Genomic DNA, 57,671 nt, shown 5'->3' on the forward strand with positions numbered 1-57,671 from the left:
ATGACCGACCTGGAACAATTCTGGCCCCAGTGCCTTACCCGACTCGAAGCGGAACTGTCGTCGCAACAGTTCAACACCTGGATCAAGCCGCTGGCCGCGAGCGCCACGGAAGAGGGTGTTGCGCTGTTCGCGCCCAACCGCTTCATCATGCAGTTCATCAAGGACCGATTCCTTGCGCGTATCGAGGAACTGGCCGTCGAACTGATGGGTGAGATTCCGGTCGAATTGCGCCTCGGCGCCCCCCAACCCCGCCCCGGCGCGGCGCCGGTCGCGGCCGTGCCGCGCGTGCAGCGCGAGACGGAAACCGTCGCGCCAAGCACCGCGCCCGGCGTCGCCGCGCAGCAGAAACAATCGGCGGTGAAGGCCATCGGTGGCGGGCATGAAGGCACGCGTCTCAATCCCGCCTTCACCTTCGACACCCTGGTGACCGGCAAGGGCAACCAGCTCGCCCGCGCGGCCGCGATGCAGATCGCGGAGAACCCGGGCGATCCGGCCTACAACCCGCTGTTCGTCTACGGCGGCGTGGGCCTTGGCAAGACCCACCTCATCCAGGCGATCGGCAATCACGTTTTCCAGAAGAACCCCCAGGCGCGCATCCGTTACATCCACGCCGAGCGCTATGTCGCCGACATCATGCGCGCCTATCAGCACAAGGCCTTCGACGAGTTCAAGCGCTACTACCATTCGCTGGACCTGCTGCTCATCGACGACATCCAGTTCTTCGCCGGCAAGAACCGCACCCAGGAAGAGTTCTTCTACGCCTTCAACGCGCTGATCGAGGGCGGCAAGCAGGTCATCATGACCTGCGACACCTACCCCAAGCAGATCGAGGGCATGGAGGAGCGCCTGATTTCGCGCTTCTCCTGGGGCCTGACCGTGGAAATCCAGCCGCCGGAGCTGGAAATGCGCGTCGCGATCCTGATGAAGAAAGCCGAAGCCGACAACATCAAGCTCGATCACACCGTGGCGTTCTTCATCGCCCAGAACGTGCGCTCGAACGTGCGCGAACTGGAGGGCGCGCTCAAGCGCGTGGTCGCCTACGCGCGCTTCACCAACCAGAGCATCACGCTCGAACTGGTGAAAGAGGCGCTCAAGGACATCCTCGCCGCCGGCAACCGCCAGATCACCGTGGACGCGATCCAGAAGACCGTCGCCGAGTACTACAAGATCAAGCTGTCGGACATGCACTCCAAGAAGCGCAGCCGCGACATCGCCCGCCCGAGGCAGATCGCGATGGCGCTGGCCAAGGAGCTGACCCAGCTGTCGTTGCCCAATATCGGCGACGCTTTCGGCGGTCGGGATCACACGACCGTGCTGCATGCCTGCAAGACCATCGCGGAAATGCGCACCTCGGACCCCGATATCGCGCACGACTACGAAACCCTGCTGTCGATGCTGCGTAATTGATTGAATTTGTTATCTTGATCCAACGAACACCATTCCTATCTCAGGAGCCCGGAACATGCTGATTCTGCAAGCCGAACGCGATGCCCTGCTCAAGCCTCTCTTGGCCGTGACCGGGATCGTCGAGCGCCGTCATACGCTGCCCATCCTGTCCAACGTCCTGATCGAGAAGAAGGGCGGAGAGGTGGGGTTCCTCGCGACCGACCTCGAAATCCAGATCACCACGGCGAGCGCCGAAGCGCTGCCGGGCGAGGATTTCCGTCTGACCACCTCGGCCAAGAAGCTGCAGGACATCCTGCGCGCCATTCCCGACAAGACCCAGGTGACCCTGGAGCAGCAGGACGGCGCGCGCCTGGTCCTCAAGGCGGGCAAATCGCGCTTCAACCTGCAGACCCTGCCGGCGGAGGACTTCCCGTTCCTGTCGGTCGCCGGCAGCGCCAACGCCGCCTTCAGCCTGCCGCAACGGGAACTCAAGCGTCTGATCGCCCAGGTGCAGTACGCGATGGCCGTGCAGGACATCCGCTACTACCTGAACGGCCTGCTGCTGCAGACCGACGGCAATCAGGTGCGCCTGATTTCCACCGACGGCCACCGCCTGGCCTTCGCCGCGGCGGACATCGAAACCCCGCTGGCGCGCGCCGAGGTCATCCTGCCGCGCAAGACCATCCTCGAGCTGTACAAACTGCTCGCCGACAGCGACGACACCATCACCATCGAGCTGCTGGCCAACCAGGTGCGCTTCTCCTTCGGCTCGACGGCGATCATCAGCAAGGTGGTGGACGGCAAGTTCCCGGACTACAACCGCGTGATCCCGCTCGACAACGACAAGATCTTCCTGATCGAGCGCCTGACCTTCCTGCACGCGCTGCAACGCGCGGCGATCCTGGCCAACGAGAAATTCCGCGGCGTGCGCCTCGTGCTGCGCCCGGGCGCGATGTCCATCCTGTGCACCAACAGCGAACAGGAAGAGGCCGAGGAAGAACTCGAGATCGATTACCAGGGCGGTGAACTGGAGATCGGTTTCAACATCAATTATCTGCTCGATGTACTGACCAACCTGCAGGCCGACACCCTGCAACTGGCTTTCGGCGACGGGTACAAGAGCACGCTGGTGACCATTCCCGAGTACACCAACTTCAAGTACATCGTGATGCCGATGCGCATCTGATGATTTGCCAGACCACGACTGAGACGACTTTATGAGCGAACAGGAATACGGCGCGGACAGCATCAAGGTCCTCAAGGGCCTCGATGCCGTCCGCAAGCGCCCCGGCATGTACATTGGCGACACCCAGGACGGCACCGGCCTGCACCACATGGTGTTCGAGGTGCTGGACAACGCCATTGACGAGGCACTGGCCGGTCACTGCGACACCATCCGCGTGATCATCCATCCGGACAACTCGATTTCCGTCGAAGACAACGGTCGCGGCATTCCCACCGACATCCACCCGGAAGAGGGCCGTTCGGCCGCCGAGGTGATCATGACCGTGCTGCACGCCGGCGGGAAATTCGACAGCAACAGCTACAAGATTTCCGGCGGCCTGCACGGCGTGGGGGTCTCCGTGGTGAACGCGCTGTCCGACTGGCTGCGCCTGAAGATCTGGCGCGACGGCAAGATCCACGAAATGGAGTTCCGCTACGGCGAACCGGTGGCGCCGCTGACCGTCACCGGTCACAGCAACCATCGCGGCACGGAAGTGCATTTTCATGCGTGCGCGGAGATTTTCGGGCTGGTCGAATTCCATTTCGACGTGCTGGCCAAGCGCATCCGCGAGCTCTCCTTCCTGAACAACGGCGTGGCGATCAAGCTGATCGACAAGCGCAACGGCAAGGAAGAGGACTTCGCCTACTCGGGCGGCGTGGGCGGCTTCGTCGAATACATGAACCGCAACAAGAGCGTGCTGCATCCTAAGGTGTTCTACGCCAAGGGCGAGAAGGACGGCATGGGCGTGGAAGTGGCGATGCAGTGGAACGATTCCTATCAGGAATCGGTGCAATGCTTCACCAACAACATTCCCCAGCGCGACGGCGGCTCGCACCTGACCGCGCTGCGCCAGGTGATGACGCGTACCCTCAACGGCTACATCGAAGAGACCGAGGCGGCCAAGAAAGCCAAGGTGGAAACCTCCGGCGACGACATGCGCGAAGGCCTGACCTGCGTGCTGTCGGTGAAACTGCCCGATCCGAAGTTCTCGAGCCAGACCAAGGACAAGCTGGTTTCCAGCGAAATCGGTCCGGTCGTCAACGAAGTGATCAACGAGGCGCTCAAGAGCTTCCTGCTCGAGAACCCGAACGACGCGAAGATCATCTGCGGCAAGATCGTCGAGGCGGCCCGCGCCCGCGAAGCGGCGCGCAAGGCCCGCGAGATCACCCGCCGCAAGGGCATCATGGACGGCCTCGGCCTGCCCGGCAAACTCGCCGACTGCCAGGAAAAGGATCCCAAGCTCTCCGAAATCTACCTGGTCGAGGGCGACTCCGCCGGCGGCTCGGCCAAACAGGGCCGCGACCGCAAGTTCCAGGCCATCCTGCCGCTCAAGGGCAAGATCCTGAACGTGGAGAAGGCGCGCTTCGACAAGCTCCTGCAAAGCCAGGAAATCGCCACGCTGATCACCGCGCTCGGCTGCGGCATCGGCAAGGAAGAGTACAACCCGGACAAGCTGCGCTATCACCGCATCATCGTCATGACCGACGCCGACGTGGACGGCGCGCACATCCGCACCCTGCTGCTGACCTTCTTCTACCGCCAGATGCCGGAGCTGGTCGAACGCGGTCACATCTACATCGCCCAGCCGCCGCTGTACAAGGCCAAGCATGGCAAGCAGGAACGCTACCTGAAGGACGATTACGAGCTCAACCAGTACCTGCTGCAGCTGGCGCTGGAAAAAGCCGAACTCATCCCGTACGAGGGCGCCGCCGCGCTGACCGGCGAAACCCTGCAGGAAGTGGCGCGCCAGTTCCTGCTCGCGCGCGCCGTGATCGAACGCGAAAGCCGCGTCATCGACCACCTGGTGCAAGAAGCGATGCTGCGCACCGGACGCCTGTCGCTGGAAACCGAGCAGGACGCCCAGGCGGCCCTCGCCTCGCTGACCGCCCAGGTGCCGGCCGACACCATCGCGCTGGAACTGGTGCACGACGAGAAGAACGATGGCTGGATGATCAAGATCGTCCGCAAGCTGCACGGCAACGTGCTCGTCACCGTGCTCGACCAGACCTTCCTCGACTCCGGCGACTACCAGGAACTGGTGAAGACCGGCGAACTGCTGCAGGGTCTGTTGCGCGAAGGCGCCCACGTGCGCCGCGGCGAGACCGTGCGCCCGGTGGCCGACTTCGGCGAAGCGCTGGACTGGCTGCTGGCCGAAGCGAAGAAGGGCATGTCGATCCAGCGCTACAAAGGGCTGGGCGAGATGAACGCGGAACAGCTGTGGGACACCACCATGGACCCGACCGTGCGCCGTCTTCTGAAGGTGCGCATCGAGGACGCCATGGGCGCCGACGACGTATTCACCACCCTGATGGGCGACAACGTCGAACCGCGCCGCGCTTTCATCGAGAGCAATGCGCTGATCGCGCGTAATATCGACGTGTAAGGTTGTAGGGTGACACTCAAAGTGAAATTTGTGTCAGGTTAGTGAAAAAATGCTGACACAGATAATGAAAAACCCACCGGAAACGGTGGGTTTTTTTACGATTGATCAAACTACCGCATTTCGGCCAAAGCGGTCTTCTACCCAATCTGATCTGAGCGTCCGTTCGGGGCCACATACAGGCCATTTTCCTTGCGCCGTAGCCGACGGGGGCTAAATTGGAGCTTGCGCACTTTCGACCTAAAGCAGCTCTTCGTCCGTAGAGTTAAAGTCGAATCTGGTGTACGGAGGGAGCGGGGAAATTTGAGTTGAAGGCGGTGGGTGTTCCTGTTGAAATTTTGATTGTCGAGATCGAAACACCAACAGAGAAAGAACACACCCACCATGAAGCATGGTAAAGACAAAACACCGGGTAGTCCATCGTCGGAAGTCGGCCTCAGCCTGGAAGACATCATTCGGCAAGGCGCGCGGGACGTGATTCAACAAGCCATCGAGGCCGAGCTGGCCGAGTTGCTCAGTCAATACGCCAACGTGACGACCCTGCATGGAACCCGATCGGTGGTGCGCAACGGCTACCTGCCGGAACGTGATGTGCTGACCGCCGTGGGCCCGGTGTCCGTCAAGGTGCCGAAGGTTCGCGACCGCTCAGGGCAAGGGATCAAGTTCAACTCAAGCATCGTGCCGCCCTATGTCCGGCGCTCGGCGCGCGTGTCGGCGGCGCTGCCGTGGCTGTACTTGAAAGGCGTGTCGACCGGCGACATGGGCGAAGCGTTGTCGGTGCTGCTCGGCGACCAGGCGAAGGGCTTGTCACCCAACGTCGTCAGCCGGCTGAAGGCGCAGTGGGCCACAGAGCATGCCGAGTGGAACCGCCGCGACTTGAGCGCCAAGCGCTATGTGTACTGGTGGGTGGACGGCATCCATGCCGGGCTGCGCGCGGAGGCGTCTACCGATGGGCAATGCCTGCTGGTGATCATCGGCGTCACGCCGGATGGCAAGAAAGAGCGTGTCGCCATTGCAGACGGGTTTCGGGAGTCAAAGGCGTCATGGCTTGAATTGCTACAGGACCTGAAGGCACGCGGTCTGCAGCATGGTCCGCTGCTGGCGGTCGGGGATGGCGCAATGGGTTTCTGGGCGGCGTTGGAAGAAGCGTTTGCGGCCACGTGCGGGCAGCGCTGCTGGTTTCACAAAATGGGTAACGTCCTCAACGCGCTGCCGAAATCGCAGCAGGCACGGGCCAAGGCGGCGATGCAGGAAATCTGGATGGCGGCTACCCGGGACGATGCGCACAAGGCGTACGAGCGCTTTGTGCGGCAATTCGAAGCCAAATACCCGAAGGCGGTGGAAAAAGTGACCAAGGACCGCGACGCACTGCTCGCGTTCTACGACTTCCCCGCCGAGCATTGGGTGCATTTGCGCACGACCAACCCGATTGAGTCGACTTTCGCGACCGTGCGGCATCGGACCACGCGCACACGCAACTGCGTGTCCAAGGCGACCTTCCTGGGGCTGGCGTTCAAGCTCATCGAGGAAGCCGAGAAATCGTGGCGCAGGATCAAAGGTGCGGAACGAATTGAATTACTGCTGAAGGGCATTCCCTTCAAGGACGGAGAGGCGGTGCTGGACAATCCATCGCCTCAGCCGGAACTCGCCGCGTGATAACTTGGTTGCCCGGGGCCGTACACCAGATTTGACAATAACTCCAGTCCGTATTCACCACTGCAAAGCAGGTGCTCATGGTACATCGTACACAGCGAGGCGCAGTTGTTGGCTTGAGCGAGCCTCTTTAACATTGCTGGCCTGATCCCTCCAGCTCTTAACTGCAAAGGGCTTACCGCAGCTTACGAGACTGGATGAAGTTCAAGGCAGCCTGGGCGTACTGCCGCAACTCGGTGTCATTGATGTCTACTCGCGGATGGCCACCAGAGGTGTCGTGGTGAAAGGATGCTGCAAAGTCATTGAAGTCGCAAAGGTCGGCATACAGCGGCTGGAGAGCTCTCAACGGATTGGGACTGGTGGCGTTTTTCACGACATCTAGCATTTGTCCCACTGTCTGCCCGTCCTTGAAGCGTTTAGGGAAAGATTTGTGCATGTGCCCTTCGACCAGTGGGCGAAGAGCCTTGGCCACATCCAGGAGCTTCTCTTGAGGTACGTCTCCAGCAAGGAACTTCTCAGTCAAGACGTAGTTCTTGTAGTAGTCCGAAGCGCAGAACTCGTCCAGGTCAAACTTGGTGAGTAAGCTGTAGTTATCTGCATCTCGTTGCAAGCAGAGCTCCAGGGTCTCCCCAGCGCTCTTGCGCTTGACGCGTTTGCGCAGGTCTCGCAGGAAGTGAGCGTCGTGCCCTAGGATGATGACTTGTCCGCACTCCTGTACCATCTTGACTGCTGCTTCTGCCGTGTTATGCCGGCGGTGGTGGTCCAGGCTGGTGAATACGTCATCAAGTACCACGGTGGCGTGCGCACGGTTTTGGTCTGCAAACAGCCTAGCCAGGAAGAATGCAAACGCCAAAGTGCGTTTGTCACCTTCGCTCAAAGCTGTATGGAAAGATAGCTCCCCGGCCGCACCAGGGCCGACGTTGACCTTTGCGCCACGTACGTTGATAACGTAGTGTCCGCGAGGGTCCCCGCCTGCATAAGACGTAGTCAACTTCTCGATGTGGAAAGGTGCGCCAAAGCGCCCCAGCCAGTCGTTGATAGCGACCTGGAAGGTGGCTAGAAGGTTGGTCATCAAGCCATTGAGGTTGGTCTTGGCGTCGTTCTTGGCCTTCTCCGCATTCTTGTATTCACTCCTGGCTGTCGTCACTGCCTCCACCAAGGCCTTTACCTTTGGGTCGTGCCGAGTCTTCTGCAGCTTCAAGGTCGTCCGCTTAGTCGTCAGCACTTGCACGTCAGTTGCTACTAGGGTTTTCTTGTAAACATCTATCTTCTCATTGATGGCATCGATTTCAGCATTGAAGGCGGTCACCATTGCGATGGCGCTGGTAAGATTGGATTCAATCTCGGCCACAAGGCTGTCCTTGATAGCTTCAAGAGGAAACGCCTTCTTATCCTCAGCTATCTTGACCAGGGACTGCTGGGCCTCTTGAATAACCTTCTCCGCTGTGACGATGTCGATGGTCGGCAGCGTGAATTCAATGTCACCATTCCAGTTGCCTACAATGCCTTCATTGAAGACTTGGATGCCTGCCCAGCTTGAGATTGGGATAGCAGAAATGCTCTGGGTCACCAGGCCTTTCAATGATTCGATATTCGTCAGGTGGTCCTTGTATGCTTGGTTAAAGTAGGTCTTGTAGGCTTGGATGAGCGCCAGTCCTTCAGTTTTTTGGCCACAAAACGGACAGTCTGGCTCTGGCTTGTGATGCAATCCGGTGGCGACCCAGCGCTCTGTTGCCGCACCGAGGTGTGCATCGAGGTGCTTCTTGACTAGCACTTCAGCGTCGTCTTGAACTTGCTCGAACTGTCTACTTACGATGGCCTTGAATTGCTCCAGATCGAATGTGAGTGCAGTCAGCTTCTTGAAGTCAGGCTTAGCTAGGGTAGCTGCAATTCCCTGGGCGTCCGCAATCTGTTTGTCTAGTGCCTGAATTTCGGAGTCTGTATTAGGTGCCTCTGGCAGAGTAATGAATGTGTCCACTGCCAGGTCGCCGCGGTAGCCAGTCAGAGCGCCTTCGGCCTCTCGGACCTCGCCTGCCTTAGTTCGCTGCAGTTCGCTCTGCTTGGAGAACTCAGCTTGGGCAACGACCGCGGCATCACCAAGAGCTAGTTCCAGCAGCGAAGCACGCTGGTCGGGCGTCACGTTGGAGCTTGCATAGACGTTGCGCTCGACAAAATCTTGGTTGAAGACGTACAGACTTGGCTTCTGACCGGCCCAGACTTTGCCATCGAATTGAGCATTAAAGTCACCGGTGGGAGCCTTGAATCGAAATAAGACCTTCTGGTCATTCTGAGCACCAACCGTCTTGCGCTTGGTTAGCTCTGGCACGTTCGCTGATGCACACGCATTGAGCAAGGCGGCTAGGGTTGATTTACCGCGTGCATTGTCGGCGTAGACAAGCGTAACTTTCTCAAGAGTTAGCGGATGCGGAACGCCACTTTTGATAACACCGATGTTGTCGATACAAATGACTTTTTCGAGCACAGCAAACCACCCACAGTTTGGTTCCTGATGGCAGAAAGGATAACTACATATATGACGAAACGCTATACTGGCATGTACCCCCTATCATTTGTTCTTGCTGACCAGACTATTGGATGAGCCCCCTGAAACATAGGACACCGACCAACGCTTAAGTTGATGAAACCGCCAGGCGTCGAAACTCTCGTGGAGATCGGTATTTCAACGCGCTGTGCGGGTGAAACTTGTTGTAATGCTCAATAGCCATCGCCAGATTCCGGTAAGCCGTATGGGCGTCCGGTTTCGGCATAGGGCCGACGTAGTCTCGCTTCAGCGTCTTGACCATGCTTTCCGCCATGCCGTTACTCTGCGGGCTGCAGACCGGCGTGGTTACCGGCTTGAGGCCGATTTCTCGCGCAAACCGCCGAGTATCGGCGGCAATATAACTCGAACCATTGTCGCTCAGCCATTCCACCTCCGGCGAAATACCCAACTGAATGCCGCGCTTTTCCACCGCTTCCAACATAACGTCTCGAACCATGTCACCCGTGTAGCCACCGGTCGAGGCTGTCCAACTGATGATTTCACGGTCGCAGCAGTCCTCCGCAAAGACGACGCGCAGCTTTTCGCCATTATCACAGCGAAACTCGAAGCCGTCCGAGCACCAGCGGCGATTACGGGTGGTCACCGCAACGCGCCCCTCATGCCTGCGCGGGATACCCGGTTGTTTGAGCCGCCGCTGGAGCAGCAGACCATGCTGACGCATGATGCGATAAATGCGCTTCACGTTGACCGGTGGCAAGTTACCGGCCTCTCGCTGTCGGCGAATCAATCCCCACGTCCGGCGGTAGCCGTAGCTGGGCAACGGAGAAATGGCGGTCTGGATCTCTTTGACCAACTCGCTATCATCGGTCGATCGACAAGAACGACCATCGCGCCAATCAACAGGACGCGACGCACGGCGAATCACGTTCGAGCGCGCCAACCCGAGCGAAGTGCAGACCGGGGCTACTGGTCTTCCCCCGGCAATAAGGGTGAGCGCGCAATCCACTTTTTTGTGCGAGCGATGTCCACGGCTTCTTTGAGGATTTCGTTCTCCATCGTCTTCTTGCCGAGGAGTCGCTGCAGTTCGCGTATTTGCTTGATGGCTGACGCCAACTCGGAGGCCGGCACGACTTCTTCACCCGCGGCAATCGCCGATAGACTGCCCTCCTGATAAAGTTTGCGCCACTTGAAGAGCTGATTGGGATTGAGCCCATGACGACGGGCCACGAGGGAAACCGACTGGCCGGGCATGAAGCTTTCGGCCACAATGGCCTGCTTCTCCTCGATGCTCCAGCGGCGGCGGCGCTCGGGTCCGAGTACGTCTGTCTTGTTGTTGGTGTTAGTCATAAACATAGCCTTAAACCTATCCCTTATTCTAAGCGGGGATCGGTGTCCTATGTTTCAGGGGGCTCATCCACACCCTACAACTGTCGTGGATTAGCGCAAAACTCTTCGCGCAGTTAGTGCAAAAAGCAAAGCCCCCGGAAACGGGGGCTTTGGTCTTTCTAAGGTCGCTGGCTGAGTTTTTCTCTCAGAATCGCATTAGCGGATGTAAAAGGAAGTAGCCTGCTTCACCATTTCATGATTTTCATCATTTGGTTCTAGCTGCCTATGCATCAGTTGGATAGATAATTTAAAGGAGGCTGTTAAACAGGACAGAAAGGGCTAGTTCATTACATCTCTGCCTTGGCGCGTCATTCCTCATAAAAATCTCCGTTCACATTAACCCCTTTAGGTAAGTCAGTGCAGCTGCCTCACTATCTTCAATGGCGATTTCCACGGCACGCTTGGCGGCGTCGAGGAGCTGGGCGGCACGCTGCTTCTGCACAAAGCTTTGTTCAACCTGATCCCGTATGGATTGCTGTAATTCCTTTGGCGCTACCCACACGCGGAATTCTGCGATGTCATTCGGATATAGCTCGATCTGTCCCGATGATCCGCGTAGGCGCTGATCTACCTGAAGCTGGCCAGCGATAGAGTTCATGAATATCGACAGATAGATGGGATCAAGGTCTTTCTTAGGACGAAGAATCGTCACGTGGTTATCGGGAACTGCCTGGCACTCATGCAAGTAAGTCGCAGTTCGTCCAATAGTTCCTACGCCTGTTCCATTTACTAAGACATCACCGAAAGCAATGAGCAAATCATTTGTAGCGAAAGTTGCCAGGCGGTTGTCCGCATCTAGCCGAACATCATTGCGCAAAACGTGCTTGGAGTTCACCACGGGTAGCCCAGTAGTCGCATAGTCAGGCTGCTTGCCGCGTTTGTTTTCAAGCAAACAATCTCCCAGTCTCGCGCTATTGCCGGTTGACTCGATTAATGCCAACAACGCCGCAAAGCGCGGTTGATAGTGTTCGGCATCGAAACGCCCCGCCGCAAAGGCATCGCTGCTGGAGCGCTCATAGCTGAGGGCTTCGGGTGGTGTCCAAGTGTCAAGGCTGAGGTCGTGCAGAAGCGTCTGCTCGGCTTGTTGGAGTAGCTGCCTCGACTGACCTCTCATGCCCGTAGCGGCCTCAACACATAGCCTTACGCGATCACTGAAGTTCGCCGAGAAAGTGGGGATTGTGATGCTTTCGACTTCGGGAAGATTCAGGTTGTATTGTCCCGTGGGCCTAGCGAGACGGCGAACTTGAGACTGCCCGAACTTTCCAGCGAGAAAGCAGAAAAGCACCTCAGGGACACACAATGAACCAGCTGTACGTATCAAAGCCATTGCCTGCGTGATGTTCGCCTCGGGGAAGTCTCGCGGAACAAGTGCGACCCTACCGATTACATCAGTGGTTGCTCCAACAATATTTATCAGCACATCTTTTGACTCGAGACTTGTCTTCTCCATTCGCTTAGCGATTTCCGGAGAAATCCGATAGAACGAGTCGGAGTCCGCTGTGTTGAGTGGGCGATTTTGGACGTCAATCGTTTTTAATAGAACAACCCCATCCTTAAGGTCATCATCCCTGTCCGTGGGGGTGGTTCCACTTCTTACCAACGCAATATCTCCAATTGAATTCGGAAATCGCGATAGCGATAAGAACTCCTTCATGAAGTAAGAGCTATCGACACGCATAGTCGGATTCTCCACCCGATCAAATGCACTGGACAAACTCAGGACGGAGACTTCCAGCCCCTCCAACAAGCGCTCATAGCGCGCCTTGTCAAAGGGGCTTAGCGAAAAAAACTTAACTTCTCTTTCTTCGCAAATTCGCCAAAAGCTTCGGCAATGCCGTCGCCGGTCAGTCCATCATGGTTAAACAAGTCATGCTTGACGATCAGATGGCCATGGTTATCCAGCTTCGGGGCATCAAGATCAATCGCTGCCTTTTCCAACTCTGCGGCGCTGGCATCCCGCAAGGCTGAGATTTCCTCCAGCCGGGCGCGCTGCGTTGCGTCGATCTTCTTGCTGCGCTCCAACTCGCGGAGTTGTTGCTCTTCCGTGTCGATGGCACGCCATTTAGCCTGCAGACGTTCAATCTCTGCGACCTCAGCATCCGGCATGCATTGCCGGACGGCGCGATAAATCTTGTCGCCGGAGTTGTCCTTGGAAGGCTCGCGCATGGTAGCGAAGAAAATCGGGTAGTCGGTCACCTTGGGGCAGAGTGGGCCAGCGGCTGGATCGTCGTTCCATTTCTGAATGAAGAGCACGCTGGTCTTGGTACCGGTGTGCGGCTTGAACACATTGCCGTGTAGGCCGACTACCGCAAGGATGCGGCCATGTTCGGCCAGGTATTCGCGTAGCGCCTTGTCGGAGGCGTTGTTAAAACGGCCTTGTGGTAGCACAACAGCCATGCGCCCACCGGGTTTGAGAAACTGTAGATTACGCTCGATGAACAGAATATCGCGGCCAACGTTGGTCTGATTCTTGACCTTCACCTTGCGGTAAGTGCCATCGCCCATCTGGTAAATGGTTTCGTGGCTTGTGTGCAGGGCTTCGGGGAAACTCGGTGCTCGCTCAGTGGCATCAACAATATTCTTGTCTGCTGGATCTACCTTGTTGATCTTGTCGAAGCTGACTGAGCGCGCCAGATCGTAGCGGGACAGAATGCGCGTTTCCTTGATGTCGCCGGCAAAGGGCGGGTTGGCCATGAGGACATCGAACTGAAAATCACGGTTCTCGTTCTTGGTGGTGCGCAGCTTACGTAGGCGTTTCCAGCCGTCACCGTACACGTCTTTCCATGCTTCATCGCCTGGGTTCTTGTCGTCGCCGGTTTTTTCGAACCAACGCTCATAGTCCAGCGTGTTGAGATGCAAAACGTTGGTTTGCCCATCACCGGCGATGAGGTTGAGTGTGCGACCGACACGCACAGCCTTTTCATCGAAATCAATGGCAAAAACCTTATCGACTACGTATTTGGCGTAACGTCCGGTTTTCTTTTGTGTGGTGAACAGATGGTCGATCGGGTCATCCAAATCGCGTCGGATTTGTTCCCAGACATGGAAGATGCCGTGTACCGGGAAGCCGCAACTGCCCGAGGCTGTGTCGATCAGGGTTTCATGCTCTTGCGGGTTCATCATCTTCACGCACATGTCGATAACATAGCGCGGAGTGAAGTACTGACCCTTTTCACCCTTACTGGACTTGTTGATGAGGTATTCAAATGCTTCATCGACCACTTCGAGGTTGGAATTGAAAAGCTTGACCTTTTCCAGCGAGGACACACACACGGCCAAATGGCTAGGCGTGAGTTCAATTTTCGCACCTACCGGGAATACACCCTCCCAAGTCCCTTGGGCCTTTTCGAAGAGATCCTGGATCTTGGCTTTGAGTTCACTTTCGGTATCACCGTAGTTCTTGAAGACAAGATGGCGCTTGCGGTCTTGCCCACTTTCCATTTCGTCGAAGAGCTTGGTAAAAATAAGCTTGAATAGCTCTTCGAATACATCCACCCCTGCATTAGCCAGAACCTCATCTTCCATTTCGAGGATCAGGTCTTTCAGCGATTTGCGCTCGTTGACCAGCTTATCCAGCTTGACTAGGTCGTCGATGGTCCAGCGCTCAGACAGGATGTCAGACAGCTTTTCATGAGCCGAAGGGATAGCCGGAATATCTTCGAAGTAATTCGGGTCTTTGCGGTGGTAGTAGGAAATTTGCTGGCCGTTGGTCCATACCCCCATGGGTGCACCGGTGGCGTTGCAGTAGCTCTTGAGCTGTTCCTTACCATCTTTCAGCTTTGGCTTTTTAAGTTCTACGAGGATATACGGCGTGGTTTCTTTGTCTTTATCGAAAATGCAGATGTCGGCTCGTTTCTTTTCCCGACCAAATATAACTTCGTACTCAACTTGCATCCGACTGACCGGGTAACCAAGCTCATCCCGAAGGACCAACAGGTACAACTGGCGCACAGCCTCTTCCGGTGTCAGTTTGATAGGCTTCCCACGGACTAGACATGTGATGTAAGGAGCAGGCTTCTTGCCTGAGTCCTTAATGTCGATAGCCGCTTCAAGTGCGCTGATCTGCTCAGGCTTGAACTGGGTAAGCTTATAAGCGCTGTCTTTTAGCAGTTCGGTGAGAATGGAAGACATAGAGGTAATTCCAGAAAATAGTAGACGATTGATTTTTGCAGTGTTGTGCACAAATCCAACTACCCAGTTTGCATGCGACCTTTGGCGAACTGAGAGATAATCATCTGCAACAGCTAGCTACTGGGCGAAGCATAAGGGCGTGTTTGGGTCCAAGATCCAAGTTGGCCGATTGCTCAATAGTTTAGCAGGTCCAAGCCTCTTCCCGATTTTGACAACGAGGGGCCCATCTTTGTACAAGGAAGGCTTTCACCTTATGTTACGGTGTATTAATGAGTGATCTACGCCTATTCCACCTGCAAGCTCACCTTGCCACCGAGCTACCCGGCACCGCGTCCGACCTAGAAAAGCCGCTACAAACGCTGATCGAGCGTAACCTGGAAACGCTGCTGGGCATCCGCTTTGTGGCGTCGGAGTACACCACCGGTAAAACCCACGGTGGGCGCATCGATACGCTAGGGCTGGACGAAAACCACTGCCCGGTCATCATCGAATACAAGCGCTCGCAGTCGGAAAACGTCATCAACCAGGGGCTGTTCTATCTGGATTGGCTGATGGATCACCAGGCCGAGTTCAAGCTGCTGGTGCTAGAGAAATTTGGCAAAGCCACCGCCGATGCCATCGACTGGAGCGGCCCGCGCCTGATCTGTATTGCGGCCAACTTCACCAAGTACGATGCCCACGCGGTACAGCAGATCAACCGCCAAATCGAGCTGGTACGCTACCGGCTGTTTGGTGAAGACCTGCTCCTGCTGGAAGCAGCCAATACACCCAACACGCAACCCAGCAGCCCTGCGGCGGTACCGACAGCACAAAACAGCAAAGCGCGTAGTGGTGACAAGAGCGTGGCGGAGATTTATGCCGAGCTGAGCCCGGCCATGGTAGAGCTGCTGGAAACGGTAGAAGCGCATATCTTCTCGCTGGGGGATGATGTGCAGCGCAAAGAGCTGAAGCTGTATTACGCCTACCGTCGCCTGAAGAACTTTGCCACCCTGGTGCTACAGAAAAGCCGCCTCTTGCTGTACCTGCACCTGCCGCCAGAAAGCGAAACACTGCCGACCAATGGCCGTGATGTGTCGCAGGTTGGGCACTGGGGTACCGGCGATATCGAACTAAGCATCAGCAACCAGGCTGAGTTTGACCTGACCAAACCGCTGATCATCAAGGCTTACGAACGCTGATATGCCACTAACCATCCATTGCTACCGCCACGGAGAAAGTGCAGCCAACGCAGGGGCGGCAACGTCAGACCCGGCGTTGATCCCGCTGACAGAGCTGGGCCACCAGCAGGCGCAGGCACTGGCAGCCACCATCAATACGATGCCGGATTTGCTGGTAGTTTCGCCCTTCTTGCGGGCCCAACAGACTGCCGTACCACTACAGCAGCACTACCCGCAAACCCAGGTAGTCAGCTGGCCGGTCCAGGAATTCACCTACCTTTCCCCCGCTAAAAGCGCCGGCACCACGGCTGCACAGCGACGGCCGAGGGTTCAAGCCTACTGGGCTACGGCAGATGTGATGTACGAGGATGGTGACGGTGCGGAAAGCTTCTTCGCCTTCATGCAGAGGGTGGTGGCAACCCGTCAGCAACTGGAAGCCCTGCACCATAGCGATGCCAAAAGCGTGGTGATGGTTGGCCACGGCCAATTCTGGCAGGCACTACGCGCCGTGCTGACGGGCCAGCTGCAACCTGTTGATGCTCAGGCCATGCGGGCATTCCGGGCATTGGAAGACACCCAACCGCTGCACAATGCGCAGGGCTTCAGCGCCGTCTTTGACGGCCAGCGCTGGCAACTGCGCTAACAACTGTTGTATTTACCCTCCAAGCCTTGTCTGGCTTGAGTCCCCCGTTTCATTCCGTACATCTTGCCCCATCGTTATGGGGCATTTCCATTTCTTGATATAGCAAACATCAATTCACCAGAAATAACAAATAGTCATCGGCTTTGACGAGGGGTTTGCTAACACCCTAGGCTTGGCATGAAGCGGTGCATTGTTGCTCCTCGAATGCACCTATTTCTGAACCGAGTATGGCAACCATCGATGACGACTTTTTCCGACTACCTGTTTCAATTACGCCGCAACCGTGGCTTACGTCAGCGTGAACTGGCCGACATCCTGGGCGTTGAGCAGACATACCTCAGCGCCCTGGAGGCCGCCAGGAAAGACCCACCGTCACCAGAACAGGTGGCTCGCTTTGCGATGGCATTGGAACTGACAGAAGAAGAGCACGCAGACCTGCTGTACGCCGCGCAGATTTCCAAACGGAAGCTTGAGCTACCAGAAGACACCAACCGTGCCGAATACCAGTTGGTACATGAGCTGGTGAACAGTCTGGGTGGCTTGAGTGACGATCAGATTTCGGTGATCCGGACGGTACTGCGCATGCGCTTTGACCGCCGTACACCGCTAAGACTGAAGGAAAACGCCATGTAGAAAAGCAAAACGGACCACCCAGAAGGGATAGTCCGCTTGCAACGGAAGTAAAGATACTGCCGGGTCGCGCCATCAGTATCTGACCCTTCCTGCTCACGCGCAAGCACCGCTTTCCCTTTTGGCAAACAACACACCCGTTTCCCGGTTCAGTTTTCTGCCGGTTAACGGTGGATTTGTGCACCCAGGAGAAAAGCATGTCTTCCTTGTTGAAGCTCAGGCCGGGCCATGTTGCACCCATCAACGGCCAGCAAGATCACTCTCGTACTCGTCACGTCACCAACCGCTCTAACCCCATCGTGCGGGGCAAATTCCCCAGCCTGAAAAATGGGCAGATGGTGCATTACGAAGGGCTGCTAGAACGCGATGCCTTCCTCTGGCTGGAGGCCTCACCCGATATTGAAAGCTACCGGGAACAGCCAAATCAGATCTACTTCCCGGATGGCGGGCGCATGCGCCGCTATACCCCGGACATCGAAGCAGTGCTGTGCAGTGGTGAGACAGTCATCATTGAAGTGAAGCCACTGCACAAGACTCGCGAAGTAGAAATCAAACACAAGCTAGAACGTGTAAAAGCCTACTTCGATGTGGATTTGCCCCCGTATGGTAATCCCCCCCATTTTTAGCTGTCGGCTAAAGTAGAGGTAATCTGGCTGTATGCCAGTTTCTGTTTCGGGGTGATGCCGCCGAGCGCCATATTCGGGCGCTCATAATTGTATGTCCAGATCCAATCCGTTGCATATTCCTGTACCTCAGCAATCGAATCGAACAGGTAATGCCCGAGCCAATCGTAACGCACCGTCCGGTTATAGTGCTCGACATACGCATTCTGCTGGGGCTTTCCCGGCTGGATATGTTCCAGCCGAATGCCGTGCTTGTCGGCCCATCGCGTCAGCGTAGCGCCGATGTATTCAGGCCCATTGTCACTACGAATCACTTTGGGCTTGCCACGCCATTCAATGACCTGATCCAGGGCGCGCACCACACGCTCTGCCGGCAATGACAAGTCCACATCCATGGCTAACGCTTCTCGGTTGAAATCATCGATCACGTTGAACAGCCGGTAGCTACGTCCATCCGACAACTGATCGTGCATGAAATCCATCGACCAGCACTCGTTCACGGTGGCTGGTACCGCCAACGGTTCCGGCTTGGTGCGGACGATGCGCTTCCTGGGCTTGATACGCAAGTTCAGTTCCAGATCACAATAAATCCGGTAGACCCGTTTGTGATTCCAGCGATATCCCTTCACGTTGCGCAGGTACAAAAAACATAGGCCAAAGCCCCAATTGCGTTGGTTATGGGTTAAACGAATCAGGTGCTCGGCAATCTCTTCATTGATCGCGCTGGACTTTGCCTGGTAGCGATAGCAGGTTTCGCTGATGGCAAATGTCTGGCAGGCCAAGCGGATGCTGACGCCTTTTGCTTGTACGGCGTACTGCGCCATCTCGCGTCGGCGAGACGGCGTCACCACTTTTTTGCCATGGCCTCCTGAATGATCTCGGCCTTGAGCCGTTCCTCGGCATACATCTTTTTGAGGCGACGATTCTCGTCTTCAAGCGCTTTGAGCCGGGCCATGAGCGATGCATCCATGCCGCCGAACTTGGCTCGCCACTTGTAGAACGTTGCAGAGCTGATGCCGTGTTCACGGCACAGCTCAGGCACAGGGCTACCGCCCTCTGCCTGCTTGAGGATGGCGATGATCTGGCTGTCTGAAAAGCGGGACGTCTTCACGCAAAATTCCCTTCAATCCTGTTGGAGAAAATTCTACTTCAGACGACGACTAATTTCAGGGGGGATTACCGGTCAGGCCGCGCGCAGGCGCGCCTGGAACAGAACCTGCAGAAACGTGATCAGGCCGAGCGCGGTCACCGCCAGCGTCCAGGCGCCATTGTGATGTAACAGCACCGAGGCGGTGGCGGCGATGCCGGCCAGGCCTTGCTGCAGGAAGCCGCACAGCGCCATCGCATGGGCGCCGTGATCCTTGGCGTCGCTGACCGCGGTGGCCATGCTGTTGGGAAACAGCACCGCCTGACCGAAAATGGTCAGGCAATACAGGCCAACGAACAGCAGCAGGCCGGGTCTGGCCTCCAGCACGCCCAGATGCCAGCAAAGCAGCATGGCGACGGTGGCCGCGGCCATCAGCAGCGCGCCGCTTCGCATCAGCCTCTTGCCACCCAGCTTGGCAACCGTGCGATTGACCGTCATCGCGCCCAAGAAATAAGCCAGGCCGATCAGCAGACCGACATTGCCGAAGCTCGCCACCGCCAGGCCGAAATGCTCCTGGAACACGAAGGGGCTGACTTCCTGCAGCGTGACCGTGGTGGCGAAACCCAGGCCACCGGCGCAGGCCGGCACCACAAAGCCCGAGCGGCGCAGAATCTGCCAGTAGGGACTGCCACCGTGGCGCGCGGCCGCCGGCCGCCCGTCCTGCAGCGACAGGGTCATGCTCAGCAACGCGGCCAGGGTACCGGTGACGGCCATCAGCACGAAGCCCGCTTGCCAGCGGCTGTACTGGCCGATCAGCCCGCCGATGAACTGACCGCCACCCAGCGCGGTGATGAAGGCGATGGACAGCACCGACAAGCGGCGCGCCAGCTCGTCGCCGCTCCAGTTATCGCGCACGATGATGCGGGCGATGATGGCGGCGCCGCCGGCGGAGATACCCTGCAACACCCGCAGCGCCAACAGCTCGACGGCGCTGCCGACGACGGCCAGCAACGCACTGCACAACACGAACAGCGCCAGCGAAACCAGCAGCGGCCCGCGGCGCCCCCAGCGGTCGGCGGCCGACCCCCAGAACAGCACCGGCAGCGCGGCGCCGACGACGAAGCCGGAAATCGACATCTCCACCAGGCTCTGGCTCATCGCCAGCTCGCGCATCACCGCCGGCAGGGACGGCAGGTAGACGGTGGTGGCCATCTGCGCCATGAACACGATCAGGCAGCACAACACCATCACGCGCGCGGCCGGACGCGCGGCCTGCTGCGCGGCGGCGGTCTGAAAGGAAACCTTGCTCATGACAGGCTCGCAGCGATATGGGGCAGACGCCGTTGTGCTCGATCTGCGCCGCCATCGTATTGGCGCGGATCATGCGGCCCTTGGCGTACCGGATGGCGCGCGCGTCCAAGCCGAAGCGGATCGCTGAGGTTTGCCGATTCCACGTGCAGGTCGAACAAGCGGGTCGTATCCCGCGGCATCTGTTGCAACACCAACAAATCGGGGGATATCTCTGCGGCCAAGTCCTCATGACAGCCGTTCCGAAGAGTGCGGGTAGCAGTATTGGCCATGCCGGTAGCCGTGATGACATCCCGGAAGCTGTTGCCAAGCAGAATGGCTTTTTTGATAGGGGTGTATCGATGCATCGTGTGTAGCCCCGTGGTGTGTTGATCGAGATGATTTGCGCTTCTCGCGCAACACACAGACTGTTTTTATATAAATTAAAAATATTATGTCACACAATGCCATTCATAAAGCATACAGTTACCCCACAAGCACGGGTAAACTGCCCTGCAGCGTTGTAGGGTGATAGCAACGTGAAATGTGTGTCGGGCACGTGAAAAAGCGCTGGCGTAGCGAGTGAAAAACCCGCCGCCTCCGGCGGTCTTTTCCATTTCAGAGCCAAGCGCCGCATTCGTGGACTGTCCCGCCCCCGGGGGGCAATCCTGCTCTGGACTACCGCAACGGTGCCACCTGACATCCGAGCAGACACATGCGGAATGGTCCGGCGACATCCTGTGTGTTCGACTCCTCCACTGACCTTTAGATAACGAGAAAGATCGGTCTGCACTATGGATGAACTAGCGTTCCGTATTCCCCAGTTCTATGAGGCTCTGTCGGTTGTGCCGCCCGCGCCGAACAGCTCCGCGGCGGAAGATGAAACGTACTGGTCCAGCGTTCGCAAGTTGTATTTGGTATCGAACCGGCCGGTGAATCTTGAAAACGGGTTCTGGGGCACGATGGCCGAACCGGTCAAGGACATGTTTCATTACTGGATCGACCGGGTCAATTACGAGAACACCCTGCTGATCCGGCCGCACTGGCCACGCCTGCTGGATGGTTTGAGACATTCCGTGGCGACCGCGCTTGGTTGCGGTGACGATGAGATCGTCCTCACCCGCGGAGCCACCGAAGCCATGCAGGCTTTGATCGGGGGATATAACCGGCTACGGCCAGGCGACGAGGTGATGTACGCCGATCTGGATTACCCCGCCATGCGGGATGCCATGCAATGGCTACGCATCCGACGCCAGGTAGTGCCGGTGGAAGTCTCCATTCCCGAGCCAGCCAGCCGTACGGCGGTGCTCGACGCCTACGCGGAGGCGCTGCGCCAACACCCCGGAACCAAACTTGTGCTGCTCAGCCATGTCTGCTTTGGCACAGGCCTGGTGATGCCGGTACGGGAGATCAGCGCCCTGGCGCAACACGCAGGCGCGGACGTCATTGTGGACGCCGCGCACGCCTGGGGCCAGATGGATTTCTCGGCCCCGGACCTTGGCGCTCCCTACGCCGCTTTCAACCTGCACAAATGGATCGGCGCACCTCTTGGGTGCGGATGCCTTTACATACGCCGGGACGCACTGACCGCCATCGATCCGTTCATGGGCGACCATCAGTACCGGGAGACCGACATCCGCTCGCGCGTGCATACCGGAGCTCCGAATTTTGCGGCCTGGCTGACCATTCCCGCCGCACTGGACGTTCATCGGCATATTGGTCCGCGCCAGAAGGAGTGGCGTCTGCGCAAGTTGAGGAACGACTGGGCCATTCCGGCACGGCAGCTCCCCAATCTGGACATCCAGACGCCGGACGACCCCTCCATGGTCGCGGGCATTACCTCGTTCCGGTTGCATGGGCATGGGAGCATGGAGGCATGCCAGGCCATCGTCACCAGGCTACGGGACGTTCACGGGGTCCACACCGTCCATCGTGCCGGCCCGGCCAAAGGCAACGTGGTCCGCGTGACGCCATCCATCGCAACCTTGCCGGAAGACATGGCGCGGCTGCTCGCAGGATTACGCGCCCTGTCCGGGGAAGCCCTCGACATCCCTCATTAACATCGGGGCGGATCGATACCGGCAAAATCCAGCCAGGTGTTTAACGCATTGTTCGCGTCAGATGTTACCGCTGACAACGTGAATACATTGCGCAATTGACGTCGTGACAATAAAGACCAGCCAGGAGAGGAACCGGCGTCCCGCCGGAACGCATCATGCGCAAACGAACGACGTTTTTTTCATCGACCCGAACAACACCAGCGACCGTCAGGAGCGTCGCGACCATCTACAACAGCAACACTTTGCGGAAAGCATGGTAAAGCGGGAGAAATCAACGGTTCCGCAGTCGCTCCTGCGCGTCCGCCAGCAATATGTCGTAGAGCCTTCTGGCGGCCATCCCTGTCTGATTGCCCTTGGGCGCCACCAGATGAACCGGCACCTGATAGCGCGATCCACCCGCCAAGGGCAGCCTGACCATCCCGGCCATATCCCGCGCCTGCAGCATGTGATCCGGAATCCGGCAGAATCCCAACCCGGCCTGCACGGCTTGCCAGGCCTGATCGAAACTGTCCACGGTGAGCCGACGCTGCGCCTTGAGCCAGCCGACGTTTTCGCTGGCCGAGCCCTCCGCGCCCAGATCCCGCAGCACAATTTGCGTTTCCACCAGCAAATCCTCATTGGTCACGCCGCACTTTTGGGCTAGCGAATGGTGACGGGCGGCAACAGGAATCATCGTCACCAGGCCGAATGCCTCGGCAAGGTGATTCTCGACCGGCAGATTGACGATGGCAAGATCGACTTGCCGTTCCCGAACCGCCCGCTGCGTGCTGGACAAGGACGTTTCGCGCACCTGCACCGACGTGCCCGGATTCTGCTCGAAGAACCGCCGCAATGGCCGGTACAGCCATTCCCTGCAGCACAGATGATCGATCGAAACATGGATTTCGGATTCCATGCCTTGCGACAGTTGCGCGCCGATCAGCTCCAGGTCCCGGGCTTGCTCGATCATCGGAACCGCCCGCCGCAACAGGGTTTTCGCGTGATCGGTCAACACCGACCGTTTGCCTTCGATTTTCAGCAACGAGACACCAAGCTGCGCCTCCAGCTTGCGGATGGCGTAAATCAGGGTGGTATGGCTTTTGTTCAGGCTCAGCGCCGCCGCCTGAATGCTGCCGGCCTTGTCTATTTCAAGCAGCGTGAGCCACTGCTCCAACGTGGATTTGAGTTTCATGATCACGGTGTTCCGGTCATGCACTTGGGCCGCCGGCACTCCGTACGGCTCCGGTTACGTGCCAACCCATCGGCTTGTCTGTCTATTTAGTAGACAGATTAGCTCGAATCATTGAACTATAATGTAAAAATAATGTATGTATGATGAGCGTTCCCGGCTGGCGCGAAAACCCCTTCCACCCCGTGTGGATCACTTTTTCGACGCATGCCGATCATGACTCTTGAAACCCTACCTGGAGCGCTTCATGCCAAAACTTCTGCAAGTCCACTTCGATTTCACCGGTCCCTTTGGCCACGAAATGACAGCTCAACTGCAAGAGCTGGCAGCCTCCATCAATCAGGAACCCGGCTTCCTCTGGAAAATATGGACGGAGAATCAGCAGGGCCAGGAAGCCGGCGGCATCTATCTTTTTGCCAGCGAGGAAACGGCACGGGCTTACCTGCACATGCACACCGCGCGACTGAAAGCGTTTGGGGTAAAGAATGTGACCGGCAAGATCTTCGACGTGAACATGGCGCTCAGCCAGATCAATCAGGCGGATTTTGTGCAGGCGGCGGGCGAATGAGGCGCCGGTCTTCGTCACTCGAACAAGCCACGGAATGACGCTTCGCCCTGCGGTGTGCAGATCACGATCCTGGAGTCGGGCACACGCCGCGCCCAACCAAGTGCCAGAACCCATTCGAACAACGCCGCCCCCAGCGCGCCGGCGAGGTGATGCCGCCTCTCGCTCCAGTCAAGGCATGCGCGGCAGAGCGCACGTCGGCCATTGGCCACTTCTCCTGCGTCGATGCCCATCCACCGGAACCATGCCAAACCTTCCGGACCGACCTTCAGCCCCTCTTCATCGTTGACGAGCACGCCACGCCCGATGAGTGCTTCATGCGCAGCGCCGGCTCGCGCATGCGACACCCCGAATGGGTTGCCCGTGGCCTAAACCATTCATGGGAAAAGGCAGTGTGACAATGCGGCAACCACCTCAAGGAAAGGACAAAGATTAACGTACACGGCAAATTGCCGTACAAACACATGAGAAGGACACCATCATGGCAACCGCCACCGCTCGTCTCGAAGCCCGGATCAGTTCCGCTTTGCAAGCGCCCCCGCCGCCCGCCGCGCAAACCGGCAACGCTCCCCCCGGGTTGACACTCCAATGCTCGGCCCGCCCACAGATGCGCGGCGCCGGAACCCCGCGCCTTACTCTCCGGTCAACTCGGCAAGCCGCCGCCGACAGGATTCGGCGCTGGAGAACAGGATGGCCCGCATGCCGGCCCGGCGCGCGCCGATAACGTTCGGCTCCAGATCATCGATCATCACCGTATCGGCGGCGCTCAGACCATACTGCCGGATCAATTGGCGGTAGATCGCCGTATCGGGTTTCATCAGCCCAAGATGTCCCGACACCAGAATGCCCTGAAACAGCTCCCAGTGGGGATAATGAGCCCGCAGAAAAGCGAAGGTCCGCCGCGACATGTTGGAGACGACATAAAGCGGTACGCCCCGACCGTGAAGGTCGAAAAGCAATGCCCAGGAAGTGTCGAGCGGCGTCATGCCCAGTCGCGTCGCCCACAGCAACCCCTCGATTTCCACTTCCGGCAACCCGGACCGCTCGGCGAAACGCGCGATCGCCTGCCGCTCGGTCAACACGCCCCGGTCGAGCGCCACCCAGTCGCCATGCCGGTAGACGGTTTCACGGACCCGCTCGCGCAGCGCCTCGTCGGCGAAAAACTGCGCCAACCGATGCTCGGGATTCCAGTCGAACAGAACCCCGCCCAAATCGAAAACCACATTCATGCGCGAGTCCTCCATCGGACGCGCGCGGCGACCGGCGCGATACCGGCCGACACGGCGTCTACAATGCGCTCCACTGTTCCATCAGGGTCTTTTCATCGGCTTCGGCCACCACCCGGGGCGGCAGCTTGAACAGGAACGGCGCCGGTTCTTCCACGGCGCCGCAGAGCCGCCGGTCGCGCGCCACCTGCGCGCAGCGTATCGCATCGATGGCAACGCCCGCCGAATTCGGGCTGTCCTCCACCTCGAGCCGCAGTTCGATGGAAAAGTTCATGTCCAGGCAGGCATTGCCTTCCAGACGGATGTACGCGACTTTTCTGTCTTTGAGCAACGGCAGGCAGTCGGACGGCCCGACATTGATCTGCGCCGCGTCGCCGAGCAGATCGGCGATGGCGTTGGACTTGGTGAACTTCTTGGACACCGCCCGCCCGCGATCGGACATGTTCAGGAAATCCGTGTTGCCGCCCACATTCAACTGGTAGGTCGAATGCACCCGCGCACCCCGGTCGAGGAGCGTCTGACAGAGTTTTCGATGGAGCATCGTCGCCCCGATCTGGCTTTTGATGTCATCGCCCAGCACCGGCAGACCCGCTTGCCGGAAACGTTCCGCCCACACCGCGTCGCTCGCCACACGTTCCGGATTGCAATTGACGAAGGCGCAGCCTGCCGCGAGACTGGCGCTGGCATACAGATCGGTATCCCGGCGCGCGCCGACAGGCAGATAACTGACCACGACATCGGCCCGGCTCGCCTTGAGGCGCTCGGCGATGTCGTCGGCCGGGGTGTCGAGGCAGACCGGATCGATATCGACCACGTCGCGCAAATTGGCTCCGATACCGTCCTGGAACGCGCCGGGCGCGACGATCACTCCCAGGGCGGGCACATCGCGATAGCGGGTGGTGCAGTTGGGAGGCGCGAAGATCGCTTCGGCCACATCCCGGCCGATCTTGGTCCGGTTGATGTCGAATGCCGCCACGACGCGGACATGGCCGACGCCGTAACCCCCGATCTCTTCGTGCATGAGGCCCGCAAAACCGGGATCCGGTCCGCCCGCGGGCTGGATGAGCTGAACCAGGCTGGAGGCGCAGTTGCCCACGCCGACAATGGCGATGTTGATGTCCTTCATGCGACCACTCCTTATATGCAAAAGGGCAGGAAAGATTCAACAGGCAGCAGCATCACAGCGGTGGTAATTGGTTTGACTGCGTCTGCATCATAGGGACAAGGAGGTCGATCGGTAAAGGGCGCGCGGTCGGCGCGGTTCGCGCGCGTCCGGTTTGCGCGCCCCCTCACGAAAAACCCGCCGTTGGCGGCGGGTTTCGGTGCGGCCGGCTCAGAACTCGTAGCCGATCTCGGCCCAGAACTGGCGCCCCATCTCGTAGCGGCGATAGCGCTTGTCGCCATAGGTGTAGGTGCCCGTCACATTGCGCCGGTTCAACAGATTGCTGACCTCGAGCGAGGTATACATTCCGCCGGCGAACGCCGGCTTCCACAACAGCCGGGCGTCCCAGGTGAATGTGCTCGGCAGGCGCTCGTCCCGCACCATATAGAAGTACTCGTCGCCGATTTTCTTGATGCTGTTGCGATCCTGCTCGGGCTGCGTCACCTTGCTGCGCCAGCGCAACTGATGGCTCAGGCTCAGACCGTACGACGGCCACTGGGTCGACACGTTCAGGTTCAGCGCGCGCGGACGGTTGTAGTCCGGCGAGTTGAGCGACGCCACATCCACCAGTTGCCCGTTGTGCCATACCTTGTCGGTGCGGACATGGTAATCCGAGGTCATACTGTTGTAGCCGTCGCTGCCCTGCAGACTGGTCCGCTGCCGGCTCAGGGTCAGCGACACGGACGCCTGGGTAAAGCTGCCGGCCAGGGCGAACGGCCTGGCGTTCCGCAACTCGAAAATCACCGCGTCGTAACGGCTCTTGCCGCGGTTCACATATTTGAGGAATGTCGCCTTGTTGAGCATGTCGGCGTTGTCGCGCCGGAACTGAGCGATCTGCCGGCGCAGCGCGGCACGCTCGGCGTTGCTCAGTCCGGGACCGCGCAACCGGTCCTCCAGCAGGCGCAGCTTGGTCTGCAGGGCGATCGCGTCCGGGAATTGCCGGTCGCGCACCACCGGATCGTGGCCGTCGCGATGCACGTAACGGACGCCGGCCACGGCGCTGTCGCCGCGGTAGGTCAGACCGAGCAGCGTCTCGTCCTCGTACGGCGTGCGCAAACCCGCGTAGCCACCGTAATCCTGGCCAAGCTCGGTGCGGTAGACATCCGGCTCGCTGCCGCCGGACGACCAGTCGAGGGTTTCCTGATAGAGACCGCGGTTTTCCGCTTCCTTGAGCTTGTACGCCAGCATCGAGCGGCCGTAGTAGCGGTTAAGGCCGGCATTCATCAGCCAGCGCCCGTCGCCGTTGACATCCCAGCCGAGCGCCAGACGCGGCGCGAACAGGGTTTCACGCAAAAAATCGTCGCGATCGACGCGCAGACCGAGCCTGGCCTCGACACGCCCGTAATTGACGCGGTCCTCGAGCCACAGCCCGTTGCTGGAGAAGCGGGTGCCCGACTCCCCTTTGGGGAACACGGTGCGCGACACCGGATCGAAGGCGCCGCTGCAGCCCGTGGCATCGTACCGGCAACCGTAGGTCACCTGGACACTGTCTTCGGGGCGCAGGTAGTTCGCCTTCACTTTGGCCAGCTGCACCCCCGCCGACAGGGCGTGGGTCAAAGGACCGGTGGCGAGCGGGTCGGCCTCGAATTTGAAGCGCGCCTCGTAGGTGCGCTGACGGCTCCGCAGATTGCCGTAACCGCCATGCTCGTTGAGAATCGGCGCGCGCGATAGCACATCCAGCCATTGCTCCTTCTGCGGCGAGGGCATGCCCTCGGCCTGACGGGTCAATAGCTCGCGCAACTCGGCGATGTCCCCCACCTTGCGGCGCTCCTTGGCCGGCGTATCGCGCCGGTCGTCCTGCAGACCGACGCCCGCCACCGCCTCGAAGCGGCCGCGCTCCAGGCGCTGTGTCCAGCTGATCGAGGCGCCGTAGGAATCATGGTTCCGGGTGTAATCCGAATGGCTAAGACCGTTGAGGAACAGCGACTCGCGGCTCCGGGCCGCGTTGAGCGACAGATCGACGGCGGTGGCCGCGCCGGGCACCCAGCTGAACTTGACCAGGGCATTGTCGATGGCGCGCTTTTGCTGCTTGTTGCCGTCGTCGACCAGTTCGATCATCGGCCGGCCCGGCGCGCCAACGAGAATCCCGCCGTTTTCTTCGGAAGGGATCGTCGACTCGCGGCGCGACAGCGACATCACCATGCCCCAATCGCGGCCAAGCCCCTTCTCCGCCGACACCGTATAGAAATTCTTCTTGAACTGCTGCTGGAAGCGGGACGGAGCGCTGGCGTCGTTGCGTTGCGCGGCGCTGTCCATCTCCGGGTCCAGAGGCTGTTTCGTCCAGCTGTCGCGGGTGGTGCGCCAGCTGGCGGCGAAATGGTCGCTGCCGGAATAGCGCTTGGTGCGGGCATCGATCACCCCGCCGGTGAAGCCGCCGAATTCGGCGGGAACATTGCTGTCCATCACCGTCACCGACTCGAGCAGGCGGCTGTCGACATAAAAGCCCTGGGTATCCGAACCGGTCGACACCACCAGCTGCCCTTGCCCCCGGTCGGCCGGATCGAGGTCGTTGTTGGTGCCCATGCCATCCAGCCGGAACTGGTTCTGCCAGAACGGACTGCCATGAATGGAGATCTGGTCGGGTCGCAGCTCTCCGGGCGTCATGCTGCTGCCCGCCGCATTGGAGAACTGCACGGCGGGATTGTCGCGCAGCAGATCGGTCAGGTTGCCGTTCTGGTTGGGCCGCTCCTTGATGCTCTCCTTGTCCAGCATCGACTTGCCCGTCAGCTTGTCCTTGCGGGTCGCCGTGACATTGACCGTGGGCAATTCAGTGGACGCTTCGGCCGCCACGGCCTGATGCGTGACGCATGAAAGGAGGATAAACAGTAAGCGGTATCGGTAGGGCGGCAGAGGCATGGCGGTTATTTTTTCAGTGAATTCGAGCCAAGTTCACACTTCTGTTTCGAACATCGGCCATAAGTTGCCAACATTGTAAAGTTAAATTGTGTAAATTTGCAATGATAATGATTAGCATTTACAATATAACATACCTCCATAAATTGGATTAAATATTTTGTATACGATGCGCGAAGTCCTGTTCCTGTTCCGTTACTGGACCGACAAACGCGGCCGCAAAGACGCGCTACTGTTGGGCCTGACCCTGTCGCTGGCCGTCGGCAGCGTGTATCTGGGCGTTGAATTCAACCGCTGGAGCGGCAGCTTCTACAACGCCCTGCAAGCGCTGGACGCCGGCAAGACCTACGCGCTGCTCGGCACCTACCTCGCTCTGCTGGCGGGCATCGTCGCCACGCGGGTGGCGGTGACCTACCTCAAGGAGCGGCTGGCACTGCGCTGGCGCGCCTGGCTGACCGAAATGCTGCTGGGCAAATGGCTGCACAAGGGACGCCACTACCGCCTGGAAACGCAGGCCGGCCACGACAACCCCGACCAGCGGCTGGCCGAGGACACCGCGCTGTTCAGCCGCGGCGTGCTGGACGCCAGCCTCAGTCTGCTCAGTTCGGTTCTCTCGCTGATTTCGTTCAGCGCCATCCTCTGGCAATTGTCCGCCAGCATGCCCCTGCCGGTTCTTGGCGACACGATTCCCGGCTACCTGGTATGGGCCTGTGTGATCTATACGTTGGCGGGATCGCTGATCACGCACTGGCTGGGCAAGGCGCTCGCCGGCATCCAGTTCCTCATCCAGCGCAAGGAAGCGGAGCTGCGGCGCGTGCTGCTGGGCCAGCGTCATCATGGCGAGTCCATCTCGTTCCAACGGGGCGAACCGACCGAGCAAGCCCGCGCCATGGAACGCCTCGGCGACGTGGTCGAGGCCCAGGAAGCGCGCATCCGCAAGGAAAAGAACCTCAGCCTCTTCACTGTGGCGTATGGGCAGGCCTCGGGCCTGGTGCCGATCTTCTGCGCCATTCCCGTCTTCTTGTCGGGCAAAATGCAGCTGGGCGGCCTGATGCAGACCAGCCAGGCGTTCATGCAGGTGAGCATGGCGCTCAGCTGGTTCATCTTCGCCTACAAGGATCTGGCCCAGCTGGCCGCCACGGTGCGCCGTCTGTCGGGCTTCATCGCCGCCTTGCGCGAGGCGGGCGGGGAAAGCGCCACCTCCGTCGCCGATGACCGCCGCCTGGTATTCAGCGGCACGGTGACCCTTCCGGACGGGACGGCGCTCGCGCCCCTGGCCTTGACCCTCGCCCCGCGCGAACGGCTTTGGCTGCAAGGGTCGTCGGGACTTGGCAAGACATCGCTGACGCGCCTGCTGGCGGGGTTGTGGCCGGCCGCCGACGGTTCGGCCATCCGCCTGCCGCAGGGACGCGGCATGTTCCTGCCGCAAAACAGCCATATCGCCGAAGGCAGCCTGATCGCCGCGCTCGCCTATCCGCACGATCCTTCCACCGTGTCCCGCGAAGCGTGCCGCGCGGCCCTGGCCGCCAGCGGACTGGAAAACTTGGGCGCGCGCCTCGACGAGGAGGCGGACTGGATGCGCCGCCTCTCCGGGGGCGAACGACAGCGCCTGGCGCTGGCCCGACTGTTCCTGCACCGGCCGGACTGGGTGGTCATGGACGAGCCGATCAACAAGCTGGATGACGCGACCGCGAGCGAACTGCTGGCATCGCTGTACCGGGAACTGCCGGAACTGACCAGCCTGACCATCAGCCATCAGCCCCTGCCCGCCTGCGCCTACACCCGTCGCCAGCAATGGGGCGCCACCCCGGTCAGCCAGGAGGCCGAACCATGCCCGGCCTGATGCGACGATGGCCGGTGGCCGGTCTGCTGGCGGTGTCGGCGCTCTTGCGCGCCGCGCCGATGCCTTCCGACCCGGCCCTGATTCAGGGGGCGCTGCCCAATGGCTTGCGCTACGCCATTCTTCCGGACGCCCGAGCCAAGGGCGAAGTGGAGTTTCGCCTGAACGTGGCCGCGGGCTCCCTGCACGAAACCGAGGCGCAACGCGGTCTTGCGCATGCCGTCGAACACATGGCGTTCAAGGGCACCCGGCAGTTCCCCGGAGTGAACGGCATGAAGGCCCTGGAGGCGGCGGGGCTGTCGGTCGGCGCCCATGTCAACGCGGAGACCAGCTACGACTACACCCGTTACAAGCTCTCCCTGAACAACGCCACGCCGGCCACGCTCGACCTGGCCATGCGCGTCATGGCGGACTGGTCTGGGGGACTCCTTTTCGAACCCTCGGCCTTCGACAGCGAGCGGCCGGTCATCCTCGAGGAGTGGCGCATGAAGCGCGGCGTCGCCTACCGGCTCGGATTGGCCCAGGACGCGCTGCGCTATGCCGGCAGCCGCTACGCCGACCGGGAGGTGATCGGCACCGAGGCCGTGCTGCGCCATGCGCCGGTGAGCGAGGCCCGCGCCTTTTATGACCACTGGTACCGTCCGGAGCGCATGACGGTGGTGGTGGCCGGCGATGTGGATCCCGCGCGGATCAAGGCCCTGATCGAGACACGCTTCGCCCCGCTCGCGCCCCGCGCGCCGGCGCTCCCCGAGCGGGGACTGAGCGCGTTCCCGCCGCGGCCTCCCTTGCAGGTCGCCCGCTTCACCGACCCGGAAAACGCCCGCCGCCAGATCATGATCCGCTGGGCGCGCCAGCTTGACGCGCCTGCCAGCGACAGCGCCTCCGTATGGCGCGACTGGCTGGAAAGCCTCGCCATCAGGCTCCTGGTCAAGCGCCTTCAAGCGCTGGCCCTCGAGCCGAACGCCGTGCTTCGGGCTCCGCGCATGGCGCCGGGCTCCACACTGGTTTCCGCCGATCGCGTGGAGTACCAATTGACCTTCGAACCGGTGGGCGGCGACCCCGGCCCCGCCCTGAAAACCGTGCTCGCCGAGATCGAGCGGCTGCGCGCGCATGGCGCCCCGCGCGAAGACCTGTCCGCCATCATCAATGAAGAAGTCCTGAATGCCCGGGCCGCCGAACAACAGCGCCGGGAAACCGGCGTGACCGCCGACCGGCTGGTCGAAAGCCTGCATTACCGGCTTCCCTGGTTCTCGGCGCGGCAATGGCGGGAACTGAACGAACAGTGGGCGCCCCGGGCGGGTTCCGATCATGTCCGGGCGGTCTGGGAAAGCCTGGACGGCTTGCCGATGCAAATCCTGCAGATCGCCCGTCAGGATGATCCGGCGCTGAGTCTGACATCGGTGCGGGCGCTGCGTGCCGATGTGAAAGCCCATCCACCGGCCGCCACGCAACCGGCCACGGTCAAGGCGTCCGTCACGCTGCCCAGGCCGGCCCCGGCGGATGTCCGGGACATCCCGGTGTCCGGTCCGGAAGGCTTCGCCCGCTGGCGCCTGGCCAACGGCATGACACTCCAGGTCCTGTCGCGACCCGGCTTCCAGGGGCCGGTGCAACTGCGCGCCACCGCGCCGGGCGGACTCGCCGACGAAACGCCCGACGTGCGCCACATGGGCGGCATGGCCACCCTTCTCGCGGAACGGGGCGGCTATGCCGGCATCGACGGCAAGTCGCTCACGGCCTGGTCGCGCGAACGCCAGGTGGCCCTGCGCCCCTTCGTGCTATCGATGCAGCACGGGCTGAGCGGCACGGCTCCGGCCGGCCGCCTTGACGATCTCTTCGCCCTGCTGAGCGTCAAGCTGCGGACGCCGGCCATCGAATCGGCCACACTGCAAAGCGTGCGCCAGGACATCCTCTCGCGCCAGGACCGGGAAGACGCCGACAGCGCCTTCACCCGCTTCATTTACCGCCATGGCCTGAAAAACAGCGAGATGGGGGAGAAACCGTCCGCGGCCCAACTGGCGGCCATGTCCGCGCCGGGCCTCCTCGCGCACCACCGCCGGCTGTTCGGCAGCCGTTCGGACTGGACCGTCACCGTGGTGGGGAACGTGTCCCCGGCGCGGGTACGGGATCTGGCCAAGACCTGGCTCGCCGGACTCGCCGAAGAGGTCCCGCCACGGAAAACACCGGTGGCGGAAGGCCTGCGGCCCAAGCCCGGAGCCGGGCGCCATGTGCTCGAAGCCGGGCTGGAAGACAAGGGGGTCGTCAATCTGCAGTACGTGGCCCCGGCGGCATGGACGCCCGCCGACGCGATCGCCGCCGACTGGCTCGGCCAGCTGGTGCAGGAGCGCGTGCAGCAACGGCTGCGCCGCGATGAAGCGGCGATTTACGCCGTCGGCGCGACGCCGATGCTGGTGCGTTTCCCGGAAGGCGCGTTCATGCTGTGGATCCGCTTCAGCGCCGATCCGCGCCGGCTCGACGAATTGGCCCGCATCACCGAAGAGACCGTCCTCGCGCTTTCCCGCAATGGCCCGGACGATGCCGAGCTCGCCAGAATCCGCCGGCAATGGCGGGAAGCCCGCCAGCGCGCGCTGGAGGACGCCGGATCCTGGGCGCAGGCGCTCTCCCAGAGCGCGAGCGCCGGCGATGACCCGGCGGCCTTCGAACAAGGCTCCGACCTGGCGGCCGGCATCGCGCCGGAACGGGTGAAAGCCCTGGCGGCGCAATGGCTGTCCGGACCGGCGCGCGTGTTCCTGCTCAAACCGGATCCCGGGAGCCACACCGCGCGCGCCGCCCATGGAGCGGGCTGACCAATGCCCTCCGACCGGACCGACGCCCTCGCGTCCTGTCCGGTCGGAATACCACCCGGCGCCTGGCCATCTTGCCGGACCAACACCGTATAATGCCTTCCTGTCCCTATCATCCCGGCCTTGCCAACCCCAGATCATTCTCATGCGAATCCGCCGATCCACCGCCGCCATGACCATCCTTGCCTTGCTGACCGCAGGCTACTGGACCGCCACCCACTGGAACAGCAACCGCGCGCACTCGGTGGGCGAACCGCTGGACGCCTTCAATGGCGTCGCCGTGTACTACAACGGCGGCGTGCAGAACGTGGAAGGGCGCACTGTGGCGCCGGATGGCTACAACCTCGGTCTGCGCTATCAGTGCGTCGAGTTCGTCAAGCGCTACTATTATCAGCGTTTCGGCCACAAGATGCCCAACGACAAGGGCCATGCGCGGGACTTTTTCCAGCCCGCGCTCGCCAACGGCGCGGTCAATCCCGAACGCGGCTTGCTGCAGTACCGCAACGGCGCAGGCGACCTGCCCCGGGAAGAGGACCTGATCGTCTTCGCGCCCTGGGTGTTCAACCGCTACGGCCATGTGGCGATCGTGAGCGCCGTGGATGAGGATTCCATCGAGATCATCCAGCAAAACCCCGGCCCCTTCGGAACGAGCCGTGAGCGCCTGCCGCTGGATAGCCAAACCGGCGCGCCGCGCGTGGCCCATGACCGTGTGCTGGGTTGGTTGCGGCTGGCGCCGACACAGCCGGTCGCGCTGGCGGAGCGGTAATCCAGACCGGGCATTTTTGCCTTTTGCTTAATTCACATTGAATGGTATGGTTCGATTTTTCCGCAGAGATCCGCTTCCCATGTCCAAACCTCTTATCCTGATCGCCGCACTGGCCGCGGCGTTTTCCTTCTCGGCGGCCACGGCGGCCCCCGTCCAGCCGCAGCGCATCGAAGGACGCGTCGCCGAAGCCCTGTCCTTCACCGGCGAGACCCTGCTGGTCCGTTCCTCGAAAGGCGAGCTTGTCGAATCGGACATGGCCGTGATCAACAGCCTGAAACTGCGCTTCCCCGAGTACGACCTGTGGGAAATCCAGTCGGCCGCCGGTCTGGCGCTGCGCAGTGGCGACCGGGAAGACCCCGTGCCGCTGCCGGCGGGCAGCTATGCGGCACTCACGCGCGCGCGGTTGTCCGACGATGGCCGGGTACTGGCCCTGGCGGCCGGCGCCGGAGGCCGTCTTGACGCGCTGCGCTGGCAGCGCGGCGGTCAACCCGAGCGGCTGGTTCCGGAAGACCGGGCCTGGCGCTCCGGGGTATCGGACATGAGCGCCGACGGCAAAACCGTCACCGGCTGGCTGCTCGCCAGCGAGGATAGCCTCCCGCAAGGGTTCATCTGGACCGCGGACAAGGGCTTCAGCCTGCTGCCCGAGCCCCTGAGCGTGCCGCTGGCCATCAGCGCCGACGGCCGCACCGTCGCCGGCGATCACTATCGCGGCACCCTGCAGATGCTGGCGCAGCGTGATGCCCTGATGCGTTTTGACGCCGAGTCGGGCCTGGGTGAGAACGAGGGAGTGAAACACTGGGAAACCCTGGCGGTGAGCGGCGATGGCCGGCGCGTGGCGGGCTATGTCGAACTGGCCCGAAGCCGGACCTGGCAGGGCTTTGTCTGGGATACCGAGAAGGGCTTTGTGAATCCGGCCAAGCCGCCCGTGCTGCGCCACAAGGGCAAAGGCATGCCCGACCTCGCCGCCTTCGGCCGGCGCGTGCTCGCCGCCGCGGGGATGAGCGACGCGGATCGCGTGCAGTTCGTGCAGACCGATGTGGTGCGTTGGACGGCCGACGAAGGCGCGAAGCAGATCCAGCCGGACGCGGCGTTCGCCGGCCTGTCCCGCGACGGACGGTCGCTGTTTTTGCACCCGCTGGATCAGAAAGACAGGCTGCCTCCGCTCTGGCAGCTGGATGCCAACGGCAAACATGATCTGAACCAGGCCGTGGGCAGCGATACCGTCTACCTGACGATCCGCGCCGTCTCGCCGGACGGATCGCGAATGTGGCTCAACGGCAGCAAGGGGAACGCGGATCATATCCTCCTCGTGGAAAACGGAGGATTGCTGGCCTTCACTCCGGCGGTGGCTTCCATCGAGCCGCAGGCCTTCAGCCGGGATGCCGGCACCGTGGCGGGATTCAGCCGGATCGAAGAGCCCGGCTACCCCTCCATCCGCTGGCGCGCCGGCGACGCCTCGCCCCGCCTCATGCGTTGTCCGGGCGATGAGCAGGACACCAGCCGCCACCTGATCTCCGGCGACGGCAAGGTGATCGCGGCCGGTCAGTACGACAACGGCAAAAACCACATCTGCCTGTTCGGACCCCTGCCCTGAACAAAAACGGCGGGCGACGCGGCGGTCTGTCGGGTTTTCCGGGGGACCGCCGGGCCGGCCGGGTTCAGAACGGCCAGAGCGCCCGCCGCGGCGCGCCTTCCTGATCCTTGATGAACTCCTTGCCCGCATAGCCCTTCGGACACGCGATGTCGTCCAGCGGCGTCACCTTCAGGTTGCGGAAGTCCACCTCGCCATTGGCCCGCAAGCCCAGCGTGCCGTAGCCCAGGCTCTCGTCGGTATTGCGCAGCATCGGCTTGCCGTCGACCCAGACCGTCACCTGCTTGTTGCAGACCGTCGCATCCAGATGGAACGGCGTCCCTTCCTTCATGTTGATGGCGGCGACCGCATGCATCGGCCGCCCCTTGTCCACCTCCGGCAGCTTCATCCAGCCCCGTCCGGTGGACAGGGTATGGTCGATGCTGTACAGCACCACCCGGGTGAACAGGGTGTCGTGCCAGGAGAGCATCAGTTCACCGAGCACCCCGCGATTCACCGTAATGGTCGCTTGCACGCGATAGTCGGCCGGCAGGGTCACCCGGCCGCGCAAGGCCGCCATCTCGGTGCCGGAGCAACTGCTCGCCCGGGTCTTGCCGGTCAGGCAGCTGCCGGTGATGGTGCCGTCCTCGAGCACGCGCCACTGGCCCCGCTCGATTTTCCACAGGGAGGCGAAGTTGTCGGGACGAGAATCGGAGTAGCTGGCGCAACCGGCCAGCAAAGCGCCGGCCGCGATGGCCAGCAAAGCAGTCATTCGAGTCTTCATCGCACCAGTCTACCCTGCCTCGCCGGATCAATCATCCCAACTAAAAACAATAACGGCACAAACCAAAAAACATATTTCGACGCTGTGCACCATGACCCGCCGTTGCATGCCGCGCAAGCCGGAATGAGCGACACGCCACAATTCACGGGTACGGGACATTGCGCCGGCGCGCCCGGGCTGCCAGACTCGGGCGCACGCTATCCCCCGCACAGAAATACGCAACATGAAGCGACGTATCGGCGCCGGCACCTATCTGCTGGCCATGTCTTCCGCGACCCTGGTCTGGTCTTTGGCCATCCACGTGGCCTGCACCGGTCTCGCCGCAACGGGCCGGATCGGCGACTCAACGCTCACCACGCTCGTTTCCCTGTCGGGCACGCTGTTCGGCGTGGTGTTCTTCGCGCTATCGGCCGGACGGCTGCGCGATCTGAATTTTCCCGGATGGGCGGTCAAGGTACTGTCTTTTCCGCTGATCGCCGTGATCATCCTGCCCTTGCTGTGCTTCTTGTCCGGTTCTCGTTGGGATCACGAGTACGGCGAGGCGCCGCAGCCCTCGGGCCCCCTGAAAACCGGCCTCGCCTTCATGCTGTTCCTGGTCGCGATTTTTGCCGCCAACTCGGCCGTGCTGAGCTATTACCACACCCGCTATCAGTTGCGACACGCGCCTTATCCCGCGACGGAGCGGACAATGCGCGAAGGCTGACGCCCGGGGTACGCGGCCGCCCGGCACGCGGCATCGGTGAGCGCCGGCCATGTCGCGGGCCATCCCGGACTGTGCGCGCGCTGCGACAGTAATCTGCACGGGAAGGGAGAGACGCGGACGCACTGCTGAACGCCGCGGCGGCGGCGCTTCACGCCGGGTCGAACCACGCTCCGGGAGGCCGGCCCAGGTATTTTTTGAACATGGCGATGAAAGCGCTGACGCTCTGGTAGCCCATATCGAGCGCCACGACGGTGACCGCAGCGCCGGCCGCCAGCCGCTCCATGGCGAGCAGCAGCCGCGCTTGCTGGCGCCATTGCCCGACGCTCCATCCCGTTTCCGCGGCGAACCGCCGCGTCAGGGTCCTGCGCGTCATGCCAAGCCGGCGGGCCCAGTCATCCAGTCCGGTATCGTCGTCCGGGCGGCGCAGAAGCTCCGCCGCCAGTCCGGCAAGACGCGGATCGGCCGGCATCGGCAGATTCAGGGGCTGGTCCGGCTCCCGGCCCAGCGCGTCGGCCAACACCAGCGCATAGCACTCCGGCACGGAGTCGAAACGGCGCAACGTGTCGAGCAGCGCCGTCAGCAGCGGCGTGCGGCGGATCACCCTCAGGCGATCCGGCCAATACCGCCGGCTCCAGGCTTCGTCGACGTACAGGTTCAGCCCCTCGGTTCGGGCATGGAACACCGCCCCGTGCGTCACCCCGGGAGGGATCCAGCCCAGGCACCCGGGAGGCATGACCCAGCGCCGGCCGTCCGCGACCGCGCTGACAAGCCCGGCACGCACGGCGAACAACTGCCCCTGCGGATGGGTGTGCGGCATCGCTTCATGCGACGCATCGTGATGCAGATCGCGGATCGCCAGCAGTGTCATGACAGGATTGGCCCGATTGCACTATCGAATATCATTTTAGCGCAAGCGGGTCATTTTGCCGTGGAGGATACTGCGAACTTCCCTTGTGACATCAGGAGTCGCATGATGCAAGCCCAATCGCTCCCCACCCCCCGGGATCTTGACCGGCTGTCCGCTTTGCTTCACCAGCAGGGCCAATGGCTGCGCGGGAGGCAGCCCGGCCGGGCCATGGCCGACCGGTCCGCCATGGCCCGCTGTTTCGATACCGCCGCGGAACAGGCATCGCAGGCGCTGCGCGCCGCGCTGACGGCGTGGTGGCCGGACATTCCCTTCGCGCGCACCGAGTCCGACCCACGGCGCCCCCCAGGGAGTCGGCACGGCATCTTCTGGCTGTGCGACCCGATCGACGGCGCCGTCCAGTACCTGTGCGGTCTTCCGATGTGGACCTGCGCGCTGACGCTGGTCGTGGACGGTGCGCCGCGCGTGGCCATCATCGCCGATCCGACCGGCGGGCATCTGTACCGGGCTTTCGCCGGCCATGGCGCGGAATGCGGCGGCGAGCGCCTGACATGCGGAACGGGCCGGGACCCGAGCCTCGCCACCCTGGGAACAAGTTTCCCGAATCACCCGAAACGACCGCAAACCGATACCGACCGGTTTCTGTCGCACCTCGGGCGCGTCATTCCCCATGTCTTCGCCCAGCGCTGGATCGGCTCGGCCACCCTGTCCCTGGCGCTTGTCGCCCGTGGTGTGCTGGACGGCTACTGGGAAGTGGGAGGCGACGAGTCCGACTGGCTGCCGGGCAGCCTGATCGCCCGGGAGGCCGGCGCCCTCGTCACGCCGCTGACCGCCGGCACCGGCATCCTGGCGGCCGATCCCGCCCTTCACGCGCAGCTGGCGCATACGCTGCGGGGGAGCGAACCCGAAAACCCGCGAAGCGCATAAAGCCGGAACGGACACGACCGCGCCGGAAATCGCGTCATCCGGCGCCGTTTTCAACCCGCGCCAGGAGCCAGTCGAACAGGGTTTGCGCCACAGCGGCGAGCGGCACGTCGGCAAGACGCACCAGGTAGTAGGCAAAGGGCGTCTCGAGCGCGGGCAGATCGGCGGTCACCAGCCGCCCGGCGGCGAGCTCCCGGCTCACCATGGCGCGCTTGGCCAGAGCGAAGCCGCGGCCGGCCAGCGCGGCCTCGATCACGGCGTTCGACTCGGAAAACACGATCCCTCTGGAGCAATCGATATCCCGCGCTCCGACGGCTTCGCACCACAGCCGCCAATCGTCGCGCTTCTCATCGTGAAGCAGCCGGTCGGCGACAATGTCGCCGATCGACAGAACGTGACGCGACGATGCCAGATCAGGGTGGCAGACGGGAATCAGGTCGTCGGCGATCAGCCGCGTCGACACCAGTCCCTCATACTCCCCGAGCCCGTGCCGGATGGCGAAGTCGACGGGCTCGCGGGCCAGATCGACAAGACGGTTCGTGGTGATGACGTGAACATCGAGATCGGGGCGCGCGCTCAGGAAATCCTGCAGGCGGGGCGTCAGCCACTGCACGCCGAACGTCGGAGTACAGCTGACCCGGATGGTCCGGCGTTCCTCGGTCAGCCGCCGCGTGGCGCGCTCGATGAGCGTCAGCGCCTCCTGGCAGGCCGCGAAGTAATCCCGCCCGTCCGCCGTCAGGGACAAGCCGCGCGGCCGGCGCTCGAACAAGGTCCGGCCCAATGCGTCCTCGAGTTTGCGCACTTGCTGGGACACGGCGCCGGATGTCACATGCAGTTCATGCGCGGCGTGCTTGACACTCAGATGGCGCGCCACGGCTTCGAAAAAGCGGATGGCGACGAGCGAAGGCAGTTGCATAGCGTTTAGCCCGACTAAATCGCGATTAAAAACAAATCGTTTGCGCTTCCCGCCTGCCGGCAAGAAACTTCAATCATCCATTCAACATGATTAAACAGGAAAGCGGAGGCCTGCGCCATGCATCCAGCCAGTCTTGCCCGACTGATCGCGCTCGCCGCGCTGTGGGGCGGCAGTTTTCTTTTCATGCGTATCGCGGCTCCGGCGCTCGATGCCGTGCCGACGGCCTTCGGCCGGGTTCTACTTGGCGCGCTGGGGCTGCTCGGCCTTGCCGCGATCATGCGCATTCCATTGCGTTTTCAAGGCAAATTCCCCGCCGCACTCGCCCTTGGCGTGATCAATTCGGGCATTCCCTTTCTGATGTACGCTTTCGCCGCCAAGGTTCTGCCGGCCGGTTACAGCGCCATCCTGAATGCGACAACACCGCTGATGGGCATTCTGATCGGGGTCACGGCATTCGGAGAGCGCCTGACGGCCGGCAAGGGCGGCGGTGTGCTTGTCGGTCTGGCGGGCGTCGCCATCCTGACCAGGACAGGCCCGTTCGAAGCGACAAACGCCCTGATATCCGGCGTCCTCGCCTGTCTTGTCGCGACAGCATGCTACGGGCTGGCCGGCTTCTTGACGAAACGCTGGATCAGCCAGCGCGGAGGGCTCGACAGCCGCATGGTCGCGCTGGGCAGCCAGATCGGCGCCACCTTGCTGCTGTTGCCTTTCGCTGGCTGGCAGATGGTGGCGCATCCGCCGGAACCTGGCCACATCGGCGGCGACGTATGGATCGCTATGCTGGCGCTGGGACTCGCCTGCACCTCCTTCGCCTATATGCTGTATTTCCGGCTGATCGCCGATGAGGGTCCGATGAAAGCCCTGACCGTCACCTTTCTGATCCCGCCTTTCGGCGTGCTGTGGGGATGGCGGGTTCTGGGCGAAGCGGTGACGGCCGCCCATGCGGCCGGGGGTGGGTTGATCGCGCTCTCGCTGTGGCTGGTGCTCAGGCCGGAAACCGCGCGGCCGGCAGGCAAGGCGACCACCGGAGAAACGTCATGACGACAGAAACGGAACGGATTTTTATCAGCGCGGATCTGGTCGAAGGGGCGGAACCGCCCCATCCGCTTCTCGCGCAATGGCTCCGGCAGGGACGCTTGAGGGTCTGGCGCGCCAACACCGGCGGTCTGGCGGATCCGGCCGCCATGGAAACGGACTGCTCCCAAGAAGCCATGGCGCGGGCGGTGTCGGCGGCCCACATACGGGTCGCCGTTCTGGCAAGCAATGGCCAACCCGATGGCGACATGCTGACCGCCGCGTTGCGCGACGCCGGAGTACATGTCTTTGGTGGCCACGAGCTGGACAGCGCCCAACGCTGCCTGGCCAATCCCGAACCCTCGCCCCGCGCCGCGCCTCGGGACGACTGGTCAATCTAGCCGAGCGTCTTTCCCCAGTGAGAAAGGCCGGCGGCTGCGCGCCGGTCAGCCCTTGAGCATGTCGAGCGCGACGGCCTCGGCCACCTTGATCCCATCCACCCCGGCCGAGAGGATACCCCCGGCGTATCCGGCGCCTTCCCCGGCCGGGTACAGGCCGCGCACGTTAAGGCTCTGCAGGTCCTCCCCCCGGGTGATGCGCAGCGGCGAGCTGGTGCGGGTTTCCACGCCGGTCAGCACGGCGTCGTGCATGGCGAAACCCCGGATCTTGCGGTCGAAGGCGGGAATCGCCTCCCGGATCGCCGCGATCGCATAGTCCGGCAGCGCCGTGGCCAGATCGGTCAGGTGCACGCCGGGCTGATAGGACGGCACCACCGCGCCGAGCCGGGAGGACGGCCGGCCGGCCAGAAAATCGCCGACCAGCTGGCCCGGCGCCTCGTACGTGCCGCCGCCAAGGACATAGGCGTGGCTTTCGAGCCGGCGCTGGAGGGCGATGCCGGCCAGCGGACCGCCGGGGTAGTCCTCGGGCGTCAGGCCAACCACGATGCCCGCGTTGGCGTTGCGCTCGTTGCGCGAATACTGGCTCATGCCGTTGGTGACGACACGTCCCGGCTCCGACGTCGCGGCGACCACCTGGCCCCCCGGGCACATACAGAAGCTGTAGACCGAGCGGCCGTTGGAGGCGTGGTGCACCAGCTTGTAGTCGGCCGCGCCGAGAATCTCGTTGCCGGCGTATTTGCCCCAGCGCGCCTTGTCGATGAGGCTTTGCGGATGCTCGATGCGGAATCCCACCGAGAACGGCTTGGCTTCCATGAACACGCCACGCTCGTGCAGCATCTCGAAGGTGTCGCGCGCGCTGTGGCCCAGCGCCAGCACCACATGGTCGGAGCGGATTTCCTCGCCGTCGGCCAGCGTCACGCCGCGCACCCGGCCGTCTTCGATCATGAGGTCGGTCACACGCTGCTGGAAGCGGATCTCGCCGCCCAGCGATTCGATTTCGGCGCGCATCTTTTCCACCATGCTGACGAGGCGGAAAGTGCCGATGTGCGGCTTGGCCAGGTAGAGGATCTCCTCGGGCGCACCGGCCTTGACGAACTCGGTGAGCACCTTGCGTCCGAGAAACTTCGGATCCTTGATCTGGCTGTAGAGCTTGCCGTCGGAAAAGGTACCCGCGCCGCCTTCGCCGAATTGCACGTTCGATTCCGGATGCAGGGTGTTCTTGCGCCACAGGTCCCAGGTATCACGGGTGCGCTCGCGCACTTTCTTGCCGCGCTCGAGCACCAGCGGCCGGAAGCCCATCTGCGCGAGCAGCAGCGCCGCGAAAATCCCGCACGGGCCGAAGCCGATCACGACCGGACGGTGCGCCAGCGCGTCCGGCGCGCGGGCGACGAACTGGTAGCGGGTATCCGGTGTCGGCCCCACATGCGGGTCGCCGGCGAATTTTTCCAGGAGCGCCGCTTCCCCGGTCACCTCGATATCGACAATGTAGGTCAGCATCATCATCGATTTGCGCGCATCGTAGCTGCGCTTGAATACGGTGAATCCGGCAATCGCGGCGGGCGGGACGCCAAGGCGGGCGGCAATGGCGGCGGGGAGGTCGTCCGGCTGGTGCTCCAGCGGCAGCTTCAGTTCGGTAATGCGCAGCATCGGTACTTTCCAAAAACCAGGGGTTGGTGTCGATTCAACAACCCTCCATTGTAACGGTTGCGCAGGCGCAAGAGAAATGCCGGCCTTGAAACCACCTGTCCTTTGTGCCGTTCGCAGGCGCCGCCGGGGACGGCTATAAACAATTTCACCCGATTTCTCGTAATCCGGCCGTCGCCGACCGGCTGGCCGGGCAGTCCTGATGAGGGCCCTTGGCATGCATCCTGCCACCCACATCCTGTTGACCGGCTCCGAGCGTATCGCCATGCCGGGCTCGCACCTTCTCGGGCGCACCGACCCGGATGAGCATATCGACATCACCGTCAAAGTGCGCCGGGCGCATCCTCTTCCCGATTTGTCATGCCGGCCGGACGACGTGCTCGGACGCGACGACTTCACCGAACGGTATGGCGCGGCGAGCGGCGACCTGCAGGCGGTTGTCGACGCGCTGGGTTGTTACGGATTGAACCTGACGGCCATGAACGGCACCACCCGCACGGTGCGCCTGGCCGGTCCGTCCTCGGCCATGGAAGCGGCATTCGCCACGCAACTGGCGGATTACGCCCATCCGTCCGGACGCTTTCGCGGCCGCCTTGGGCCACTCGCCATTCCCCGCGAGCTTGACGGCATCGTCGAAGGCGTCTTCGGACTCGACACGCGCCGCGTCGTCAAGCGCCGCTGGCAGGCCATGAAACATCTGGACGACGCGCGTGACACCGCCGCATCGCGGGACTGGTTTTACCCGGGAGAGGTGGCCAGCGCCTACCAGTTTCCGCACGGCGACGGCAAAGGCCAAATCGTCGCCCTGCTCGAATTCGGCGGCGGATACTTCAGCCGCGACCTGACCGAATTCTGCCGGGAAACCGGCATACCGGTGCCGACCGTGATCCCGCAAAGCATCGACGCCACACCGACCAACCGGCGCGACGGCGCGCAAAGCGAAGTGATGCTCGACATCGAGATCATCGCCGGCCTCTGTCCGGCCGCCACCATTCCGGTCTATTTCGGCGCGGGCACCGAACAGGGCTGGGTGGATGCGTTCGATGCGGCATTGCACAATCCGGATTATCCGGCGCATGTCATCTCCATCAGTTGGGGCAACTCCGAGGACCACGGAGCCTGGACGCCGATGGCGATCAGGGTGATCAACGACAGCCTGATGGAAGCGGCCCTGCTGGGAGTCACCGTATGCGCGGCCAGCGGCGACGACGGTTCGGACGATCAGGTCGGGGACGGTCTGGCCCATGCGGATTTTCCGGCGGCGAGTCCCTATGTGCTGGCCGTGGGCGGCACACGCCTGGCCCGGCGCGACGGCGGCTTCGAGGAAACCGCCTGGATGGAGGGCATCGGCCTGCGCCAGAGAGGAGGAGGCTGCACCGGAGGCGGCGTCAGCCGCCTGTTCGCCTGCCCGCCCTGGCAGCAGGATGTGGCGGTCGAATCGGTCAACCCCGGCGCGGGCACTGGCCGTTGCGTGCCCGATGTGGCGGCCAACGCGAGCCTGGACACCGGCTATTTCATCGTGGTCGACGGCAAGCGCGGCATCAGCGGGGGCACCAGCGCGGCCGCGCCGGTCTGGGCGGCGCTGGTCGCGCGCGTCAACCAGCAACTGGGCGGCATGGAAACGGTCGGTTACCTGACCCCGCTGCTGTACCAGCACACGGCAGGCGGCCAGACACTCGGCGCCCTGGGATGCCACGAAATCACCCGGGGCAACAATATCACCGCGACGGCCGGCGGCTACGCCGCGGGTCCGGGCTACAACGCCGTGGCAGGCTGGGGCAGCCCGATGGGCCTCTCCCTGCTGTCGGTGCTGCGGCCGGCGCTCGGCCACCACTAGTCCGTGCCCCGCCGCGAAGGAGATCTTCATGACATACCATTCACCCTCGTTCCGCATTGCGCTGCTGCTCGGCTGCCTTGCCAGTCCGGCCCAAGCCCTGACCGCCGGCGCGGTGGCGGCGCCCGACCGCTACAGCGCCGGCGTTGCCGCCGATATCCTTCGTGCTGGCGGCAACGCCGTGGACGCGGCCGTGGCCACCGCGTTCACCCTCGCGGTGACCTATCCCGAAGCCGGCAATATCGGCGGCGGCGGATTCATGACCGTGTACATGGACGGCAAGGCGTATTTTCTGGATTATCGCGAAACCGCGCCGCGCGCCGCCACGCGCGACATGTACCTCGACACCGATGGCAATGTCGTCGAGAACCTCAGCCTGATCGGCGCGCGCGCCGCCGGCGTACCCGGCACCGTGATGGGTCTGTGGGAAGCGCACCGGCGCTTTGGCCGGCTCAAGTGGGCCGACCTCGTGCGGCCGGCGATCGTCTATGCGGAACATGGTTTCACCGTCGCGCCCCAACAATACCAGTACCGCGCCGACGCCTTGCGCCAGTTCGCGGGGAAAACCGGCTTCGCCCGTTATTTCGGCTCGCTCAAGGCCGGCGCCACCTTCCGCCAGCCGGAACTGGCCGCCACGCTCAGGCGCATCGCGCGCCAGGGGCCGGAGGATTTTTACCGGGGAACCACCGCCCGGCTCCTGGTCCGGCAGATGCGCCGCGACAACGGCCTGATCGATATGGATGATCTGCGCGGTTACACCGCGCGCTGGCGCGATCCGGTCAGCTTCGAGTGGCGCGGCCACCGGATCCATACCGCTCCGCCGCCAAGCTCGGGGGGCATCGCCCTGGCGCAGTTGCTGCTGTTGAAAGACTACCGCGCCGCCGATTTCCGCCAGGTCGCGCACAATTCGGCGCGCTACCTGCACCTGCTGGCGGAAATCGAAAAACGGGTCTTCGCCGACCGCGCCGACTACCTGGGCGACCCGGATTTCTCGAAGGTGCCGACCGAGCGGCTGACCGACCCGGTCTATCTGGCCGGCCGCGCCGCCGACATCAACCCGGCCTCGATTTCACCGACCGGCTCGATCAAGGCGGGCCTCGAGCCGCATCAGACCACGCATTTCTCCCTGATCGACAAATGGGGTAATGCCGTGGCGAACACGTATACACTGAACCTGGATTTCGGCAGCGGCGTGGTGGTTCGCGGCGCGGGTTTCCTGCTCAATAACGAAATGGACGACTTCAGCGCCAAACCCGGCACCGCCAATGCCTTCGGCGTCGTCGGCCGGGACGCCAACGCCATCGCCCCGGGCAAGCGCATGCTCTCGTCGATGTCGCCGACCATCCTTACCCGCGATGGCCGCGTGGTGCTGGTGATCGGCACTCCCGGCGGTTCGCGGATTTTCACCTCGATCTTCCAGGTGCTGAACAATCTTTACGACTTTGCCATGCCGCTGCAGGATGCCGTCGCGGCGCAGCGCGTTCATCATCAGCTGCTGCCGAAAGATACCCTGTTCTATGACGACTACGCACCGCTCGACGGCCCGGTGGCCGACGAACTCAAGGCCATGGGTTATGTGCTGAAGGATCAGGGCTGGCGCATGGGGGACATCCAGGCGATCCGGGTATCCGACGACGGAACGCCGGTGACGGCCTCGGATCCGCGCGGGCGCGGCGAAGGCATGGTGGTGCCCTGACAGGTCCGGCGCTATGCCGGCTTCCCGCACAGCACGCCGACGTTCCTGGCGGGATACGGGCTGTCCATGGGTCTGGGTTTGCCGTAAAAAAAGCCTTGGCCGAAATCACAGCCCTCCGCGGCCAGCCAGCGGCTTTGCGCCGGTGTCTCGATACCCTCGGCGACGATGGCCATGCCAAGATCATGCCCCAGGGCGATGATGGAGCGCACAATGGTGCGCTGCCGGGCGTCGTCCAGGCGCGAGACGAAACAGCGGTCCACCTTCAGACGGTCGAAGCGCAAGCGCCCAAGGCGCGCCATCCCGGAAAAGCCGGTGCCGAAATCATCGATCGATACGCTCGCGCCGCGGGCCCGCAACGCATCGATGACGGCCTCCGCGCCATCGGCGTGGTGCGACATGGCGCTTTCCGTCACCTCCAGTTCCAGACGCGCCGGCGAAAACCCCGCCTCATCGAGAATGCCGAGAATCCGTCCCGCGGTCGCCGGATCTTTCAGTTCGAGCGCCGACAGGTTGAAGGACAGGCCAAGATGCGCGGGCCAGGCGAGGGCGTCGCGGCACGCCATGGCCAGAAGCCGTGCGCTGAGCGGGCCGATCAGGCCGTCTTCTTCGGCGATGCCGATGAAGCGTCCCGGAGGAATCCAGCCAAGACGATCGTCGCGCAGCCTTGCCAACGCCTCGAACCCCGCCACGCGCCGGCTGCGCAGATCGACGATGGGCTGATAATGCAGGGTCAGCGCCATGCCCTCTTCCTCATCCATCAGCGCTCTGCGGATACGGCGGCGCTCGTCTTCGCGCCGGCCCATGTCCGCGTCGAAAAACGCCACGCCCCCATGAGCAGCGCGCCGGACCTCGCGCAAGGCGAGATCGGCACGCGCCAGCAGCGTCGAGCGTTCGCGGCCGTCCGATGGGCAGCACGCCGCACCGCAGCTGACCGATATCGTCTGCGGAGCCGCGAGCGCGGGCATCGGTCTGCCAAGCTCGGCGATCAGGCGCGACAGCAAAGGCGCCGCGCGGACACGGTCGGGCACGGAGCGCAGCAAAAGCGCGAACTCGTCGCCGCTTAGCCGGAATACTCCATCGCCGTCGCCCACCCCCTCGCGCAAGCGGGCCGCCATCGTTTCGAGCACGGCGTCCCCGACCGGGTAGCCGTGCGCGTCATTGATGCGCCGAAAACCGTCGATATTGAGCAGCGCCACGCAAAATCCGTCTTGTCCGGCCGCGGAAAAGCGGCCGTACAGTTCGGAACGGCCGGGCAGGACGGACAGAACGTCGCGGCGGCGCGCCACGCGCCGCCATAGCCATACCGCACCGGCCAGCGTCAACAACACGGCGATGATCACGACAGCGGCCGACATGGGACGCCCCCCCTGGAAAATCAGACTTTATAGCGCATGACCACGCCGACGATGCCGTGCACCTGCTCCTTGAGCTTGTGGTTGAGCTCCTCCGACTGGCGCGCCGCGTGCGCGTTGTTCTGGGCCTGCAGCGCGACCTGCTCGACGCGCTGGGCCAGCAGCTGGCTCGCGGAGCTCTGCTCGCCGATGCTGTCGCTGATCTCGCTGACCAGGCGCATGGCATTGCCGGTGGTCTCGCGAATCTGGCGGATCGCTTCGTTCGCGGCGTTGGCCTTGTCCACATCTCGGGTCACCTGGCTGGCCATGGTTTCGATGGTATCGACCGCCGAATCGGTGGAGCGCCGCATGCTGTCGATCACCGCGTTGATCTCGGTGGTCGACAGGGCGGTGCGCTCCGAGAGCTTGCGCACTTCGTCCGCCACCACCGCGAACCCCCGGCCGGTTTCACCGGCCCGCGCCGCTTCGATGGCCGCGTTGAGCGCCAGAAGGTTGGTCTGTTCGGCGATGTCCTTGATCACGCCGAGCACCACGGCGATCTTGGCGGCGTCGTTCTGCATGGCCTTGACACGCGACGCGGTCTCGCTCATCTGTTCGGCCATGGAGCGGATGCTGTCGATGGTTTCGAGAATCGCCTCGCTGCCGCGCAGCGCCGCATCGCCGGCCTCGGCGGTCTGGCCGGAGGCGTCGCGGGCGCGTTCGGCCACCAGATTGATGCTGACCGTCAACTCCTCGACCGACGCGGCCATTTCCGATGCCGCGTCGCTCTGTCCCGAGGACGCGCCGGCGATGCCCGTCGCGGTCTGGGCGACATGATCCATTCCACGGTCGACCTCGCCCAGCACCGACAGGATGTCCGCGAAACTGGCTTGCAGCTTGTCGAGCAACTGGTTGAACGCGCCGGCGGTCTGCCCCAGCTCATCACGGTTCAGGACTTCGGCGCGCTGACGGAAGTCCAGCGAGTCTGTCACCCCGGTCAGCGTGGCGGCGATCGCCCGGACACTGCGGCGCAACGACAGGAAAAGCTGCAGCGCGATCAGCGCGGACACCAGGAAAATCACCAGTGCGACCGTCACCAGGATCGTCAGCGCGCGGTCATAGGCCACTTTGTTCTCCTCGGCGAGAACTTTGGCATGGCCATAGTTGTAATCGATATGCTTGTTGAGCACATCCCTCAGCGTATTGGCCGCCTTGCCCAGTTCCCCGCCGATCAGCAGCGACTGCGCCTGGGCGGTCTGCCCGCTTCGCGACAGCGTGAAGAACGGCTGGCGCAATTGCCGGAAACTCGCCAGCGCCTCGCGCTCCTGCGCCAGCAGGCGGCGATCCTCGTCGTCGACGGCAAGACGCTCGCCGTACTCTTTGAGCGCGCTGTCGAGCTGGCGATCCGCTTCGGCGATCTCGCCATCCAGCCGCGCCTTCTGCTCGGCCGCCGCCACGATCGAGTGCCGGTAGTTCAATAGACGCATGTCGGTCAGCGCCGCCTTGGCGCGGTCGAGCGTCTGTATGCTGGGCACGGTGTTGGCCATGATGTATTCGAAGCGCTGATTGGCCTCGTTCAACTTCATCAGGGCAAGAACCGCCGTCACCACGAGCGCGAGCAGGGGGACGGCCAGGGACAGGAGGATTTTCTGGGTGATCTTCATACAAGGTTCCAACGTTCACAGACAATGAGAAACTCGGCGGATCGCAACGGATCCTTCAGGAGAGCGCCGTTTTGCCGCTCTTCCTCAATTCCCTTGGCGTCATGCCGAACCAGCGCAGGCAGGCTTTGTGCAGTGTGCTCTGGTTGGCATATCCCAACGCCTGGGAAATCACGCCGAAGCCCATCCGGGTATCGAGCACCATTTCCGAGAACAGTTGTTTTCTTGCCGCATCGACAAGACCGGTGAAGGTCAGTCCGGCGCGCGCCAGTTGCCGCTGAAAGGTTCGTGCATGCAATTGATACCGTTGCGCTAACGTATCTAAATGACATTCGGACATCAGAATCAGCAGCCGTACCTGGTTCCGGACATCCTGCTCGAACCTGTGGACCTGCCGGCGGGTATGCATCAGCTTGTCCCGAAGCTGGAAATACATCGCGTAGTTGTAGCTTGGCATCGGCCGGCGCAGTGCGCCGAGCTTGAATTCGACGGCATTCAGGGATTGACGGAACGAAACGGGGACACCGAAATAATTGGCGTAATCGAGCGTGTTCACTCGCGGACTGTGACGGAAGCAGATCGCCTCGGGACCGGAGTCGGGCGGTCCCAGCGCCTGATAGACCTTGCAGGATAGCGATATAGCATATTCAATAATTTGTACTATCGTTACCTGAATATCTAGATTTATATCGAGATAGAAATAAACCCGGTCCCGGTCTTCATCTATTCGTAAAACAGCGCAAATCGCCGGACTGATTATTTGGCAATATTCACAAAAGTCCTGCAGAGCATCCAGAAAAGTCGGGGCGACGCGCGCCACCCGGAAAATATCCCCGATATCATCGAGGCGCCGCGCCTCGGCCATATAAAGTCCGATGCACGGCAATTGGCAAACTTGCGCGGCCTGCTCCAGCGCTTCGACGACCAGAGCAAGCGGGACAAGCTTTTCCGCGTTGACCAGCCAATCCGATTCAAGTTTGCAAAGAGCCATGAACCCGGCGACGTTTATATTATGTTCGCTCAGTATACTTGGTAAGGTATGAAGTAATGCTGAACGAACCAAGGCCGACATTATTCAGATCATCCGGAAATTATTTGGCAAGCGCTAAACGAAAATATTTTGAATGCATTCTTTTTTGCCAATCGAGATTAACTGATATTGGCATGTGACTCTATATGCATATTTTGTCTTTGCACGACAAAGCGATCCGTTATTTTTCGCTTATCACGACAGTCTTTGACCCAACGCACTCACAATTAAGACGATCGCATTTTTTGCGCTCGTAAACTCGCTCTTTTCACCCAGGATACGTTTCCCTTTTTCCCTCCAGCGCTCTTTTGCGCACCGCGCTCGGAGTGAGTCCGTACCAGCGCAGGCAAGCCTTGTGCAAGGTGCTCTGATTGGCATACCCCAAATGCAGGGAAATCACCCCAAGCGTGGTGCGCGGGTCGAGAATCATTTCGGCGAACAGCCGCCGCCTCGCGCATTCGAGCACTTCGGCGAAGGTGGTGCCGTGCCCCTCCAGGCGGCGCTGCAAAGAGCGCACGCCCATGCCGTACGATGCGGCCAGCGACTCCAGATCGCCGCGGGACATCAGAATCAGCAAGCGGGTACGGTTGAGCACATCGGCGGCGAACGAAAACCGCTGTTCGAAGGACGCGGCCAGCGCCTCGCGGCGGCAGCGGTACAGGGAGTCGTCGTGACCGGGCAGCGGAGCCAGAGCCTCGGGCAACGAGAATTCGAGGGTGTTGAGCGGCTGGCGGAACAAAACCGGCGCACCGAAATAATGGCTGTAATCCAGCCCGTGCGAGCGGGGGCTGTGGCGGAACGTCAGCGCGACAGGCTGCACGGCTCCGCCGCTCAGGGTTCGCATCATGCGCGCCACGAGCGCCAGCAGGTACTCCATGATTTGCACCAGCCGGGCCGGCGCCTCCAGATTGATCTCGATGGCGAACACCACCCTGTCCCGCCCGGTGTCGACATTCACCATGGCGCCCAGGGCCGGACTGATCAGCGCGGCGAACGCGCAAAAATCCCGCAATGCGCACAGCACGCTCGGCGCGGAACCGGCCAGCGGATAGTAATCGCCCACATCGTCAAGGCGGCGCAGCTCGGCCATGTAAAGCCCGATGCTTGGCAGCCCGCAGCGCAGCGCCGCCGCTTCGATGGCGTTCACCGCCAGGCCGAACGGCAGGCGGGCGGACGGATCGCGCAGCATGGCCGCATCCAGGCCGCACGAAGCCCGCGCATCAAGCCCCTGTTCCTTCAGGATGGCCAGCAGGGGGTGCAGCATCGACGCGCGTATCGTGGCCGTCATGGTATTTGCGCCTTCTTCGACAATGGCCGGAGCCTCCTTGCGTCCGGTCAGGCCATGTCGCCGAAGACACGCGCGGCGCCAGCCGTCACGATCCGACCGGCCGGCACCGCACAACACGGGCCGGCCCGGTCAGTATAGACAGCGCGGTCACTTCAGATAGCGGCGCAGCAGGATTGCCACGTCTTCCACATCGGCCCGGCGCCGCGCGCCGTCGTCGGCATCGGGGCCCAGGTGTTCGCGCAGATGGTCTTCCAGCATGCGCACCAGCAAACCGTTGGCCGCGCCGCGCACCGCCGCGACCTGCTGCAGGATGGCCATGCAGCCCGCGTCGTCGCGCAGCGCGTTTTCCAGGGCCTCGACCTGGCCACGGATGCGTCTGACCCGTGTCAGCAAAGCCTGCTTATCGCGTGTGGTATGCGTCATGGCGCGTTGTCTTCTCCAATGTTTTATACTGGGGGACAGTATAGTTCACTCTGCATTCATCGACACCTGACGAGGAGCGACAGCGTCCCATGCCCCCCCTTGCCGATCTGATTCAACAAGGCTCGAACAACCTCTGGCTGTTCATTCCCTCGGCGATTTTGCTGGGCGCCCTGCACGGGCTCGAGCCGGGCCACTCCAAAACCATGATGGCCGCGTTCATCATCGCCATCCGCGGCACGGTCGTCCAGGCGGTTCTGCTCGGGCTTTGCGCGGCGCTGTCCCATTCTCTGGTGGTCTGGCTCCTGGCCGCCGCCGCGCTCGAATTCGGCAATCGCCTGATCGCCGAACAGGCCGAACCCTGGTTCATGCTGCTCTCCGGCGCCATCGTCATCGGCATGGCGCTGTGGATGGCCTGGCGCACCCGGCGCGATGTCCTCGCCGCGGGCCGCCATGATCACGTCCATCGCCATCATGGACGCCATCGCGCCCGCGCGCCGTCGCCCGGAGCGGCCAGCCTGCGCTACCGGCGCCACGACCCGGATACCGGCTACCAGGACGCGCACGCACGCGAGCATGCCGAAGACATCCGCCGGCGTTTCGCCGGCAAGGAGGCATCGACCGCCCAGATCGCCTTGTTCGGCCTCACCGGCGGGCTGCTCCCCTGTCCGGCCTCGGTGACGCTGCTGATGATTTGCCTGCATCTGAAGCGCTTCGCGCTGGGCGCGGCACTGGTGCTGTCGTTCAGCGCCGGACTGGCCATCGCACTGGTCGGCGTGGGCGTCGTCTCGGCGCTCGCCGCCTCGGCGATGGCACGCCGTTCGGGACGCCTGGGCGAACTGGCGCGCCGCGCGCCTTACCTGTCGAGTATCCTGATGCTGGCCATCGGGAGTTTCATGCTGCTGCAGGGCGCCCGGCACCTTGCGCCCTGACGCGCGTCCGGTTGCCCGCCGCCCGGTAACGGGTTAGGATGGCGGAATCGTATCCACCTCATTGAAAAGAAAGGAGGTTAATATGGCATTTTCGATGGTCACAGTCCGCTGGCTGGTCCAATCCTTCAGCATAGCCAACGGCTCCCGCCCGAGTTTCGCCGCACTGCGATAACCGGGCCGGAGCAACACCCCGCCTATACCGTATTACGGGCCAACCCCGGCTCTCCGTTGTCGTCAGTGCTCTGTCGATAGGGATGCGTGCGTCCCATGAATTCAGGCAAGAGCCATCATGACAACTTTGATTTCCTCCCAATCCCTGCAACTCGACACAGCCGACGGCACGCTGTTCGAGGATCTTTCCTTTACGCTGAATGTCGGCGACCGCATCGGTCTGATCGGTCACAACGGCAGTGGCAAGAGCACGCTGTTGCGCCTGCTCGCCGGCACCCTCGAAGCCACTTCCGGCGAAATCCGGCGCGCTCGGCAGTGCCGCATGCAGATCGTCGAACAGCATCTGCCCGCGCGGCTTGGCCGGCTTTCGCTGCGCGACGCGCTGCTTGACGCGCTCGATTCGCCCGCCGACGCCTGGCGCGCCGACAGCCTGATCGCCGAACTGGGCTTCGCCCCGGAGCATGCCCCGGTGCGGGCCGATGCGCTCAGCGGCGGGCAGCACTCCCGCCTGCTGATCGGCCGCGCGCTGCTCAAGGAGCCCAATGTGCTGCTGCTGGACGAACCGGGCAACCATCTGGATCTGCCCTCCATGTTGTGGCTCGAAGGGTTTCTGCAGCGCTTTCGCGGCGGTTTCATCCTGGTCTCCCACGATGCGAGGCTGCTCGACAACGTCACCCGCGCAAGCTGGATACTGCGCGACCGGCGGCTGTACGCCTTCGACGCCCCCTGCAGCGGGGCGCGCGGCTATCTGGCGCAAATGGACGAGGCCGCGCGCGCGCGCCACGGCGCCCAGCAAAAAGAAATCGACCGGCTGGCGGCCAGCAGCCGCCGGCTGGCCATCTGGGGCAAAACCTACGACAACGAGGATCTGGCGCGCAAAGCGAAAGCCATGCAAAAACGCGTCGACGCCCTGAAGGACGAACAGGTGTTCGTGACACGCGGCGCCCCCTGGCGTCTGGTTCTGAGCGGCGAGGCCCTGCCCGGCCGGCGGCTCCTCGAACTGGACCACCTGGCCGTCCGTCCCGCCGACGGACTTCCCGTCCTGTTCGACACCGGACCGCAGTCGATCCGTTGCGGCGACCGGGTCGCGCTCATCGGCGCCAACGGCAGCGGCAAATCCTCGCTGCTGCGCCAGTGCTGGCGCGCTCTGGCATCCGGCGGCGAGGACGGCATCGCCTTTCACGGCAAAGCGGCGATCGGCTATTACGACCAAAGCCTGAAGCAGCTGGACGACGCGGCGTCCCTGAGCGACGCGCTCGAACCGTTCGCCCGGATCGCCGAACAGGAGCGCCGCAAGGCGCTGATCCGGGCGGGTTTTGCTTACGAGCGCCACGGCCAGACCGTCGCCACGCTTAGCGGCGGCGAGCGTTCGCGCCTGCTGTTTCTCGCGCTGTCACTGGCGCGCCATCATTTTCTGCTGCTGGACGAGCCGACCAATCACCTGGATCTGGAAGGCAAGGAACAACTGGCCGGCGCGCTCGCGGAATTTACCGGGGGATTCTTGCTGGTCTCTCACGAACGGGCCCTGATCGAAGCGGCCTGCCAGCGCTTCTGGGTCGTCAAGGACGGGCGTCTGACCGAATGGCAGGATGCCGATACCGCTTACCGGAGCCTTGCCGGCACCGGCGAGCCGCGCGCCGCGGCCGATCCGGCCCTCCCCGTACCGGCAACGGGCGAAGCCGCCGCTAACAGCGAGGAAGCGCTGCTCGCGCGCCTGTACGAACTGGAAGCGGCCCTGGCCGCCGATCTGGCCCGGAAACCCGCGCACCAGAAACCCGCGCGCCAGGCACAATGGCGTCAGGAAATCCGCCGGTTAGAAGCGCGTCTGGGATGGTAGGAACAGCGCAATTACCGGCATGTGCCGCCCGATTCCGATACCCTGCGCGAAAGGGTCGGTTATAGTCGGGCGGTGGCGCCAGACCGGGTTTCTGGCCGGCCGCCGGACGTGGCGGCCCCTGTTAACGCACACAAGAAAGGAAATCGAATGTCACGTCGCCATGCGCTGCTGATCGCGAGCGCCCTGCTCGGCGGCTGCGCGGTGAAAACACCGCCGGTTGTCCATACACCGCCGCGACCGGTCGAACTGGCCGCGTTGCCCCCCGCCGCCGACAGCGACCTGCGGGCCGGCTTCGATGTCTGGCGCGAGCATTGCGGCCGGGCGCGCTACGGCGACGCCTGGCAAACGGCCTGCCGCGAGGCCCGGTCCCTGCCTGACGATGCCGATGCGATCCGCCGCTTTCTGGAACAGCGCATGCAGATCCGGCCGCTGCTGGGCGAGACCGGCGGCGACACCGGGCTGATCACCGGCTATTACGAACCGGTCTACCGCGGCAGCCTGACGCCGGACAGCGCATTCAAGGTGCCGGTGTACGGCGTGCCGGACGATCTGGTCACGGTCTCGCTCGCCGGCGTCTATCCGGAGCTGAAGGGCAAGCGGCTGCGCGGCCGGCTGTCCGGGCGCCAAGTGGTGCCCTACGACGATGCCGCGACCTTGCTGCGCCAGGGAGCGAAAGCGCCGGCGCTCGCCTGGCTGGCAAATCCGATGGATCTGCAGTTCCTGCAGGTTCAGGGTTCCGGACGAATTCGGCTCGGCAACGGCCGTGAGCTGCGGGTCGGCTATGCCGATCAGAATGGCCATCCTTACCGCCCGATCGGCCGCTGGCTGATCGAGCAGGGCGAACTCAAACCCGGCACGGTGACGATGGACAGCATCCGGGCATGGGCCGATGCCCACCCCGCGCGTGTCGCGGACCTCGTGTCGTCCAACCCGAGCTATGTGTTTTTCCGCACACTGCCCGATAGCGATTCCGGGCCGATCGGCGCGTCGGGCGTTCCGCTGACCGCCGGCTACAGCATCGCCTCCGACCCGACCGTCGTGCCGCCGGGGAGCCTTGTCTGGCTTGCCACCACCTTTCCGGATGGCCCGCTCCTGACACGCCCCGTCGTCGCCCAGGATACCGGCGGCGCCATCAAGGGCCGCGTCAGGGCCGATCTGTTCTGGGGGACGGGCGATCAAGCCGGACGCCTCGCCGGACGAATGCAGCAGCCCGGCAGGATGTGGTTGTTCTGGCCGCGCGGGGAGCCTTTGCCCGACAGTGTCGCCGCCCGGAAGTGACACACGGGATCAGCGCCAGTCGCCGTCCTTGCGGCCGGAAAGGGGCGGGAGGCCGTTGCGGGCCATGTCCCGGTAACGCTCCAGCGCCTCGGTCTCGGCGCGCAGGGTGCGGTTCGTATGTATCGTCATGCCCCGCCACCACAGACGGGCGAGATGGCCAAGCCAGTTCAGGGGAAACGGACGGTCGGATTTCATGGAAATGTCCTCGTGATGTTGTTATTGCTACCCCATCAGCGTAGACTGTAAGTGGATCATCAAGAAGCGCCACAATAACGTTTTTTCAATGGACCACTTGCCCGATGCGCACGATCAAAACCCCGGATTTTCCCCTGCTAGAACCCGCAGGCCCGGTGCCGATGACCCGCCAGGATCAGGTGTACCGCAGTCTGCGCCAGGCCATCGCCAGCGGCCGCCTGGCGCGGGGCTCGCAGGTGCCGTCCAGCCGGGAACTGTCCACGCGCTGGAAGCTGTCGCGCGGCACGGTGGAGCAGGCCTACGAACGGCTGTGCATCGAAGGCTACCTTGACCGGCGGCGCGGCGCGGGCACCTTCGTCGCGGCCAGCCTGCCCGAGCATTTTCTGGTGCCGGATACCCCGTGCCGGGTGCCATGCGGCCCCGGCGGAACCCCCTCCGCGCCGTTGCCGTCCCCGGCCTCGCTCAATCATTGCAGCTCGCTGCGCCTTGGCGACGCCTTCGCCTCGCCACTCGCCGATCCGCTGCTGCTGGACATGGACAAATGGCGCCGCCACCTGACCCAGGCCACGCGCCGCATCCATCCGGCCGACATGCATCTGATGGACAGCGCGGGTCTCGCGGCGCTCAGGGAGGCCATCGTCGGGTACG

46 protein-coding genes (1 of these 46 running past the window's edge) are annotated in these 57,671 nt (G+C 62.5%); 25 read left to right on the forward strand and 21 right to left on the reverse strand.

The features are described 5' to 3' along the window. The 4 genes from dnaA (at window position 1) to JNO50_RS00020 (ending at window position 6,647) form a co-directional block, all read left to right on the forward strand. Window positions 1–1,407: a chromosomal replication initiator protein DnaA gene (gene dnaA, locus JNO50_RS00005; RefSeq protein WP_189531775.1), complete on the forward strand. Its 1,407-nt coding sequence runs from the start codon at window positions 1–3 to the stop codon at window positions 1,405–1,407. Between the two features lie 55 nt (window positions 1,408–1,462). Further along, window positions 1,463–2,572, forward strand: coding sequence for a DNA polymerase III subunit beta (dnaN, locus tag JNO50_RS00010; RefSeq protein WP_189531773.1), 1,110 nt, complete (start codon window positions 1,463–1,465; stop codon window positions 2,570–2,572). 31 nt (window positions 2,573–2,603) lie between these two features. Continuing rightward, the gene (gene gyrB, locus JNO50_RS00015; RefSeq protein WP_189531771.1) at window positions 2,604–4,994 is read left to right on the forward strand and encodes a DNA topoisomerase (ATP-hydrolyzing) subunit B; all 2,391 of its coding nucleotides are present in this window, start codon (window positions 2,604–2,606) and stop codon (window positions 4,992–4,994) included. A gap of 381 nt (window positions 4,995–5,375) precedes the next feature. After that, complete coding sequence (locus JNO50_RS00020; RefSeq protein WP_215796430.1) at window positions 5,376–6,647, forward strand: IS256 family transposase; 1,272 nt, start codon at window positions 5,376–5,378, stop codon at window positions 6,645–6,647. 172 nt (window positions 6,648–6,819) lie between these two features. Here JNO50_RS00020 and JNO50_RS00025 read toward each other — a convergent pair whose 3' ends face one another. The 4 genes from JNO50_RS00025 to JNO50_RS00040 form a co-directional block, all read right to left on the reverse strand. Next, window positions 6,820–9,126 carry an AAA family ATPase gene (locus JNO50_RS00025; protein WP_189531767.1) on the reverse strand — a complete coding sequence of 769 codons (2,307 nt, stop codon included), beginning with the start codon at window positions 9,124–9,126 and terminating at the stop codon, window positions 6,820–6,822. A gap of 148 nt (window positions 9,127–9,274) precedes the next feature. Beyond that, a protein-coding gene (locus JNO50_RS00030) for an IS3 family transposase (RefSeq protein WP_215796431.1) occupies window positions 9,275–10,494 on the reverse strand; the annotation gives its coding sequence in 2 pieces (ribosomal slippage) (window positions 9,275–10,161 and window positions 10,161–10,494; 1,221 coding nt in all). Between the two features lie 370 nt (window positions 10,495–10,864). Continuing rightward, complete coding sequence (locus JNO50_RS00035; RefSeq protein WP_189536979.1) at window positions 10,865–12,211, reverse strand: restriction endonuclease subunit S domain-containing protein; 1,347 nt, start codon at window positions 12,209–12,211, stop codon at window positions 10,865–10,867. Between the two features lie 98 nt (window positions 12,212–12,309). After that, window positions 12,310–14,664 carry a type I restriction enzyme HsdR N-terminal domain-containing protein gene (locus tag JNO50_RS00040; RefSeq protein WP_189536977.1) on the reverse strand — a complete coding sequence of 785 codons (2,355 nt, stop codon included), beginning with the start codon at window positions 14,662–14,664 and terminating at the stop codon, window positions 12,310–12,312. 269 nt (window positions 14,665–14,933) lie between these two features. Between JNO50_RS00040 and JNO50_RS00045 the strand changes: the two genes are divergently transcribed. The 4 genes from JNO50_RS00045 to JNO50_RS00060 all read left to right on the forward strand — a co-directional run bounded on the left by JNO50_RS00045 (window position 14,934) and on the right by JNO50_RS00060 (window position 17,720). Continuing rightward, window positions 14,934–15,842, forward strand: coding sequence for a DUF5655 domain-containing protein (locus JNO50_RS00045; protein ID WP_189536975.1), 909 nt, complete (start codon window positions 14,934–14,936; stop codon window positions 15,840–15,842). Between the two features lies 1 nt (window position 15,843). Further along, window positions 15,844–16,464, forward strand: a complete 621-nt coding sequence (locus JNO50_RS00050) for a histidine phosphatase family protein (RefSeq protein ID WP_189536973.1) — start codon at window positions 15,844–15,846, stop codon at window positions 16,462–16,464. Window positions 16,465–16,704: 240 nt separating this feature from the next. After that, window positions 16,705–17,097: a helix-turn-helix domain-containing protein gene (locus JNO50_RS00055; RefSeq protein WP_189536971.1), complete on the forward strand. Its 393-nt coding sequence runs from the start codon at window positions 16,705–16,707 to the stop codon at window positions 17,095–17,097. Window positions 17,098–17,291: 194 nt separating this feature from the next. After that, window positions 17,292–17,720 carry a TnsA endonuclease N-terminal domain-containing protein gene (locus JNO50_RS00060; RefSeq protein ID WP_189536969.1) on the forward strand — a complete coding sequence of 143 codons (429 nt, stop codon included), beginning with the start codon at window positions 17,292–17,294 and terminating at the stop codon, window positions 17,718–17,720. Here JNO50_RS00060 and JNO50_RS00065 read toward each other — a convergent pair. Together JNO50_RS00065 and JNO50_RS00070 are read right to left on the reverse strand one after the other, a co-directional pair. Next, window positions 17,717–18,828 (reverse strand): IS3 family transposase gene (locus JNO50_RS00065; RefSeq protein ID WP_215796432.1). Its coding sequence is split into 2 segments (ribosomal slippage): window positions 17,717–18,576 and window positions 18,576–18,828, totalling 1,113 coding nucleotides; the frame shifts between segments, so codons are not numbered across the junction. The genes JNO50_RS00060 and JNO50_RS00065 overlap by 4 nt on opposite strands. A gap of 72 nt (window positions 18,829–18,900) precedes the next feature. After that, entirely contained in the window at window positions 18,901–20,115 is a 1,215-nt protein-coding gene (locus JNO50_RS00070) for an MFS transporter (protein ID WP_215796433.1), read from the reverse strand. Between JNO50_RS00070 and JNO50_RS19095 the strand changes: the two genes are divergently transcribed. Beyond that, a complete protein-coding gene (locus tag JNO50_RS19095) occupies window positions 20,114–20,242 on the forward strand; it encodes a hypothetical protein (protein ID WP_280530238.1) in 129 nt (42 codons plus the stop codon). The two genes, JNO50_RS00070 and JNO50_RS19095, sit on opposite strands and share 2 nt — an antisense overlap. A 781-nt stretch (window positions 20,243–21,023) precedes the next feature. After that, window positions 21,024–22,151 (forward strand): aminotransferase class V-fold PLP-dependent enzyme, encoded by a 1,128-nt coding sequence (locus tag JNO50_RS00075; RefSeq protein WP_215796434.1) that lies wholly within the window; start codon window positions 21,024–21,026, stop codon window positions 22,149–22,151. Between the two features lie 271 nt (window positions 22,152–22,422). On the opposite strand, the gene JNO50_RS00080 is transcribed toward JNO50_RS00075, so the two are convergent. Next, window positions 22,423–23,322, reverse strand: a complete 900-nt coding sequence (locus JNO50_RS00080) for a LysR family transcriptional regulator (protein ID WP_189532562.1) — start codon at window positions 23,320–23,322, stop codon at window positions 22,423–22,425. A 244-nt stretch (window positions 23,323–23,566) separates the two neighbouring features. Here JNO50_RS00080 and JNO50_RS00085 point away from each other — a divergent pair, with 244 nt between their 5' ends. Beyond that, window positions 23,567–23,887: a monooxygenase gene (locus JNO50_RS00085; RefSeq protein WP_189532564.1), complete on the forward strand. Its 321-nt coding sequence runs from the start codon at window positions 23,567–23,569 to the stop codon at window positions 23,885–23,887. 14 nt (window positions 23,888–23,901) lie between these two features. Here the strand turns inward: JNO50_RS00085 and JNO50_RS00090 are convergent, their stop codons facing one another. The 4 genes from JNO50_RS00090 to JNO50_RS00105 form a co-directional block, all read right to left on the reverse strand. Continuing rightward, window positions 23,902–24,231: a hypothetical protein gene (locus tag JNO50_RS00090; protein ID WP_189532566.1), complete on the reverse strand. Its 330-nt coding sequence runs from the start codon at window positions 24,229–24,231 to the stop codon at window positions 23,902–23,904. Window positions 24,232–24,516: 285 nt separating this feature from the next. Then, window positions 24,517–25,113, reverse strand: a complete 597-nt coding sequence (locus JNO50_RS00095) for an HAD family hydrolase (protein ID WP_189532568.1) — start codon at window positions 25,111–25,113, stop codon at window positions 24,517–24,519. Window positions 25,114–25,171: 58 nt separating this feature from the next. Then, window positions 25,172–26,236 carry an inositol-3-phosphate synthase gene (locus JNO50_RS00100; protein WP_189532570.1) on the reverse strand — a complete coding sequence of 355 codons (1,065 nt, stop codon included), beginning with the start codon at window positions 26,234–26,236 and terminating at the stop codon, window positions 25,172–25,174. A gap of 207 nt (window positions 26,237–26,443) precedes the next feature. Next, on the reverse strand, window positions 26,444–29,062 hold the full coding sequence (locus tag JNO50_RS00105) for a TonB-dependent receptor plug domain-containing protein (protein ID WP_189532572.1): 2,619 nt from the start codon (window positions 29,060–29,062) through the stop codon (window positions 26,444–26,446). A gap of 232 nt (window positions 29,063–29,294) precedes the next feature. Here JNO50_RS00105 and JNO50_RS00110 point away from each other — a divergent pair, with 232 nt between their 5' ends. The 4 genes from JNO50_RS00110 (at window position 29,295) to JNO50_RS00125 (ending at window position 36,126) form a co-directional block, all read left to right on the forward strand. Next, window positions 29,295–30,968 carry an ABC transporter ATP-binding protein/permease gene (locus JNO50_RS00110; protein WP_229804579.1) on the forward strand — a complete coding sequence of 558 codons (1,674 nt, stop codon included), beginning with the start codon at window positions 29,295–29,297 and terminating at the stop codon, window positions 30,966–30,968. After that, entirely contained in the window at window positions 30,956–33,769 is a 2,814-nt protein-coding gene (locus JNO50_RS00115) for a M16 family metallopeptidase (RefSeq protein WP_189532576.1), read from the forward strand. The genes JNO50_RS00110 and JNO50_RS00115 overlap by 13 nt, the downstream gene beginning before the upstream one ends. Before the next feature lie 142 nt (window positions 33,770–33,911). Further along, window positions 33,912–34,532, forward strand: coding sequence for a CHAP domain-containing protein (locus JNO50_RS00120; RefSeq protein ID WP_189532578.1), 621 nt, complete (start codon window positions 33,912–33,914; stop codon window positions 34,530–34,532). 79 nt (window positions 34,533–34,611) lie between these two features. Next, window positions 34,612–36,126 carry a hypothetical protein gene (locus JNO50_RS00125; protein WP_189532579.1) on the forward strand — a complete coding sequence of 505 codons (1,515 nt, stop codon included), beginning with the start codon at window positions 34,612–34,614 and terminating at the stop codon, window positions 36,124–36,126. Between the two features lie 64 nt (window positions 36,127–36,190). Here the strand turns inward: JNO50_RS00125 and JNO50_RS00130 are convergent, their stop codons facing one another. After that, window positions 36,191–36,874 carry a LamG domain-containing protein gene (locus JNO50_RS00130; RefSeq protein ID WP_189532580.1) on the reverse strand — a complete coding sequence of 228 codons (684 nt, stop codon included), beginning with the start codon at window positions 36,872–36,874 and terminating at the stop codon, window positions 36,191–36,193. A 235-nt stretch (window positions 36,875–37,109) separates the two neighbouring features. Between JNO50_RS00130 and JNO50_RS00135 the strand changes: the two genes are divergently transcribed. Continuing rightward, complete coding sequence (locus JNO50_RS00135) at window positions 37,110–37,589, forward strand: DUF805 domain-containing protein (protein ID WP_189532582.1); 480 nt, start codon at window positions 37,110–37,112, stop codon at window positions 37,587–37,589. 148 nt (window positions 37,590–37,737) lie between these two features. On the opposite strand, the gene JNO50_RS00140 is transcribed toward JNO50_RS00135, so the two are convergent. Next, window positions 37,738–38,457 (reverse strand): AraC family transcriptional regulator, encoded by a 720-nt coding sequence (locus JNO50_RS00140; RefSeq protein WP_189532583.1) that lies wholly within the window; start codon window positions 38,455–38,457, stop codon window positions 37,738–37,740. Window positions 38,458–38,559: 102 nt separating this feature from the next. On the opposite strand from JNO50_RS00140, the gene JNO50_RS00145 reads away from it, so the two are divergent. Continuing rightward, window positions 38,560–39,381, forward strand: a complete 822-nt coding sequence (locus tag JNO50_RS00145; protein ID WP_189532585.1) for an inositol monophosphatase family protein — start codon at window positions 38,560–38,562, stop codon at window positions 39,379–39,381. Between the two features lie 34 nt (window positions 39,382–39,415). On the opposite strand, the gene gcvA is transcribed toward JNO50_RS00145, so the two are convergent. Beyond that, entirely contained in the window at window positions 39,416–40,294 is an 879-nt protein-coding gene (gene gcvA / locus JNO50_RS00150; RefSeq protein ID WP_189532587.1) for a transcriptional regulator GcvA, read from the reverse strand. 117 nt (window positions 40,295–40,411) lie between these two features. On the opposite strand from gcvA, the gene JNO50_RS00155 reads away from it, so the two are divergent. Continuing rightward, window positions 40,412–41,335 carry a DMT family transporter gene (locus JNO50_RS00155; RefSeq protein ID WP_189532589.1) on the forward strand — a complete coding sequence of 308 codons (924 nt, stop codon included), beginning with the start codon at window positions 40,412–40,414 and terminating at the stop codon, window positions 41,333–41,335. Further along, a complete protein-coding gene (locus JNO50_RS00160; RefSeq protein ID WP_189532591.1) occupies window positions 41,332–41,709 on the forward strand; it encodes a hypothetical protein in 378 nt (125 codons plus the stop codon). The genes JNO50_RS00155 and JNO50_RS00160 overlap by 4 nt, the downstream gene beginning before the upstream one ends. A 45-nt stretch (window positions 41,710–41,754) precedes the next feature. Here the strand turns inward: JNO50_RS00160 and JNO50_RS00165 are convergent, their stop codons facing one another. Beyond that, complete coding sequence (locus tag JNO50_RS00165; RefSeq protein WP_189532592.1) at window positions 41,755–43,353, reverse strand: NAD(P)/FAD-dependent oxidoreductase; 1,599 nt, start codon at window positions 43,351–43,353, stop codon at window positions 41,755–41,757. A gap of 214 nt (window positions 43,354–43,567) precedes the next feature. Between JNO50_RS00165 and JNO50_RS00170 the strand changes: the two genes are divergently transcribed. Together JNO50_RS00170 and ggt are read left to right on the forward strand one after the other, a co-directional pair. Further along, the gene (locus JNO50_RS00170) at window positions 43,568–45,187 is read left to right on the forward strand and encodes a S53 family peptidase (protein ID WP_189532594.1); all 1,620 of its coding nucleotides are present in this window, start codon (window positions 43,568–43,570) and stop codon (window positions 45,185–45,187) included. 28 nt (window positions 45,188–45,215) lie between these two features. After that, window positions 45,216–46,880 (forward strand): gamma-glutamyltransferase, encoded by a 1,665-nt coding sequence (ggt, locus tag JNO50_RS00175; protein WP_215796435.1) that lies wholly within the window; start codon window positions 45,216–45,218, stop codon window positions 46,878–46,880. An 11-nt stretch (window positions 46,881–46,891) separates the two neighbouring features. On the opposite strand, the gene JNO50_RS00180 is transcribed toward ggt, so the two are convergent. The 5 genes from JNO50_RS00180 to JNO50_RS00200 form a co-directional block, all read right to left on the reverse strand. After that, window positions 46,892–48,235 (reverse strand): putative bifunctional diguanylate cyclase/phosphodiesterase, encoded by a 1,344-nt coding sequence (locus JNO50_RS00180; protein ID WP_189532596.1) that lies wholly within the window; start codon window positions 48,233–48,235, stop codon window positions 46,892–46,894. Between the two features lie 20 nt (window positions 48,236–48,255). After that, window positions 48,256–49,875, reverse strand: a complete 1,620-nt coding sequence (locus JNO50_RS00185; protein WP_189532598.1) for a methyl-accepting chemotaxis protein — start codon at window positions 49,873–49,875, stop codon at window positions 48,256–48,258. 55 nt (window positions 49,876–49,930) lie between these two features. Then, window positions 49,931–50,944 (reverse strand): AraC family transcriptional regulator, encoded by a 1,014-nt coding sequence (locus JNO50_RS00190; RefSeq protein ID WP_189532600.1) that lies wholly within the window; start codon window positions 50,942–50,944, stop codon window positions 49,931–49,933. A gap of 226 nt (window positions 50,945–51,170) precedes the next feature. Continuing rightward, complete coding sequence (locus JNO50_RS00195; protein WP_189532602.1) at window positions 51,171–52,190, reverse strand: AraC family transcriptional regulator; 1,020 nt, start codon at window positions 52,188–52,190, stop codon at window positions 51,171–51,173. Window positions 52,191–52,337: 147 nt separating this feature from the next. After that, window positions 52,338–52,613, reverse strand: coding sequence for a metal/formaldehyde-sensitive transcriptional repressor (locus JNO50_RS00200; RefSeq protein WP_189532604.1), 276 nt, complete (start codon window positions 52,611–52,613; stop codon window positions 52,338–52,340). A gap of 89 nt (window positions 52,614–52,702) precedes the next feature. Between JNO50_RS00200 and JNO50_RS00205 the strand changes: the two genes are divergently transcribed. The 3 genes from JNO50_RS00205 to mltA all read left to right on the forward strand — a co-directional run bounded on the left by JNO50_RS00205 (window position 52,703) and on the right by mltA (window position 56,828). After that, window positions 52,703–53,542: a nickel/cobalt efflux transporter gene (locus JNO50_RS00205; RefSeq protein WP_189532606.1), complete on the forward strand. Its 840-nt coding sequence runs from the start codon at window positions 52,703–52,705 to the stop codon at window positions 53,540–53,542. Window positions 53,543–53,831: 289 nt separating this feature from the next. Then, complete coding sequence (locus JNO50_RS00210) at window positions 53,832–55,550, forward strand: ABC-F family ATP-binding cassette domain-containing protein (RefSeq protein ID WP_189532608.1); 1,719 nt, start codon at window positions 53,832–53,834, stop codon at window positions 55,548–55,550. A gap of 147 nt (window positions 55,551–55,697) precedes the next feature. Next, window positions 55,698–56,828 (forward strand): murein transglycosylase A, encoded by a 1,131-nt coding sequence (gene mltA / locus JNO50_RS00215; protein ID WP_189532610.1) that lies wholly within the window; start codon window positions 55,698–55,700, stop codon window positions 56,826–56,828. Window positions 56,829–56,837: 9 nt separating this feature from the next. Here the strand turns inward: mltA and JNO50_RS00220 are convergent, their stop codons facing one another. Continuing rightward, window positions 56,838–57,023 carry a hypothetical protein gene (locus JNO50_RS00220; RefSeq protein WP_189532612.1) on the reverse strand — a complete coding sequence of 62 codons (186 nt, stop codon included), beginning with the start codon at window positions 57,021–57,023 and terminating at the stop codon, window positions 56,838–56,840. 104 nt (window positions 57,024–57,127) lie between these two features. Here JNO50_RS00220 and pdxR point away from each other — a divergent pair, with 104 nt between their 5' ends. Further along, window positions 57,128–57,671, forward strand: the start of a protein-coding gene (pdxR, locus tag JNO50_RS00225) for a MocR-like pyridoxine biosynthesis transcription factor PdxR (RefSeq protein ID WP_189532614.1). It continues 920 nt past the right edge of the window; only the first 544 of its 1,464 coding nucleotides appear in the window; the start codon lies at window positions 57,128–57,130; its stop codon lies beyond the right edge, outside the window.

The sequence above is a fragment of the Paludibacterium paludis genome (genome assembly GCF_018802605.1).
Lineage (GTDB): Bacteria > Pseudomonadota > Gammaproteobacteria > Burkholderiales > Chromobacteriaceae > Paludibacterium > Paludibacterium paludis.

Coding starts and splice junctions, on each gene's coding strand:
- JNO50_RS00035 (WP_189536979.1), bottom strand. CDS start 12,211: ATGCGTGTCGATAGCTCTTACTTCATGAAGGAGTTCTTATCGCTATCG.
- JNO50_RS00165 (WP_189532592.1), bottom strand. CDS start 43,353: ATGCTGCGCATTACCGAACTGAAGCTGCCGCTGGAGCACCAGCCGGAC.
- JNO50_RS00040 (WP_189536977.1), bottom strand. CDS start 14,664: ATGTCTTCCATTCTCACCGAACTGCTAAAAGACAGCGCTTATAAGCTT.
- JNO50_RS00140 (WP_189532583.1), bottom strand. CDS start 38,457: ATGACACTGCTGGCGATCCGCGATCTGCATCACGATGCGTCGCATGAA.
- JNO50_RS00205 (WP_189532606.1), top strand. CDS start 52,703: ATGCCCCCCCTTGCCGATCTGATTCAACAAGGCTCGAACAACCTCTGG.
- JNO50_RS00080 (WP_189532562.1), bottom strand. CDS start 23,322: ATGAAACTCAAATCCACGTTGGAGCAGTGGCTCACGCTGCTTGAAATA.
- JNO50_RS00120 (WP_189532578.1), top strand. CDS start 33,912: ATGCGAATCCGCCGATCCACCGCCGCCATGACCATCCTTGCCTTGCTG.
- JNO50_RS00160 (WP_189532591.1), top strand. CDS start 41,332: ATGACGACAGAAACGGAACGGATTTTTATCAGCGCGGATCTGGTCGAA.
- JNO50_RS00125 (WP_189532579.1), top strand. CDS start 34,612: ATGTCCAAACCTCTTATCCTGATCGCCGCACTGGCCGCGGCGTTTTCC.
- JNO50_RS00190 (WP_189532600.1), bottom strand. CDS start 50,944: ATGTCGGCCTTGGTTCGTTCAGCATTACTTCATACCTTACCAAGTATA.
- JNO50_RS00145 (WP_189532585.1), top strand. CDS start 38,560: ATGATGCAAGCCCAATCGCTCCCCACCCCCCGGGATCTTGACCGGCTG.
- JNO50_RS00045 (WP_189536975.1), top strand. CDS start 14,934: ATGAGTGATCTACGCCTATTCCACCTGCAAGCTCACCTTGCCACCGAG.
- JNO50_RS00130 (WP_189532580.1), bottom strand. CDS start 36,874: ATGACTGCTTTGCTGGCCATCGCGGCCGGCGCTTTGCTGGCCGGTTGC.
- dnaN (WP_189531773.1), top strand. CDS start 1,463: ATGCTGATTCTGCAAGCCGAACGCGATGCCCTGCTCAAGCCTCTCTTG.
- JNO50_RS00110 (WP_229804579.1), top strand. CDS start 29,295: ATGCGCGAAGTCCTGTTCCTGTTCCGTTACTGGACCGACAAACGCGGC.
- JNO50_RS00055 (WP_189536971.1), top strand. CDS start 16,705: ATGACGACTTTTTCCGACTACCTGTTTCAATTACGCCGCAACCGTGGC.
- JNO50_RS00185 (WP_189532598.1), bottom strand. CDS start 49,875: ATGAAGATCACCCAGAAAATCCTCCTGTCCCTGGCCGTCCCCCTGCTC.
- dnaA (WP_189531775.1), top strand. CDS start 1: ATGACCGACCTGGAACAATTCTGGCCCCAGTGCCTTACCCGACTCGAA.
- JNO50_RS00155 (WP_189532589.1), top strand. CDS start 40,412: ATGCATCCAGCCAGTCTTGCCCGACTGATCGCGCTCGCCGCGCTGTGG.
- JNO50_RS00100 (WP_189532570.1), bottom strand. CDS start 26,236: ATGAAGGACATCAACATCGCCATTGTCGGCGTGGGCAACTGCGCCTCC.
- JNO50_RS00180 (WP_189532596.1), bottom strand. CDS start 48,235: ATGTCGGCCGCTGTCGTGATCATCGCCGTGTTGTTGACGCTGGCCGGT.
- JNO50_RS00050 (WP_189536973.1), top strand. CDS start 15,844: ATGCCACTAACCATCCATTGCTACCGCCACGGAGAAAGTGCAGCCAAC.
- JNO50_RS00195 (WP_189532602.1), bottom strand. CDS start 52,190: ATGACGGCCACGATACGCGCGTCGATGCTGCACCCCCTGCTGGCCATC.
- JNO50_RS00200 (WP_189532604.1), bottom strand. CDS start 52,613: ATGACGCATACCACACGCGATAAGCAGGCTTTGCTGACACGGGTCAGA.
- JNO50_RS00135 (WP_189532582.1), top strand. CDS start 37,110: ATGAAGCGACGTATCGGCGCCGGCACCTATCTGCTGGCCATGTCTTCC.
- ggt (WP_215796435.1), top strand. CDS start 45,216: ATGACATACCATTCACCCTCGTTCCGCATTGCGCTGCTGCTCGGCTGC.
- JNO50_RS00170 (WP_189532594.1), top strand. CDS start 43,568: ATGCATCCTGCCACCCACATCCTGTTGACCGGCTCCGAGCGTATCGCC.
- JNO50_RS00060 (WP_189536969.1), top strand. CDS start 17,292: ATGTCTTCCTTGTTGAAGCTCAGGCCGGGCCATGTTGCACCCATCAAC.
- JNO50_RS00220 (WP_189532612.1), bottom strand. CDS start 57,023: ATGAAATCCGACCGTCCGTTTCCCCTGAACTGGCTTGGCCATCTCGCC.
- JNO50_RS00095 (WP_189532568.1), bottom strand. CDS start 25,113: ATGAATGTGGTTTTCGATTTGGGCGGGGTTCTGTTCGACTGGAATCCC.
- gcvA (WP_189532587.1), bottom strand. CDS start 40,294: ATGCAACTGCCTTCGCTCGTCGCCATCCGCTTTTTCGAAGCCGTGGCG.
- JNO50_RS00020 (WP_215796430.1), top strand. CDS start 5,376: ATGAAGCATGGTAAAGACAAAACACCGGGTAGTCCATCGTCGGAAGTC.
- JNO50_RS19095 (WP_280530238.1), top strand. CDS start 20,114: ATGACAGGCTCGCAGCGATATGGGGCAGACGCCGTTGTGCTCGATCTG.
- mltA (WP_189532610.1), top strand. CDS start 55,698: ATGTCACGTCGCCATGCGCTGCTGATCGCGAGCGCCCTGCTCGGCGGC.
- JNO50_RS00115 (WP_189532576.1), top strand. CDS start 30,956: ATGCCCGGCCTGATGCGACGATGGCCGGTGGCCGGTCTGCTGGCGGTG.
- gyrB (WP_189531771.1), top strand. CDS start 2,604: ATGAGCGAACAGGAATACGGCGCGGACAGCATCAAGGTCCTCAAGGGC.
- JNO50_RS00085 (WP_189532564.1), top strand. CDS start 23,567: ATGCCAAAACTTCTGCAAGTCCACTTCGATTTCACCGGTCCCTTTGGC.
- JNO50_RS00210 (WP_189532608.1), top strand. CDS start 53,832: ATGACAACTTTGATTTCCTCCCAATCCCTGCAACTCGACACAGCCGAC.
- JNO50_RS00070 (WP_215796433.1), bottom strand. CDS start 20,115: ATGAGCAAGGTTTCCTTTCAGACCGCCGCCGCGCAGCAGGCCGCGCGT.